Source organism: Nocardia alba NBRC 108234 (assembly GCF_001612665.1).
Taxonomy (GTDB): Bacteria; Actinomycetota; Actinomycetes; order Mycobacteriales; family Mycobacteriaceae; genus Nocardia; species Nocardia alba.
The window spans coordinates 56,785-114,455 of sequence record NZ_BDAX01000009.1 but is presented as its reverse complement, the minus strand read 5'-3'; the positions used below and the strand labels follow the sequence as shown (position 1 = coordinate 114,455).

The following is a 57,671-nucleotide window of genomic DNA, read 5'->3' as shown; positions in this document are numbered from 1 at the left end:
GGTGTAATTGGCAACACAGCTGTTTCTGGTACAGCCATTCTAGGTTCGAGTCCTGGTACCCCAGCAAGGTTTCACACTCTAGTGAGATCGTCCTGGCCCCGTCGTCTAGCGGCCTAGGACGCCGCCCTCTCAAGGCGGTAGCGCGGGTTCGAATCCCGTCGGGGCTACAAAGCGAAGTAAGGCCCCCGGTCGAATCCGACCGGGGGCCTTCTTCGTTTCTACAATCGCTTGTGCAGCGCCTCGGCGGCCGCGACCAGATCGGCGGCCCAGCGCGCGCCCGGTCGACGACCCATTCGATCGATCGGCCCCGACACCGACACGGCGGCCACGATCGTCCCACCCGCATCGCGTACCGGCGCCGACACACTCGCCACCCCCTGCGCGCGCTCGGCGGCGCTCTGCGCCCAGCCGCGCTTGCGCACCTCGGCCAGTGCCCGGTCGCCGAACACCGCGTCGGCGAGGACCGTGCGCTGCAACTCGGGGTCGGCCCACGCCAGCAACACCTTCGCCGCCGAACCCGCGGTGAGCGGTAGTCGCGAACCGACCGGCACCGTGTCACGCAGGCCGACGGGCGGCTCCAGCGCGGCGACACAGACGCGGGCGTGACCGTCGCGGCAGTACAGTTGAACGCTTTCGCCGGTGATCTCGCGCAGGCGCGGCAGAATGGCACCGGCGGCCTCCACCAGTGGGTCGGCCGCCCCTGCCGACAGTTCGGTGAGCGCGGGCCCCGGCCGCCACAGTCCGTTGCCGTCGCGAGCCAGCAGCCGGTGCGTCTCCAGCCCGACCGCCAGCCGATGCGCGGTGGCGCGTGGCAGGCCGGTGCGGGTGCACAGGTCGTTGAGACCGCAGGGCTCGTCGGCGACGGCGTAGAGCACCGCCACGGCTTTGTCGAGAACACCGATACCGCTATGCTGTCTCATAGAACGATACTAGCGTCTCAAATGCTGAGATACCAAGTTGTCCGTCGAAAGGTGACCAAGCAATGGCCGAGCGCGCTCGCACACTGGCCGAGAAGGTGTGGGAACAGCACGTCGTCGTCACTGGCGAAGGTGATGGTTCCTCCCGTGAACCCGACCTGATCTACATCGATCTGCACCTCGTGCACGAAGTGACCAGTCCGCAGGCCTTCGACGGGCTACGCGCGGCGGGCCGTCCGGTGCGCAGGACCGATCTCACCATCGCCACCGAGGACCACAACGTCCCCACCACCGATATCGACAAGCCGATCGCCGACCCGATCTCGCGTACCCAGGTGGAGACGCTGCGCCGCAACTGCGCCGAATTCGGCGTGCGCCTGCATTCGATGGGCGACGCGGAGCAGGGCATCGTGCACGTGGTCGGTCCGCAGCTGGGTCTCACCCAGCCCGGCATGACCGTCGTCTGCGGTGACAGCCACACCTCCACCCACGGCGCGTTCGGCGCGTTGGCGATGGGCATCGGCACCAGCGAGGTCGAGCACGTGCTCGCCACCCAGACGCTGTCGCTGCGCCCGTTCAAGACGATGGCCATCACCGTCGACGGTGAATTGGCGCCCGGCGTCACGAGCAAGGACCTGATCCTGGCCGTGATCGCCGAGATCGGAACCGGCGGCGGCCAGGGCTATGTGCTGGAGTACCGCGGCGAGGCGATCCGCAAGCTGTCGATGGAAGCGCGGATGACGATCTGCAACATGTCCATCGAAGCGGGCGCACGCGCCGGCATGATCGCCCCCGACGCGGTGACCTACGAATTCCTGAAGGGGCGTCCGCACGCGCCGCAGGGAGCCGACTGGGATGCCGCAGTGGCCTCCTGGGACGAGCTGGTCACCGACGAGGGCGCACGGTTCGACGCCGAGGTCCACATCGACGCGAACGCGCTCACCCCGTTCGTCACCTGGGGCACCAATCCCGGCCAGGGGTTGCCGCTGGGCGCGAATGTGCCCGACCCGGCCCAGATCACCGACGAGAACGAGCGCGACTCCGCCGAGAAGGCCTTGCGCTACATGGACCTGACGCCGGGAATGCCGCTGCGCGAGGTGAGCGTCGATACCGTATTCGTCGGTTCCTGCACCAACGGCCGGATCGAGGATTTGCGCGAGGTGGCCGACGTTTTGAAGGGACGCCGGGTCGCCGAGGGCGTGCGAATGCTGGTTGTACCTGGCTCGATGCGGGTGCGCGCGCAGGCGGAAAAAGAAGGACTCGGCGAGATTTTCACCGCCGCGGGCGCGGAATGGCGTCAGGCGGGCTGCTCGATGTGCCTCGGGATGAATCCCGATCAGCTAGAACCCGGCCAGCGCTGTGCGTCGACCTCGAACCGCAATTTCGAGGGTAGGCAGGGCAAGGGCGGTCGCACGCACCTGGTCTCGCCGCTGGTCGCGGCCGCGACGGCGGTCCGTGGAACCCTGTCCTCGCCTGCCGATCTGGCCTGAGTCTCCGATCACCCACAGATCGAAAGGGAATCGTTATGGAAGCCTTCACCGTTCACAAAGGCATCGGCGTACCGCTGCGCCGGTCCAATGTCGACACCGATCAGATCATCCCGGCCGTTTACCTGAAGCGCGTGACCCGAACGGGTTTCGAGGACGGCTTGTTCGCCGGTTGGCGCGCTGATCCGGAGTTCATTCTCAACGCCGAGCCGTTCAACCGGGGCAGCGTCCTGGTGGCGGGCCCGGATTTCGGCACCGGTTCTTCCCGTGAGCACGCCGTGTGGGCGCTGTCGGACTACGGCTTTCGGGTGGTCATCTCGTCGCGTTTCGCCGACATCTTCCGTGGAAATGCGGGCAAGGGTGGGCTGTTGGCCGCACAGATGTCACAGAACGATGTCGAAATGCTCTGGAAGCTGATCGAGGAACAGCCCGGCATCGAATTGGTTGTCGATCTGTCGGCGCGCACCGTCACAGCGGGAACCGTCGTGTTGCCGTTCGATATTGACGACTACACCCGGTGGCGTCTGCTGGAGGGTTTGGACGACGTCGGCCTCACGCTGCGCCGCGCCGACGAGATCAGCGAGTTCGAAAAGGGAAGGCCGTCATGGAAACCCGTGACGCTGCCGGAGCCTATTTCACGAGCGTAATCAGCTGGGGCGCTTAGGGGCGCATACCGGGCGAAGGTAGCTGGACGTGTGCTAAACCACATGAATTTTGGCGTGGCACATAGACTCTTGCTCAAACTGGGTTTACCGTGGTACCTAGTCGGTCCGACGACGGGCCATTAGTCTGCGGAGGATTCAATGAACAAGGCGGAACTGATCGACGTTCTGACCGAAAAGTTGGGTACGGACAGGCGGACGGCTACCGCGGCTGTCGAGAATGTTGTCGACACCATCGTCCGTGCCGTGCACAAGGGTCAAAGCGTCACCATCACCGGATTCGGTGTGTTCGAACAGCGCAAGCGTGCCCCCCGGGTCGCCCGTAACCCGCGTACCGGTGAAACCGTGAAGGTGAAGGCCACTTCGGTGCCTGCCTTCCGGCCGGGCGCGCAGTTCAAGGCGGTCATCGCCGGTAAGCAGAAGCTGGCCTCGTCCGGGCCCGCCGTCAAGCGGGGCGTGAATGCCCCGGTGGCGGCGAAGAAGGCGGCAGCCAAGAAGACCGCGGCCAAGAAGACCGCGGCCAAGAAGGCCACGCCGTCCAAGGGTCCGGCCAAGACCACGGCCCGTAAGGCAGCCACCAAGGCACCTGCCGCCAAGAAGACCACGGCGGCAAAGAAAGTGACGGCGGCCAAGAAGGCGCCCGCCAAGAAGGTGACGGCGGCCAAGAAGGCGCCCGTGAAGAAGGTGACGGCGGCCAAGACCACGGCCGCCAAGAAGACCACTGCTGCGAAGAAGGCTCCTGCCGCCAAGAAGACTGCTGCCAAGAAGACTGCCGCCCGTCGTGCTCGTTGATCCTGCCGCAGCGGGATCAGGTCGGGGAATGTGTACGTAAGCCGCATCACCCACCACTGGACCGAGAACGGCCCCGGGAATCCCCGGGGCCGTTTCGGCTGTTTCGCGTCGGTGTGAGCGACTCAGGTGGTGACGATTGCCGTCGACAACGCGCGGTCCATATGGTTGGCCGCGACTAATCGGTCCGCGACGAACGACAATGCCCAGACGCTGCCCTTGCGATTGCGTGCCGAGGGCAGCGTGAGCCCGCCCTGCTCGGCCAGCCACTGGGTGAGATCGGGAATCACCCCGCCCTGACTGCATACCACCGGCACCCCCCGATCTGTTACCAACGACAGAAATCGTTGCCGCGCCGCACCTTTCGCTGAATCGTAACCTTGCTCGGAAAACATTGGCTCGCAATTGATTTCGGCGTTGAGCTGTTCTGCCAACGGGGTCACGGTTTGGATACAGCGCAGCGGATCGGCGGAATAGATCTCGGATGCGCCGAACGCCAACAGATTCGGCGTCAATGCCTTCGACTGCTGTTCCCCGGCGGCTTCGAGTGGGCGCAACTCGTCGGGTCCGTCGAAGTGTTCGCGCTTGCCCGCCTTGGCGTGGCGCACGAGCAGCACCGTGTCGGTGCGCGCGGGCAGCCGGGCGAAGATCCGCACGATCTGGCGATCCATCGGATACGACAATTGGTCCATCACCCGCGCCAGCGGGTACCACCGCAACTGGTCGACTTCGGCGTTGACGGCGAAGTCGCCGTCGGCGGCCTCGGCGGCCCAGTAGTCGACCCGCTTGAGCTGACGGTGGCCCGGGATCGGATAGGTGACATGGCCGAGATAGCGCCCCAGCGTGGCGGTGAGGCCGGTTTCCTCGCCTACCTCGCGCACGGCCGCGACCGCCGGGGTCTCGCCGGGATCGAGCTTGCCCTTGGGTAGCGACCAGTCACCGTATTTCGGCCGGTGGATGACGCCGATCTCCGGGCCGCGCGCGCCCGCGCGCCACAGGACCGCTCCCGCGGCATGGATATTGGGCCGTACGCGCGGGTCGCGCAACGACGCGTCCTCGGTCTGTGCGCTCATGGCTGATCGGGGCGACGGCGACGCATGAGGAAAGCCTGGTGATCACGCACCTGGTCGGCCTCGACATCGGTCGGACTGGCCTGCCACGTCCCGTCCGGCAGCAGGATCCAGCAGCGGGTCGCCGGATCGAGCGCGGAATCGAATACCTGCGAGAGTTGATCGACGAGTTTGGGATCCTTCACCTGCACCATCACCTCGACGCGACGGTCGAGATTGCGGTGCATCATGTCGGCGCTGCCGATCCACGTCTGGCCCTGCGCGCCGAATTCCATCACCCGGGAATGTTCCAGGAAGCGGCCGAGGATCGAGCGCACCTCGATGTTCTCGCTCAGACCGGGCACACCCGCGCGCAGCCCGCAGATGCCGCGCACCACGATCTGTACCGGCACACCCGCCAGGGATGCGCGGTAGAGCGCGTCGATGATCTGCTCGTCGACGATCGCGTTGGCCTTGATCCGGATCCGGGCGGCGCAACCCTGCCCGGCCAGTTCGATCTCGCGGTCGATCCGCTCGACGATGCCCGCGCGCACGCCCAGCGGCGCGACCATCAGGTTGCGGTAGTCCTCCTTGCGGGAGTATCCGGTGAGCGAGTTGAACAGGTCGGTGAGATCGGCGCCGATCTCCGGTGCGGCGGTGAACAACCCGACGTCCTCGTACAGGCGCGCGGTCTTCGGGTTGTAGTTGCCGGTGCCGATGTGGCAGTAGCGGCGGATGGTCGAACCCTCGCGGCGCACCACCAGGCAGGTCTTGCAGTGGGTTTTCAGACCGACGAGGCCGTAGACCACGTGCACGCCCGCCTGTTCCAGCTCGCGCGCCCATTTGATGTTGGCCTGCTCGTCGAAACGGGCCTTGATCTCGACCAGCGCGACGACCTGCTTGCCCGCCTCCGCGGCCTCGACCAGTGAATTGATGATGGGGGAGTCGCCGGAGGTGCGGTAGAGCGTCTGCTTGATCGCCAGCACCTGCGGGTCGGCCGCGGCCTGCTCGATGAAGCGTTGCACGCTGGTGGAGAAGGAGTCGTAGGGGTGGTGCACCAGCACGTCGCCCTCGCGCAGCGCGGCGAAGACGTTGCGCGGGGTCTCGCGCTCGCCGAAGGCCGCCGGGGTGGCCGGGACATACGGCGCGTCTTTGAGTTCGGGGCGGTCGACGCCGTAGACCTGCCACAGGCAGGACAGGTCGAGCAGGCCGGGTACCTGGATGACGTCGGCGGGGTCGACCTCTAACTCACGTAGTAGTAACTCCAGCATGTGCTCGGTCATGTCGTCGGAGACCTCGAGCCGCACCGGCTTGCCGAAGCGGCGGCGGGCGAGCTCGCGCTCCATCGCCTGCAGCAGATCTTCGTCGCGGTCCTCGTCGACCTCGAAATCGGCGTTGCGGGTGATCCGGAACGAATGTGTCTCCACCACGGTCAGACCGGGGAACAGCAGATCGAGGTGGGCGGCGATGAGGTCTTCCATCGGCAGGAACGCCGCGATCGCCGACGGCGCGCCGGTGCGGCGCACCCGCACGAAACGGTCGACGTTGTCGGGCACCTTCACGCGGGCGAAGTGCTCGCCGCCGGTCCCGGTATCGCGCACGGTCACGGCGAGATTCAGGCTCAGGCCGGAGATGTAGGGGAACGGGTGCGCCGGGTCGACGGCCAGCGGTGTGAGGACCGGGAAAACCTGGTCGGTGAAGTAACCCGACAGTCGTCGGCGTTCATCGTCGTCGAGGTCGCTCCAGCCGATGATGTCGATGCCCTCGGCGGACAGCGCCGGGTTCACCTCGTCGATGAAGACCTTCGCATGCCGCTCGGCGAGCTCCTGGGCGCGGGCACTGATCATCTCCAGCTGCTCCGAGGGTGAGCGACCGTCGGCCGAGCGCACCGACAGCCCGGTCTCGGCCCGGCGTTTCAAGCCGGCCACGCGCACCATGTAGAACTCGTCGAGGTTCGACGCGAAGATCGCGAGGAATTTGGCTCGCTCCAGCAACGGCAGCGAGGCGTCTTCTGCCAGGGCCATGACCCGGGCATTGAAGTCGAGCCAGCTCAACTCGCGGTTGAGGTAGCGATCGCGGGGCAACCGCTGCGTGCTGGCGTCACCGCCCGAGGCGATGGCGGCCGCAGGTGGCGGGGAAATCGGGGGCAGCTGCTTGATGGTTTCCGTATCGCTCACGAGATCAATCATCCCTCGAGAAACGGGCGCCGCGCATCACGACATCGCACGAATCGTCCCGACCGGTCCGATTGTGGCGATCGGCTAGCACACTGTGCGTACGGGATCACCTCTGTGCGATGTGAATCCGAATTCGCGCAACGTCGAAGTGGTGAACTCGCCGACGCCGAGCGCGCGGACGAGGTCGAGATCCTCGGGGGTGTCGACATCGCAGCGCAGGCCGGGCCAGTGCCCGGCCAGTGGCACGGCGCCGTCGGCGCGGTGCGCGCGCGCGGAATCGGCGCCGAATCGAGGTGACAGCGGCGCTCCGGAATCGACCAGCAACGCGGCGGTGCCGGTCCCTGTGTGATCGATCACCACCGATCGGGCACCGGCCGCGACAGCGAGCATGTCGGCCAGCTCGGACGGGCGAAGGGCAGGCAGGTCGGCTTGCAGCGCGAGCAGCGCGGTGGGGCCGTGTCGATCGCGCACGTCGGCGGCGCCCGCGGCGAGCGCGGTGTTGAGCGGGTCGGCACCGGCGGGTGGTTCGTCGAGCACGTGCGCGCCGAGCTCGATGGCGCGGGCGGCGACCAGCGGATCGGGAGTGACCACGGTCAGCGACACCAGCTCGGGCACGGCGGCCGCGGCGACGACGGTGTCGGTGAACATGGACAGCACGAGCTGGGCGCGCTGCTCGGCGCTCAGCACGCTTGCCAGCCTGCTCTTGGCCCGGCCGATCTGTTTGACCGCCATCACGGCGTGCACGGTGTGCATGGTTGTCGATCCTTGCATGGCATATTGGGCTGATGACGAGGGCGGCGGTTATGGGTGCGGGGTCGTGGGGCACGGCGTTCGCGAAGGTGTTGGCCGAGGCGGGAACCGACGTGACGATCTGGGCCAGGCGGCCCGAGGTCGCGCGGGCGCTCGATACCGAGCACCGCAATCCGTTCTACCTGCCCGGCGTGCAGCTACCGCCGGTGCGGGGGACCGATGACCATCGGGTGGCGCTGGACGGGGCCGATCTGGTGGTGCTGGCGGTGCCGTCGCAGTCGTTGCGCGCGAACCTGGACCTGTGGAAGGGCGATATCGGGTCCGACGCCACCCTGTTGAGTCTGGCCAAGGGGATCGAGACCGGCACGCTGCTGCGGATGAGCCAGGTGATCGGTGAGGTCACCGGGGCCGAGCCGGGACGTGTCGCGGTGCTGTCGGGGCCGAACCTGGCGCACGAGATCGTCGAACGCCAGCCCGCGGCGACGGTGATCGCCTGCACCGACACCGAACGGGCGGGCGCGGCGCAGCGCGCCTGCGCCACCGGGTACTTCCGGCCCTACACCAATACCGATGTGATCGGCTGCGAGATCGGTGGTGCGTGCAAGAACGTCATCGCGCTCGCGTGCGGCATCGCGTCGGGAATGGGACTGGGCGACAACACGGCGGCCAGCCTGATCACGCGCGGACTCGCCGAGGTGATCCGGCTCGGGGTAGCGCTGGGCGCGCAACCGGTGACGCTGGCCGGGCTCGCGGGCGTCGGCGATCTGGTGGCTACCTGTACCTCTCCGCTGTCGCGCAACCGGTCCTTCGGGTACGCGCTCGGCGCGGGCGGCACGATGTCGGCCGCCCAGGAAGCGACCAATGGGCAGGTGGCCGAAGGTGTGAAGTCGTGCACATCGGTGCGCGCCCTCGCCGCCGAGCACGGGGTGGAGATGCCGCTCACCGACGCGGTGCACAGGGTGTGCCATGAGGGGCTATCGGTGAGTGAGGCGGTCGGCAGCCTGCTCGGCAGGCGGATCAAACCCGAATAAGGGCGATAGCGCCATGGCGGCCGGGACCTACTACGGTGACGTTCATGACGGAACGGATCAGGGTGGCTGTGGTGTTCGGCGGGCGCAGCAGCGAGCACGCGGTCTCGTGTGTATCGGCGAGCAGCGTGCTGCGCAACCTCGATCCCACCCGCTACGAGGTGGTGCCGATCGGTATCACCCCGACCGGCGGCTGGGTGCTCGCCGACGGGATCGGCGAACTGGCGCTGAGCCACGGTACGCAACCGCAGGTCGACGCGTCGGGAACCGCGCTCACCCTCGCCGCTGACCCCGGCCGCTCCGGTGCGCTGGTCGCGCTCGACTCGAGCGATGTCCTCGGCAACGTCGATGTCGTGTTCCCGATCCTGCACGGGCCCTTCGGCGAGGACGGCACCCTGCAGGGCATGCTCGAATTGGCCGGGATTCCCTACGTCGGCGCGGGCGTGCTGGCCAGTGCGGCCGGCATGGACAAAGAGTTCACCAAGAAATTGCTGGCTGCCGAATCGTTGCCCGTCGGCGTGCAGGTTGTGCTGCGGCCGGGCACCGAGACCCTGTCCGACGCCGACCGGACCAGGATCGGCCTGCCCGCCTTCGTCAAGCCCGCGCGCGGTGGCTCCTCGATCGGCATCACCAAGATCACCGATTGGGCCGATCTCGCCACGGCCATCGCCACCGCCCGTGCGCACGATCCCAAGGTGATCATCGAAGCGGGCATCGTCGGACGTGAAGTCGAGTGCGGCGTACTGGAATTCGCCGACGGTGCGGTGCGTGGCAGTGTCGTCTCCGAGATCCGGATGCCCGATGCCGACGCGGCCGCGCCCGAGTTCTACGACTTCGCCACCAAATATCTCGACGACGTGTGCGAATTCGATGTGCCCGCCAAGCTCGACGACGACGTCGCCGACGAGATCAGGGAACTGTCGGTGCGCGCGTTCCGTGCGCTGGACTGCCAGGGGCTGGCGCGGGTCGACTTCTTCGTCACCGAGAACGGTCCGGTGATCAACGAGATCAACACGATGCCCGGCTTCACGCCGATCTCGCAGTACCCCCGGATGTGGGAAGCCACCGGTATCGACTACCCGACCCTGGTGTCGACGCTGATCGAGACGGCCCTCGCGCGCGGAACCGGGCTGCGGTAATTCCGTTCGGCCGCAGGGCTTTCGGCGGGAGCGTTCGCGAAAACCGCTCGGCGCCAGCCGGTTAGCTCAGAGTTCGCCTGGAGTTGGTGCGCGGGCAGGAAGATTCGCGTTGATGGTGTCGGACACGGTCTGGACCGCGCTGGTGCCCGAGCCGTCGGGAACGGTCAGGGCGATGTAGGTCTCACGGTCGACGGCGAACCAGGTACCGGTCTTGCCCGCCTCGTCACGGACCTGGAACCACGTCACGCCATCGATCACCGTCAGCGGCGACGCGCGGTTGAATTCGAGGGGACGGTCGAGGCCGCAGCGCAGCGTGATCGGGTCGCCGCCGTCGGGGAGCTGCCAGGCGCGGGTGGCCGGCGGGGCGGGTTCGGCGAGGGTCGCCTTGGTGTGGTCGCCGAGTTCGGCGGGCAGGGCGGGCAGCAGTGCCTGACAGGCCGGGCCGTCGGCGGCGGGGGCAGGGACCGGACCCAGGGCGAGGGGTTCGCGTTCGACGGGGGCGCGCAGGGCGATGAAGGCGGCGACCAGGACGGCGACGATCAGGACGACGGGCAGGGCGACCGCGGTGGCGATCAGCGCGGGGGAATGGTGTGACTCGAGCTCGGTGTCGTCGAGGTCCTTGCCTTCGCCCGATCCCGGCCTGTTGTCGGTCGTCGGCTCGTCGGTGGACGATTTCGCGTCGGCGGCGGCGGTGTCGTCGGGGGTGGTCGCCTCGTCGCGATCCTCCGGTGTCGAGTCCGCCATAGCTGTGTGGTCCTTCCGTTCGAGGTTCGCCTGCGCCGTCGGTGGTGCCCGATCGCCTCCGAAAGGGTACCGTCGGGGCGATTTCATCGGTCAGCAGCACAGCGGGAAAGGGTCGGTCATCAGCGAGGACAACCGTCCACAGACGGTGCGTGAGCTGGGCGAATTCGCCTTGATCGACCGGATCAACGCCGGTAGGGAGCAGGCCGCGCACGTACTGCTCGGCCCCGGTGACGATGCCGCACTGGTCGCCGCGCCCGACGGGCGGTTCGTCGTGAGCACCGACATGCTCGTCGAAGGCAGACACTTCCGGCTCGACTGGTCCTCGCCCGTCGACATCGGCCGCAAGGCCATCGCCCAGAACGCCGCCGACGTGGTGGCGATGGGGGCGCGGCCGACAGCGTTCGTGGTCGCGCTCGGCTGCCCGGCCGACACCCCCGCGGCGGTGGTCGAAGCGATCACCGACGGGATGTGGATCGAGGCGAACCGCGCCGGGGGTTCCATCGCGGGCGGCGACCTGGTACGCAGCGAACAACTGGTCGTCTCGGTGACAGCCTTCGGCGACCTCGGCGGACAAGCCGCCATCACTCGCTCGGGCGCGGTGGTCGGCGATATCGTCGCGGTGGCGGGCGAACTCGGCTGGTCCGGCGCGGGGCTGGCCGTATTGACCGGCGACTCGGACTTCACCGATCCGGCCTACGCCTATGCCCTTGCGGCACATCGTGTTCCGCAACCGCCGTACGCCGCCGTGATCGACGCGTTCGGCACGCACACCCCGACCGCCCTCACCGACGTCTCCGATGGACTGCTCGCCGACCTCGGGCATCTCGCCGCCGCCTCGCACGTCGCGATCGACGTACACAGCGCGGCACTGACCGACCCCGAACTGTCGGCACTGGCGACACTGCTCGATGCCGATGCCGCGCAATGGATTCTGGCCGGCGGTGAAGATCACGCCTTCGCCGGAACCTGGTCCGCCGAGGCGGCGCTACCCGCGGGCTGGCGCCCGATCGGTGCGGTAACCGCAGGCAGCGGGGTCACGGTCGACGGCATGGCACCCACCGGCGACACCGGCTGGGAATCGTTCCGTGGGGTGGACGACACGCCCACCGACGACGAACGATAGGTTGTGCGGTCATGGGTGCCAAACCACTGTCGGAGATCATCGATCCGGGCTGGGCCCGGGCTCTGGAGCCGGTCACCGACCGCATCAGCGAAATGGGCGAATTCCTCCGAGAAGAGAACGCCGCGGGCCGCGGCTATCTTCCCGAAGGCGAGAACGTGCTGCGCGCGTTCCAGCGTCCGTTCGACGCGGTGCGGGTGCTGATCGTCGGCCAGGACCCGTACCCGACACCGGGGCACGCGATGGGGCTGAGTTTCTCTGTCACACCACAGGTTTCGCCGGTGCCGCGCAGCCTGTCCAACATCTTCGCCGAATACAGCAAGGACCTCGGCTTCGATACGCCGACCTGTGGCGACCTCAGCCCCTGGTCGGATCAGGGTGTGCTGCTGCTGAACCGAGTACTCACAGTCACCCCCGGCACGCCCGCCTCCCATCGCGGCAAAGGCTGGGAAGCGGTCACCGAGCAGGCGATCCGGGCGCTGGTCGCCCGCAACGAGCCGCTCGTGGCCGTGCTGTGGGGCAACGACGCGCGCTCACTCAAGCCCACGCTCGTCGCCGCCGAGGTGCCCTACGTCGAATCAGCCCACCCCTCACCGCTTTCCGCCTCGCGCGGGTTCTTCGGTTCACGACCGTTCTCCCGGGTCAACGAACTACTCGACGAACTCGGCGCCGACCCCGTCGACTGGCGGCTGCCCTGACCCGGGGCGTCGCCCGCACCAGAAGAGAATGATGAAGGAGCACAACCCGATGCACATCTCCACCGTTCGCGCTGCCCTCGCGACCGCCGCCGTCGCCGCCGCCATCACCACGGGCGCGGGCTCGGCCACCGCCGCGGGCCTGAAGCTCGAGCCCTACGAGGAGCAGGCCGCACCCGTGGCCACCACCCAGGTCGGCGAGGAATGGACCTCCACCGGCACCTCCACCATCTCCTCCGGCGTGAACGCGAAGGTGACCTGCCTGCTGCAGAACACCTTCAGCGCCCTCGGCGCTGCATGCTGAGTTGTCGGCGGCTGGCGCCGCGGGGTTTTCGGCCCTGAGGGCCTCACATCCGAAGGGCGATACTGCGCCTTCGGCGTTACGTATCGCCCTTCGGATGCGAGGCGGCCGAAAACCCGTGGTGGCTCAGGCCCGGCGTGGCGTTGGTTGCGCCTGGGGGTCTGTGCCGTCGCGGGAATTGGTTCCGCGTCGGGAGTTCGGTCCCGTTGCTGGAATTGCTACCGCGTCGGGAGTTCGGTGCCGTCGCGGGAATTGCTACCGCGTCGGGAGTTCGGTGCCGTCGCGGGAATTGGTTCCGCCCGGGGGAGGTCGTGCCGCGCGGGAGTGGGTGACTCTTATTTACGTGAGGCCCACGTAGTTCGGTTTGCGCTTGTTGACGAAGGCGTCTACGCCTTCGCGGCCGGTGTTGCTGTTCGCGGCGGCGGAGATGCTGTCGCGTTCGGCGTCCAGCTGCTGGTCCAGAATCGCTGTGGGCGACTGGGCCAGCAGCTTTTTCATGGCCGCGTAGGTGGCGCGGGGGCCGTTGACGAAGGTCTGTGCGAGGCGGAGGGCTTCGGCGCGGATCTCGTCGTCGGCGACGGTGCGGCTCAGAATGCCGAGGCGGACAGCTTCTTCGGCGTCGAGCACGGCGTCGGTGAGCAGGATCTCGCTGGCGCGGCCGTGGCCGACGATGCGGGGCAGCAGCCAGGACATGCCGCCGTCGGGGGACAGGCCGATGCCGGGGTAGGCGGGGCGCAGTTTCGTCGAGGGCCCGCCGATCGCGATGTCGGCGGCGCAGACCAGGCTCATGCCCGCACCCGCCGCCCAACCCTGCACGGCGGCGATCACGGGGACGGGGGCCGCTGCCAGCGCGCGGACGAAATCGTGGAGTTCGTCGGCCAGCTGGTGCAGGTAGGCGCCGCGGTCGTCGGCCGCGGCGAAATCACGGACATTGCCGCCCGCGCAGAAGTTGGCGCCCGCGCCGATGAGCAGGATCGCGCCGACCGACGGGTCGAGGTCGCGCAGCGCCGCGGTGCCCGCGTTGATCAGGTCGAAATCCATCGAGGCGCCCGCTGCGGAGGTGGCGATGGTCAGGTGGAGCACGCCGTCGATGATCTCGGCGGCGGCGACCGGTTCGGTGGTACTCATGGCGTCACATTAACCCGGCTCGCGTCGCCACAATTGTTCGGGCAGCAGGGTGAACGGGTCGGTGCGGCGGATACCGGTGTCGGTGAAGCCGTGCCTGCGGTAAAAGGCGTGGGCGCGCGGATAGTCGCCGAAGACCCACAGCGTGCACGGCGACCGGGGAGCTGCCGCTGCGAGCAGAGCGTCGGCGATGCCGGTGCCGTGCCAGGTGCTACGGACATAGAGTGCCTCAAGTTCGGCCTCGGTCGGCGCGCGCGGCGGCACCGGTCGAGCGTCGACGGGCGAATCCGTTCCGGCGGCGAAACCGATCAGGCGGTCGCCGACCAGCGCCACCGGCAATCGGTGGGTGCCCGCGGCGCGCCGACGTTCCCACGTGACCGCGGAGCGTTCGAGGTCGAAGCCGTCGAGGATGTGCGCGGGGACGAGCGCGTTGTAGGCCTCCCGCCAGCTCGCGATGTGGCAGGCGGCGAGTTCGGTGACCCGGTTCGCCGTGAGCGGCGCGATCCGCCAGTCAGACACGGCGGGCTCGTCCGGGGAGCCGTGGTACGACAACGCCCCGGATCACCCGCGAGGGGTGCCGGGGCATTGTCGGCAGAATGTACGGGCTGAGAATCAGCCGCGGACGACCTTGCCCGCCTTCAGGCAGGAGGTGCACACGTTCATCCGGCGGGTGTTGCCAGGGGCAACCTGCGCACGCACGGTCTGGATGTTCGGGTTCCAGCGACGGTTGGTGCGCCGGTGCGAGTGCGAGACCGACTTCCCGAAACCGGGGCCCTTGGCGCAGACGTCGCAAACGGCAGCCATGTCGCGAGCTCCTTCATGTCATAAGCGGACAGCGGCGCACGTATGCCCGCTGAACCGGAAACTGATGTCATCAAATGCCTTGCCGACTGTCGTCGGCCAGCGCAGACCCACGTGGGCCGCACAAAGCAACCCTGCAAGACTAGCGGGCCGGACCTCGAAGTTCCAAACCGGGTATCCCGGTCGACCCGCCGAGCACAGCCCGATGCGCGGCCCGTCCGAGTTCAGCGTAGTCCGGTCGGTAGCTGCCGCTAACCTGGCGTGCGTGCTCGGCGGGCGGGTACGCAGAACGGGGAGCGAGGTGGCGGTGGCGCACGTGCGGGAGTCTCTCGACGGCCCCGATCTGCTGGTCTGGGCCCGCGGTTGCCGCACCGATCTGGAGCTACGTCGCGCGGAGATCGACGCGCTCAACGTGTTCCCCATCGCCGACGCCGACACCGGGACCAATCTGCTCGCCACCATGCGAGCCGCCGTCGCGACGGCGGAGCGCGCGGTGCTCGACGGGCCGGACCCCACCTCGCACTCGGTCGCCCAGGCCTTGGCCCGCGGTGCGACGACGGGTGCGCGCGGAAACTCGGGCATCATCCTGTCGCAGGTGTTGCGGGGGATCGCGGAGGCCGTTGTCGCCGGCCCGCTGACCGGCGTGCGGTTGCAGGAGGCGTTGCTACGGTCGGCGGTGCTGGTGCGCACGGGTCTGAGCGCCCCGGTCGAGGGCACCATCCTCACGGTTCTCGACCGCGCCGCCGCCGCTGCCGCCGAGGTCACCGAGCCTTCCCTGGCCGAGGTGGCCCGCGCCGCCGCCGAGGGGGCCGCGCGGGCGCTGAGCCGGACGCCGACGCAGTTGGGGGTGCTGCGCGCGGCGGGAGTCGTCGACGCGGGGGCGCGCGGCCTGCTGGTGTTGCTCGACTGCCTCGTGGCCGAAATCTGCGGTGAGGTGCCCGCGCGAGTCCGGTACACGCGGGGCCAGCGGGCGGACCACGGCCCGCATCGCCGGCCGGATGACGTCGACGGAGCCACCCGGGTCAGCCCGCATCCTCGGCCCGATGACGTCGACGGCGTCACCCGGGTCGCCCCGATCTCCGGTGACATCGATCACGACCGTCGATACGAGGGCGCCGCGACGGCCGTTCCCGACGGTGGCGAGCGTCGGCTTCCCGACACCCGCGACGACCACGAGCACCGTGATCGCGACGCCGACCCGCACTTCGAGGTCATGTACGTGATCTCGGGCACCGACGAGACCGCGGCGGGTGGGCTGCGGGACCGGCTCGCCGTGCTCGGCGATTCGGTGGTCGTGGTCGGCGACGGTGACAGCACCTGGTCTGCCCACGTGCACTGCCGCGACGCGGGGGCGGCGATCGAGGCCGGTCTGGCCGTGGGCACCGTGACGAGCATCCGGATCGAGAGCTTCGCGGTGACCGCACCCCACAACGACCGCCACGAGGCCGGTATCGACGGGTTCGCCACGCGGCAGGGTGCAGACAACGCCGCGCAGCGTTCGAGCGGTGCCGGTGACGGCCTGCCGCGTGCCGCGGACAGCGGCGTCGTGTCCGCGACCGCCGACGCTCCGACCGGGCCCCCCTTCGGAGATCGCGAAGGTCTCGCCGACCGCGGCGTCCTCGCGGTGGCCGCGGGCGCTGCCGCCGCCCGGCTGTTCGAAGATGCCGGGGCGGTGGTGTTACGCGGGGATCGGCAGGTCGATTCGAGCGCTCTGCTCACCGCCATCCGGCGGATGCCCCATCGTGAGGTGCTCGTGTTGCCCAACGGCGCCCTGCCCGCGCAGGAACTCGTCGCCGTCGGTGTGGCCGCGCGTGACGGTTCGCGTGATGTGCTGTTGCTGCCGAGCGCGTCGATGGTGCAGGGCCTGGCGGCGCTGGCGGTGCACGATCGCGGCCGGATCGCGGTGGATGACGCCTTCGCGATGTCGGAGGCGGCGGCGACCATGCGGTGGGGTGCGCTGCGCGCGGCCCGGGTACGGGCTCTGACCATGGTCGGAATGTGTTCTCCCGGTGATGGACTCGGTCTCGTCGGTCAGGATGTGGTGGTGATCGACCCCGACGTGGTCGGCGCGGGCCGGATCCTGCTCGACCGAATGCTCGGTCTCGGTGGGGAATTGGTGACACTGCTGATGGGCGCCGATACGGGGGCCGAACTGGCACAGGTGCTCGCCGACCATGTGACGGCCGGCTTCCCCGGTGTCGAGGTAGTCGTGTATTCCGGTGGACAGCAAGCGGATCTGGTGCAGATAGGGGTCGAGTAGATGGCGACGTTGAGTGACCGGCTCGACCACGTGCTGGGTGTCAAGGCGGCCGACCGGCTGACCGAGGCGTTCGACATGACCACCGTCGAGGACCTGCTGCGCCACTATCCGGTGCGCTACGCCACCCAGGGCCAGCCCCTCACCGAGGAGGAGCCGGAGGAGGGCGCGCACATCACCGTCATCGGCCGCATCACGAAAACCGAACTGCGCCCGATGAAGAACCGGCGCGGCTCCCTGTTGAAAGTGCAGCTCGATACCGGCGCCCAGCGTCCACTGGAAGCCACCTTCTTCAACGGCGACAAAGTGCGCTATCTGGTGAAAGAGGGTGTGCGAGCGATGATGTCGGGCACCGTGCACTGGTGGCGTCCCGACCGCTGGAATCTCTCGCATCCCGACTACCTGATCCTGCCCGACACGGCGGAATCCGGTGTGGCCGAACTCACCTCGGTACGCGGCAGCGGCGCGCTGCGCGGTCTGGCCCAGAGCGCGAAAGGCGCGGGCGGAGTGGATGCCTCGTTCTTCGAACGCGAATTCGTGCCCGTGTATCCGGCGACCGCGAAGGTGCAGAGCTGGGACCTGCTCGCCTGCATCCGCCAGGTGCTCGACCAGCTCGACCCCATCGAGGACCCGCTGCCCGCCGACCTGCGCGAGGAACGTCACCTGCTCGCGCTCGCCGAAGCGCTGCGCCTGATCCACCTTCCCGAGCACAAGCTGGATATCGAGAAGGCAAGGGACAGACTTCGTTTCGACGAGGCGCTCGCCCTGCAGCTCGTGCTGGCCGAACGTCGCCACGAGGTCGAGGGCCGCACCGCCCCCGCCTGCCCGCCCGTGGCCGAGGGCATCGCCGCCACCTTCGATCAGCGGTTGCCGTTCGAGCTCACCGAAGGCCAGCAGCAGGTGCTCGCGGAAATCTCCGACGATCTGTCGCGTACCCGCCCGATGCACCGCCTGCTCCAGGGCGAGGTGGGTTCGGGCAAGACGATCGTGGCACTGAACGCCATGCTCCAGGTGGTGGACTCGCACCGCCAGTGTGCCCTGCTGGCGCCCACCGAAGTCCTTGCCGCCCAGCACTATCGGTCGCTGCGGGCCATGCTCGGTGATCTCGGCAACGCGGGCGAACTGGGCGCCGCGGAGAACTCGACCAAGGTCGTGCTGCTCACCGGATCGATGTCCACCGCCGCGAAAAAGGCCGCGCTGCTGGACGCGATGACCGGCGAGGCGGGCATCGTCATCGGCACCCACGCGCTGATCCAGGATGCCGTCGAGTTCTACGATCTCGGCCTCGTGGTGGTCGACGAACAACACCGCTTCGGTGTCGAGCAGCGAGATGCGTTGCGCGCCAAGGCGAAAGACGGCATCAGTCCGCATCTGCTGGTGATGACCGCCACCCCGATTCCGCGCACCATCGCGATGACCACCCTCGGCGACCTCGAAACCTCTACCCTCACCCAGCTGCCCAAGGGTCGCTCGCCGATCGTGTCGAAAGTCGTTCCGCGCAAACTGCACCCGGGGTGGGTGGATCGCGCGTGGGAGCGCATCGTCGAAGAGGTCGGCCAGGGCAGACAGGCCTATGTCGTGTGCTCGCGCATCGGCGAGGACCCCGACGCACCACCGGCGAAGGGCAAGAAGGCCGACAAGGAAGGGCCGACCACCGCCGCCGCGGTCGAGATGTACGAGACGCTGGGCGCGGGGCCGCTCGCCGGGGTGCGGGTCGGCCTGCTGCACGGCAGGCTGCCCTCCGATGAGAAAGACCACGTGATGCGCCAGTTCAACGACGGCGCCATCGATGTACTGGTCTGCACCACGGTGGTCGAGGTCGGCGTCGACGTGCCCAACGCGACCGTCATGGTGATCGTCGACGCCGACCGGTTCGGCGTGAGTCAGCTGCACCAGCTGCGTGGCCGGATCGGGCGCGGCAAACATCCCGGCTTGTGCCTGCTGGTCACCGATGCCGCGCCGGGCGGCACGGCGATGGCGCGGCTGGAGGCGGTGGCGGCGACCACCGACGGCTTCGAGCTCTCCGTGCTCGACCTACGGCAGCGTCGCGAAGGTGACGTCCTCGGCTCGGCGCAGTCCGGTACCGCCCGGTCGCTGCGGTTGCTCTCCTTGCTCGACGACCTCGAGGTGATCACCGCCGCACAGGAACTCGCCCGACAGGTCGTCGCCGAGGACCCGGGTCTGGTGAAGCACCCAGGCTTGGCGGGCATGATGCACGCCGCCGTCGACGGCGAACGCATCGAATACCTCGCCAAGTCCTGAGACCCGCGCGGTGTCAGCGAGGCACGCGCGGGTACGGCAGGTCGGTGCTGGTGTGTTCGGTCACGGCCAACGATCGCCCGATCTGCGGGAACGCGCGTTGCGGGCAGGACGGACGCTCGCACACCTTGCATCCGGCCCCGATCGGCACCGCCACGTGCGGGTCTTCCAACTGCAGCCCCTGTGAGTACACCAGCCGGTCGGCGTATTCGATATCGCAGCCGAGCCCGATGACGAAGTTCTTCGACGCCGCCCCGAACCCCTGCGCTGCGGCGGGAGTGGTGCGGGCGATCCACAGATACCGGCGCCCGTCGGGCATCTCCGAGACCTGGGTGAGGATGCGACCGGGATGCGCGAACGCCTCGTGGGTGACCCACAGTGGGCAACTGCCACCCACCCGGGAGAAGTGGAACGCGGTGGCGGACTGGCGCTTCGAGATATTGCCCGCCCGATCGGTGCGCACCAGGAAGAACGGCACCCCGCGCTGACCCTGTCGTTGCAGCGTGCTGAGCCGGTGGCAGACCGTCTCGAACCCGACCTCGAACCGCAGCGCGAGCAGGTCGACGTCGTAGCGCAATTCCTCGGCCGACCGGAGAAACCGGCCGTAGGGCAGGATCAGCGCGCCGGCGAAGTAGTTGGCCAGCCCGACCCGGGCCAACGTACGGGATTCGCCGGTGAGCGCCCGGGATTCGGCCAGGACGTTGTCGATCTCGCGGCCGTAGAGCAACAGGCCGAGCGTGGTCGCGATCTGGAAGGCGCGCTGCCCCGGCCGCAGTCTCCTGGCCAGGGTGAGGGTGCGGGTATCGGGGTCGTAGTGGCGTTTCGGGATGGCGGGGTCGGCGCCGTCGCCGCGCACCAGCACGGTGACGCCCGCGCGTTCCTCGGCGATCCGGGCCAGCTGACGATCCAGCGAGCCGATGCTCAGACCGGATTCCTCGAACAGTTGCTCGGCGGCGTGGTCGAGGGGGGAGATGTGGTTGCGGTGGTCGTAGAAGAAATCGCGCACGTCCTCATACGGCATGGGGGTGCCCGGCGCGCCCGCCGGGGTGTCGACGCGCGAGGACAGCAGGTCGAGCTGGTCGGTCGCCGCGCGCAGCCGCCGGTGCATCGCGATCACGATGCGCGCGACCTCGGGCAGCCGGGTCGCCAGTTCCTCGACCTCGGTGATCGGGGCGGTGTCGCCGCCGCCCGCGGCTTCCACCAGTACCTCGTGTAGGTCCGAGACCAGCCGCGCGTCGGAGTCGGCGGCGAAGAACTGCACGTCGAGATCGAAGGTCGAGTTGAGTTTCAGCAGAACGGGAATGGTCAGGGGACGCTGATCACGCTCGAGCTGATTGAGATAGCTGGGTGAGAGGTCCAGCGACTTCGCGAGCGCTGCCTGGGTCATCCGCCGTTCTTCGCGCAGCCTTCGTAGTCTGGCCCCCGCGTACATCTTCCGCACGTCGCAGATCCTAACGCGCTGGGTTCGCAATGTTTGCTGAAAGCGGCGAATGACCCGGGAAATGTCCAGTCCTGCAAGGGATTTTACCTGTACGTACCCGTGCGTAACATGCGAAGTCGTGGCCGGGACAGGGGCGTGCTCGTATGCGGCGACGAAAGTTCGTCGCCGAGGGAGTCCGCGCGTTCCCTGTGTGGTTGCCGGGGGAACAACCATAGCGCTTCGGCATCGCCGATTCCATGGGGATCATCGGTTCGTGATGAGCAGAACCACCGCCCCGGACGGAGAATCTCCCTTCGGGGCAGTGGCCTGCGGGTCTCACCGCCGAGGCGGTGGGCTTTCCTCGGTCAGCGCAGGGCGGCGGCAGCCGTCACCAGATTCCGAAGCGACTCCTCGACCTCCACCGGTCCGCGGGTTTTCAGGCCGCAGTCGGGGTTCACCCAGAGACGCTCGGCCGGAACCGCTTTCAGCGCGGCGGACAACGAGGTCGTGATCTCCTCCACCGACGGGACGCGCGGTGAGTGGATGTCGTAGACGCCCGGACCGACGCCCAGCGCGAAACCGGCCGCGTTCAGATCGTCGAGGACCTCCATGTGCGAGCGCGCCGCCTCGATCGAGGTGACATCGGCGTCCAGCCCCGCGATCGCGGAGATGACCTCGCCGAACTCCGAGTAGCACAGGTGCGTGTGCACCTGGGTGGTGTCGGCGACACCCGCGGTGGCGAGGCGGAACGAGTCCACCGACCACCGCAGGTAGGCAGGCTGTTCGGCCGCACGCAGCGGCAGCAGCTCGCGCAGGGCGGGCTCGTCGACCTGGATGATCCGTGCGCCGCCGGCTTCCAGGTCGACCGTCTCGTCCCGGATGGCGAGCGCGACCTGACGGGCCGAGTCGCCCAGCGGCTGGTCGTCTCGGACGAACGACCACGCCAGAATGGTCACCGGGCCGGTGAGCATGCCCTTGACCGGCTTGGTGGTCAGCGACTGGGCGTAGCCGATCCACGACAGTGTCATCGCCTCGGGCCGGGTGACGTCGCCGAACAGGATCGGCGGACGCACGCAACGGGTGCCGTAGCTCTGTACCCAACCCGCCTCGGTGACGGCGAAACCATCGAGCAGCTCGGCGAAGTACTGCACCATGTCGTTGCGCTCGGGTTCCCCGTGCACCAGCACGTCGAGGCCGAGCTTTTCCTGCAGGGCGATCACGTCGGCGATCTCGGCCCGCATCCGCCGCTCGTACTCGGCCTGGTCGATCTCGCCCTTGCGCAGCGCGGCGCGGGCCAGCCGGATGGTCGAGGTCTGCGGGTAGGAGCCGATGGTGGTGGTCGGCAGCACGGGCAGGTCGAGATGATCGCGTTGCAGGACGCGACGCTCGTCGGCGGGGGAGCGGGTCAGATCGTTCTCGTCGAGCGCGGCCAACCGGCTCCGGACCCGGTCGTTGTGCAGGCGCGGGTCGGTCCGGCGGGAGTCGGCCGCGGCGCGGGCCGCGGCCAGCTCGTCGGCGACGGCGTCGACGCCCGCGGTGAGGGCGGTGGCCAGGACGCGCACCTCGCCGACCTTCTCGGCGCCGAAGGCCAGCCACGAGCGCAGCCGCTCGTCCAGCCCGGTCTCCGGGGTCAGCGAGTACGGCACGTGCAGCAGCGAGCACGAACTCGACACCGCCACCGATTCGGCGCTACCGAGCAGGGTGACCAGTGTGCCCAGCGCCGCGTCGAGATCGGCGCGCCAGACATTGCGCCCGTCGACCACGCCCGCCACCACCAGTTTGCGGGCCAGGGCGGGCAGCGCCGCGACATCGGTACCCGCGGTGAGATCGACGGCGACACCCTCGATCTCGGTGTCGGCCAGCACCGCCAGGGCGGCATCGGGGTGCCCGAAGTAGGTGGCGACCAGGATCGCGGGCCGGTGCTGCGCGGCCGACAGCGCACTGTAGGTCCGACCGACCAGGGCGAGCTCTGCCTCGGTCAGGTCGGTGACCAGCACGGGCTCATCGAGCTGGACCCACTGCGCGCCCGCGTCCGCCAGCTGGGCGAGCAGGTCGAGGTACAGCGGCAGCAGTTCGGGCAGCCGCTCCAGCGCGGCGTTGTCGGCGGCCTTGGCCAGCTTCAAGAAGGTGATCGGACCGATCACCACCGGCCGCGCGGGGACCCCGAGCTCGATCGCCTCACCGAGTTCGGTCAGCAGTTTGCCCGGGTGCAGGGAAAACGCGGTGTCGGTGTCGATTTCGGGCACCAGGTAGTGGTAGTTGGTGTCGAACCACTTGGTCATCTCCAGCGGAGCGACCGTGTCGGTGCCACGCGCGGCGGCGAAATAGCGGTCGAGCGGATCGGCGATCCCGGCCACGCGCGGCGGCAGCGCGCCGAGCAGTTCCGCGGTGTCGAGCATCTGGTCGTAATAGGAGAAGGTGCCCACCGGCACCGAATCCAGTCCGGCCGCCGCGAGTTCGGTGAGCTGGGCGCGACGGAGTTCACGGCCGACCGCGTGCAGGTGCGCGGCGTCGGCACGGCCTGCCCAGTAGGACTCGGTGGCGCGCTTGAGTTCCCGGTTCGGGCCCACGCGCGGTAGGCCGAGAACCGTGGCGGTGAAGGGGGTGTGCGAAACAGTCACGGAGATTCTCCAGTGTCGTGCGGGAGAGCCGTCGCCTTTCGCGGGCACACGCCACACCGCCGACGAAGTCGCGAAAAGCCCGACCTGTCGGCATCGGTGGTCCGCGCGCCCGATCCACGAGGCGGTGGCCGCCGGATACGGCGTATCCGGCACAGTCGGCAGGTCTTCGGACTCGCGGGCACCGGTCGTGTGATCGACCGACCTACTGGCCGTCGCTTCCCAGGCCTGCGGCCCAGTGCTGATGACGGCGGTCGTTCCCGCTCACCGCTGCGGGACAGTCCCGGATTCTCACCGGGTTCCCTCTCACCCGGTGCGGAACATGATCCGCACCCAGGTTTCGACGCCCACGCGGGAGGTCGGGGCTCCGACTCTTCCACCGCGTACGCGAACCAGCTGCCGGCTCAGCATAGGCCCTCAGCGGGGACAGGGGGCACCGCCCTGCCCTGAACACAGCCGTGACCTGCGGTTGCGCCGCCGTTGTGCGCGCGCACGCGCCGGTGCTGCCCGCGGTGATATGTGACGGCCCGATGAACGCAACTTCGCAGGTAGGCGGGTGTGCGGTGTGAAGATTGCTGCGAAGCCACCTTGCGTGCCGGACCACGGCCGGTGGCCGGGTACCGTAGGCCAATGTTCTCGAAAGTCTTGGTCGCAAATCGTGGTGAGATCGCTATCCGTGCCTTCCGGGCGGCTTACGAACTCGGCATCGGAACTGTCGCGGTGTTTCCGTACGAGGATCGCAATTCCGTCCATCGCCTGAAGGCTGCCGAGTCCTATCAGATCGGCGAAGAGGGTCATCCCGTTCGCGCGTATCTGTCGATCGAGGCGATCATCGACGCGGCGGTGGCCGCCGGCGCCGACGCGATCTACCCGGGGTACGGCTTCCTGTCGGAGAACCCCGACCTCGCCGCGGCCTGTGCCGCCGCTGGCATCACCTTCATCGGCCCCACCGCCGAGATCCTCGAGATGGCGGGCAACAAGGCCACCGCCATCGCGGCGGCGAAGGCGGCCGGACTGCCGACGCTGAAGTCCAGCGCGCCCTCGGCCGATATCGACGAATTGCTCACCGCCTCGGCCGAACTCGACTACCCGATCTTCGTCAAGGCCGTCGCCGGTGGCGGTGGCCGTGGCATGCGCCGGGTCGCCGCGCCCGAGCAGTTACGCGAGTCGATCGAAGCCGCGTCGCGCGAAGCGGAATCGGCGTTCGGCGATCCGACGGTGTTCCTCGAGCAGGCGGTGGTGAACCCACGCCATATCGAGGTGCAGATCCTGGCCGACCAGCACGGCAACGTCATGCACCTGTTCGAGCGGGACTGTTCGCTGCAGCGTCGTCACCAGAAGGTGATCGAGCTCGCACCGGCCCCGAACCTGTCGCCCGAACTGCGCGAGCGCATCTGCGCCGACGCGGTGGCCTTCGCCCGCCAGATCGGCTACATCAACGCCGGCACCGTGGAGTTCCTCCTCGATGAGCGCGGCAACCACGTGTTCATCGAGATGAACCCGCGCATCCAGGTGGAGCACACGGTCACCGAGGAGATCACCGACGTCGACCTGGTGCAGTCGCAGCTGCGCATCGCGTCGGGCGAATCCCTCGCCGACCTGGGCCTGAGTCAGGAGACGGTGCAGATTCGCGGCGCCGCCCTGCAGTGCCGCATCACCACCGAGGACCCGGCCAACGGCTTCCGCCCCGACACCGGCCGGATCACCGCCTACCGCACCCCCGGCGGCGCGGGCATCCGCCTCGACGGCGGCGCGAACCTCGGCGCCGAGATCGGCGCCTACTTCGACTCGATGCTGGTGAAGCTCACCTGTCGTGGTCGTGACCTGCCCGCCGCCGCCGCGCGCGCCCAACGCGCGCTGGCCGAATTCCGGATCCGCGGCGTCACGACCAACATCCCGTTCCTGCTGTCGGTGCTCGACGACCCCGATTTCCAGGCGGGCCGGGTGACCACCTCGTTCATCGACGAGCGTCCCGAACTGCTCACCTCGCGTGGGTCGGCCGACCGTGGCACCAAGATCCTGACCTACCTGGCCGACGTCACCGTCAACAAGCCCAACGGCGACCGCCCGACCACCGTGTACCCCTACGACAAGTTGCCCGAGGTGGACCTCACGGTCGCGCCGCCGGCCGGTTCGCGTCAGCGGCTGCTCGCGCTCGGACCCGACGGTTTCGCGAAGGCGCTGCGCGAGCAGAAGGCGCTCGGCGTCACCGACACCACCTTCCGCGACGCGCACCAGTCGCTGCTGGCCACGCGCGTGCGCACCAACGGTCTGCTCGGGGTGGCGGGTCATGTCGCGCGGCTGACCCCCGAACTCCTCTCGATCGAAGCCTGGGGCGGTGCGACTTACGATGTGGCACTGCGGTTCCTGCACGAGGACCCGTGGGAGCGCCTGGCCGCGTTGCGTGAAGCCGTGCCCAACATCTGCCTGCAGATGCTGCTGCGCGGTCGCAACACCGTCGGCTACACGCCCTATCCCGAACAGGTCACGCGCGCTTTCGTTTCCGAGGCCGCCACCACCGGCATCGACATCTTCCGCATCTTCGACGCGCTCAACAACGTGGACCAGATGCGCCCGGCGATCGACGCGGTGCGCGAAACCGGTACCGCCATCGCCGAAGTCGCGCTCAGCTACACCGGCGACCTGCTCGACCCGAACGAGTCGCTCTACACCCTCGACTACTACCTGAAGCTGGCCGAACAGATCGTCGACGCGGGCGCGCACGTGCTCGCGATCAAGGACATGGCCGGTCTGCTGCGCGCCCCCGCCGCCGCGAAACTCGTGACCGCACTGCGCAACAACTTCGACCTGCCGGTGCACGTGCACACCCACGACACCCCCGGCGGTCAGCTGGCCACCTACCTGGCGGCGTGGCAGGCCGGGGCCGACGCGGTCGACGGCGCGTCCGCGGCCATGGCGGGCACCACGTCGCAGCCCGCGCTGTCGGCGATCGTGGCCGCGACCGCGCACACCGATCGCGACACCGGTCTGAACCTGCGCAACGTGTGCGATCTCGAGCCGTACTGGGAGGCGCTGCGCAAGGTCTACGCGCCGTTCGAGTCGGGTCTGCCCGCGCCGACCGGTCGGGTGTACACCCACGAGATCCCGGGTGGTCAGCTGTCGAATCTGCGTCAGCAGGCGATCGCGTTGGGCCTGGGCGACAGGTTCGAAGAGGTCGAGGCCAAATACGCGGCCGCCGACCGGCTGCTGGGTCGCCTGATCAAGGTGACGCCGTCGTCGAAGGTCGTCGGCGACCTGGCACTCGCCCTGGTCGGCACCGGTGTCGAGATCGACGACTTCGCCACCGATCCGGGCCGCTACGACATCCCCGATTCGGTGATCGGCTTCCTGCGCGGCGAGCTCGGCACCCCGGCGGGCGGCTGGCCGGAGCCGTTCCGCAGCAAGGCGCTGGCCGGGCGCAACGAACCCAAGCCGGAGACTCCGCTGAGCCCCGCCGATCAGAAGGCACTCGACGGCACGTCCGACGAGCGTCGCGCCACCCTGAACCGGCTGCTGTTCCCCGGCCCGACCGCCGAGTTCATCACCCATCGCGAGAAGTACGGCGACACCACCGGGCTGTCGGAGAACCAGTTCTTCTACGGCCTGCGCCGCGGTGAGGAGCACCGCGTGCAGCTCGAGAAGGGCGTCACCCTGCTCATCGGGCTGGAGGCGATCTCCGAGCCCGACGAGAAGGGCATGCGCACGGTGATGTGCATCATGAACGGGCAGTTGCGCCCGGTCGCGGTGCGTGACCGCTCCGTCGCCTCCGAGGTGCCCGCGGCAGAGAAGGCCGACAAGAACAACGCCGGTCACATCGCGGCGCCGTTCGCCGGTGTGGTCACGCTGGCGGTGTCGGAGGGCGAGGAGATCCACGCGGGCGACACAGTCGGCACGATCGAGGCGATGAAGATGGAAGCGGCCATCACCGCGCCGCGTGGTGGCATCGTCGGCCGGATCGCGACCGCGCAGGTGGCCCAGGTCGAGGGCGGCGACCTGCTGGTGGAACTGGTCGCACGCGAGTCGGAATGACCCGCATCGTCGCGGGTGTGGCGGGCGGGCGGCGCTTGAAGGTGCCGCCCGCCGGCACCCGGCCCACCTCCGATCGGGTGCGGGAAGCGCTGTTCAGCGCGATCGACGCCCGCCTCGATCTGGACGGGACGCTGGTTCTCGACCTGTACGCGGGCTCGGGTGCGCTGGGGCTGGAAGCGCTCTCGCGTGGGGCGCGGCGGGCGCTACTCGTCGAATCCGACCGCAAGGCGGGTGAGGTGGTGCGTGCCAATATCGCCGAGCTCGGTCTGCCCGGTGCCGAGCTGCGGCTCGGCAGTGTGTCCTCGGTGCTGAAGCAGGCCGCCCCGACGGCCTACGACGTGGTGTTCTCCGATCCGCCCTACGACGTGAGCACCGAGGACGTGATCGCCGACCTCGCCGCGCTGGCGCACAACGGCTGGCTCGCGCCGGACGCGCTGGTGGTGGTGGAACGGTCGAGCCGCTCGCCCGAGATCATCTGGCCCGCAGGCTATGTGGCGTTGAAGACACGCAAGTACGGGGAGACCAGGGTCGAACTCGCCGAGTTCGGTGCTAGCGTCTGAGGTATGGCTGCAGCTCTGTGCCCCGGCTCCTTCGACCCGGTCACCAACGGTCACCTCGACGTGTTCGCTCGCGCGGCCGCCCAGTTCGACGAGGTGATCATCACCGTCAACGTGAACCCCAAGAAGCAGGGCATGTTCACCGTCGAGGAGCGCATGGAACTGCTGCGCGAATCGGTCTCGCACCTGTCGAATGTGCGCGTGGCCTCCTGGCAGGGCCTCACGGTGGACTTCGCCAAGCAGGAGGGCATCAGCGCGATCATCAAGGGTCTGCGCGATGCGGGCGACTTCGGCTACGAACTCCAGATGGCTCAGATGAACCACAAACTGGCAGGCGTTGACACCTTCTTCATCGCCACCAACCCGTCGCTGAGCTTCCTGTCCAGTTCGCTGGTCAAGGAAGTGGCGGCCTACGGCGGCGATGTGAGCGACATGCTCCCGCCCGCGGTCCACAAGCGGCTGCTCGACCGCATCGCGGAACGCAACAAGTGATATCGCGAACGCCTCGCTAGTCCGGGGCGTTCGATCGAGCCCTGTCAGGCTCTGGGGGACGGCCCGACCTGCGCGACTGTGGCGGGTGTCGCGGATCTGAACAGACCACGCAGGGCGAGGAACCGCATGCCGCCGACCGCGGTGGTGATGGCGAGGATCGTCAGCGCCTGGGTGGTGTCACCGAGGGTGGGCGCCCAGAAGTCCAGTCCGGCCAAACACGCGGTCGTGATCGCCAGTCCGATCAGCGCGATCCCGCCCCCTTCCCACTGCGCGGTGAACCAGGTGACCCGGTCTGTGGCGTGGAAGGTGAGCTGACGGTGGAATTCGTTGGCGATGATCGTGCTCACCACCGATCCGGCCACATTGGCGACCAGTGGGCCGATGCCGTGCATCGCGAAGAACAGCAGCACATAGGCGATATTGCTCGATCCGCCGACGAGGGCGAAACGGAAGAGCTGGGGCAGCGCGCGGTCGCCGCGCAGGTAGGTGAGCCCATCCTCGAACCGCGGGCGCAGCGTGGGTGCGACTTCACTCGGCGTCGCCACGGGGAACGGACCGGTCCAGGGAGTGAACATGCCCGCGACGTGCGACACCGGACTCCGTGGGGTTTCCAGGAGGGTCATGTTCGACTCCGATCCCAAATGAACAGACGTCGAGGAGTACAACAGCGAAAAGGTTGTGGTGCTTCCCGGCGGACGGCGTTGTCGTGCTCACTGATGGTAGCCGAAGTGGAGGGCTGCACTCCACTTGATATTCATGCGATCTTGGACACTGTCGCGACACACCGCGACGACATTCGATTCAGCCGCCCGCGACGGGCACACTGGGCATCGGCGGTAGTGGGTTTCGCCGTGAGTCAGCAGGAGGGTAGTGAGCATGTATCGCGTATTCGAAGCACTCGACGAACTGGTCGCCATCGTCGAAGAGGCGCGTGGCATCCCGCCGACTCGCAGTTGCATCGTGCCGCGAGGCGATGTCCTCGAACTGCTCGACGACGTCCGCGACGCGCTGCCCGGTGAACTCGACGACGCCCAGGATGTCCTCGACCATCGCGACAAGATCGTCGGCGATGCCCGCAGCGGCGCCGAGACGACGATCACCTCCGCCAACGAACAGGCCCACACCACCATCGAGTCCGCCCGCGCCGAGGCAGATCGCATCCTCGCCGACGCCAAGGATCACGCCGACCGGATGGTCGCCGAGGCCACCGCCCACGCCGACCGCCTGGTGACGTCCGCTCAGGCCGAGGCCGATCAGGTCGTCGCCGACGGTAACGCCGAATACGACGAGCTCACCGGGCGCGCCCAGATCGACGCCGACCGGGCCATCGAGGCGGGCAAGGCCTCCTATGAGCGTTCGGTCGCCGACGGCAAGGCCGAACAGGCCCGCCTCGTCGCGCAGACCGAGGTGGTGCGGGTCGCGCATGCCGAGTCCGCCCGCCTGATCGACGAGGCGCAGGCCGAGTCGGATCGGGTGCGCACCGAATGTGACGACTACGTCGACGAGCAGATGGCCGATTTCGGCAACCGGCTCGCGTCCATGGAGGAGACGCTCAACACCACCCGGCGCTCGATCACCCGCGGCCGCCAGCAGATGCGCGGCGCACCGGCCGCCGAATACTCGGAATACGCCGCCGAACGCAGGCGCTGAGCCGACGTGGCGCCGCCTGTCGGAGCCGTGCCCGCGTTTTGAGTTCGGGCGGGCTCCTGCCGTACTGTGGGGTGGTTGCCCATTATCCCCTCGACGGTAAGTGAGAATTTTCCGTGATGTCCGCCGCTTCCGGTTCGTCCGCGCGTCCACGCAAGACCAATGGTCCTGTGTCCGACGCGGGCTTCGTGCTGGATGTCCGCAGTCTCGGCCGTCGGCCGGGAACCATGCGGGAGCTGCGTCGCACGGTCACCGACCACGAGCGGCTGGGTCTGGACCTGATCGCCATCGCGGCCGATGCCGTGGTGGAACTCGATCTGCAACTGCAGGCGGTCTCGGAGGGTGTGCTGGTCACCGGCACCGTGTCCGGGCCGACGGCGGGGGAGTGCTCGCGCTGCCTCGAACCGTTCGACGACCGGGTGGAGATTCGTCTCACGGAGTTGTTCGCGTATCCGGACAGCACCACCGAGCAGACGACCGAAGACGCCGAGGTCTACCGCATGGAAGACGACCTCGTCGACCTCGAGCCGGTGATCCTCGACGCCATCGGGCTGGAGCTTCCACTGCAGCCGCTGTGCTCGCCGGACTGCGCGGGCCTGTGCCCCGAGTGCGGTGTTCGGATGGCGATTGCGGGTCCTGATCATGGGCATGAGATACTGGACCCTCGCTGGGCGAAGTTGGCGAATTTCGCCACTGACGAGCCCGGTACCGGCGACCCCGCCTGAGGGTTCCACCACCAAGACCAAACCGCTGCCGCGGCATCCGATGCCGGTGTAGTCAGCGAAAACCAAGAGGAGAAGTAGCCGTGGCTGTTCCCAAGCGTCGGATGTCGCGTTCCAACACCCGGTCGCGGCGCAGCCAGTGGAAGGCCACCGCGCCGACCCTGGTCACCTGCCCGAACCGCGCGTGTGGTGAGAAGACCCTCCCGCACATCGCGTGCCCGTCCTGCGGCACCTACAAGGGCCGCCAGGTCACTTCTGCAGTCTGATCGTTGTAGATCATTCCTAACAACGTGGCAGCCAGTAAAGACAGTGTGGGCGCGGCGGATCACGCCAGCCTGCTCACCGCCCTCGGTGTCGACGTACGACCGGAGCTTCTGCGCCTAGCGCTGACGCACCGGTCGTACGCGTACGAGAACGGTGGTTTGCCGACCAACGAGCGCCTGGAATTTCTCGGCGACTCGGTGCTCGGTCTCAGCATCACCGAGCGCCTGTACACCGAGCATCCGGAGAAATCCGAGGGTGAACTCGCGAAACTGCGCGCCAGCGTGGTGAACATGTACGCGCTCGCCGAGGTGGCGCGTGCCCTCGGCGACGGCGGACTCGGCCAGTACCTGCTGCTCGGTAAGGGTGAGGAGCTCACCGGCGGTCGCGACAAGCCGAGCATCCTGGCCGACGGCATGGAGTCGCTGCTCGGTGCGGTGCACCTCGAGCACGGCATCGACACCGCACGCGGTGTGGTGCTTCGGCTGTTCGCCGACCTGCTCGAACGCGGCCCGCGGATGGGCGCGGGCCTGGACTGGAAGACCAGTCTGCAGGAGCTCACCGCCGAACGCGGTCTCGGCGTGCCCGCCTACGAGATCACCTCCACCGGACCGGACCACAACAAGGAGTTCACCGCCACCACGGTGATCGCCGGTGAGTCCTACGGTTCCGGCGTCGGCCGGTCCAAGAAGGAAGCCGAGCAGAAGGCTGCCGGCGCCGCCTACAAGGCGCTGACCGCCGAATCCGCAGACGAGGCGTGATCACGCCGAGCCGCAGGCGGCAGCGCAGCGTCACCACCCCGGCCCCCGCGGTCCCGCCCGCCATGGTGTTCTGACCGTGCCCGAACTGCCCGAAGTCGAGGTTGTTCGTCGTGGTCTCGCCGAGCACGCCGTCGGCCGGATGATCGATACCGTCACCGTTACCCACCCCCGGGCCGTGCGCAGGCACGTGGCGGGTGGTGCCGATCTGGCCGCCAGACTCACCGGTTTGCGGATCGACTCCGCGCAGCGCCGCGGGAAATATCTCTGGCTCACCTTCGACGAGCCCGACACCGCACTCGTCGTGCATCTGGGCATGAGCGGACAGATGCTCGTGCAGTCCGCGGGCGCACCCCTCGAGAAACACGCGCACATCCGAGCCGCACTCGGCGACGGCGCCGAATTGCGATTCGTCGATCAGCGCACCTTCGGCGGCTGGGCCATGGCCGACCTCGTCGAGGTGGACGGGACCGTGGTGCCCGATTCCGTGGCCCACATCGCGCGTGATCCACTCGACCCGTTGTTCGACCGCGAAGCCGTGGTCGCGGCCATCCGGGCCAAGAACACCGAGATCAAGCGAGTGCTGCTCGACCAGACGGTGATCTCGGGCATCGGCAATATCTACGCCGACGAAGCACTGTGGCGGGCCGGTCTGCACGGCACCCGCGTCGCCGCCGAACTCACCCGTCCGGTCGTGCGCACCCTGCTCGACGGGGTGAGCGCGGTCATGACCGAAGCGCTGGCCGTCGGTGGCACCTCCTTCGACGCCCTGTACGTGAATGTGAACGGCGAATCCGGCTATTTCTCCCGGTCACTGGCCGCATACGGACGCGAGGACCAGCCGTGTGATCGGTGCGCGACGCTGCTGGTCCGTGAACAATTCATGAATCGGTCGTCGTTTTCCTGTCCGAAGTGTCAACGGAAGCCGCGCCGCCGCTGATCCGGGCACGCTAACGTTTCCCCTGACAGGTCGTGACAGACCGGGTCCGTGCAGGGAGGACGTTATGCGCAAGCTGACCTATTTCGTGGCCTCGACCATCGACGGTTTCATCGCCGCCGAGGACGGAACGCTGGATTTCTTCCCCGTGGGCGGTGACCACGGGCCCGCGATCATCTCGCAGTACCCGGAAACGCTGCCCACCAAGGTGCGTGAGGCGCGCGGGATCGCGGCGGGCAACATCTACTTCGATACCGTGATCATGGGTCGCAAGACCCACGACTTCGGGGTACGCACCGGTACCGCGAGCCCGTATGAGCACCTACGCCAGTACGTGGTGTCGACGACGCTGCCCGAAGCGCCCGCGCCCGGCGTGGAACTGATCACCGAGGATCCGATCGCCGCGGTGCGCGAACTCAAACGCGAGGACGGACTGGGGATCTGGCTCTGTGGCGGTGGTGAACTGGCGCAGGCGCTGCTGCCCGAGATAGACCAGGTGTTCCTGAAGTTGCACCCGGTGGTGCTCGGCACCGGCAGGCCGCTGTTCGGCGGCGGAACGAAACTGCCCGCGCCGGAACGGTTCCGGGTGATCACCAGCCGGGTGTACGCCGACGGCGTCGCGTTCCTCAAGTACGGCCGGATCAAGTAGCCGCGATGGCATCGGCGGCGGGTCCGGGTCCGGTGGCGGCGCTGCGCGAGGTCGGGTTCTGGCTCGAACGCGGTCGTGCCGAAACGCACCGGGTGAAGGCGTACCGCCGGGCCGCCGATGTCGTCGCCGGGCTCGCCGACGACGAGTTCGCGACCCGCGCACGCGAACACAGCTGGCGTGAGCTCGCCGGGATCGGGCCCAAAACGGCAGCCGTCATCGAACAGGCCTGTGCCGGCGCGGTTCCGGACTACCTCGCCGAACTCCGCGCCGAGGCGAAGCCGATCGCGCCCGCGGGCGCGGAACTGCGCGCGGCGCTGCGCGGTGATCTGCACACCCACTCGGACTGGTCCGACGGGGGGAGCCCGATCGCCGAGATGATGGGCGTCGCGGCCGCGCTCGGCCACGAATACTGTGCGCTGACAGACCATTCGCCGCGGCTCAAGGTGGCCAACGGTCTGTCCGCGGACCGATTGCTGCGCCAACTCGACGTGATCGCCGAACTCAACGAGCAGATGGCGCCGTTTCGCATCCTCACCGGGATCGAGGTCGACATCCTCGACGACGGCGCCCTCGACCAGCGTGCCGATCTGCTCGAACGGCTCGATGTCGTTGTCGCCAGCGTGCATTGGCACCTGCGCGACGACAGCGACACCATGACCGAGCGGATGGTCTACGCCGTGGCGAACCCGCATGTCGACATCCTCGGGCACTGCACCGGCCGGCTCGTCGAAGGGTCTCGCGGCACCCGTCCCGAGTCGACGTTCGACGCCGAAATCGTCTTCGAGGCCTGCCGCCGCTTCGGCACCGCCGTGGAGATCAACAGCCGCCCCGAACGCCGCGACCCGCCCGGGCGATTGATCGAGCTGGCTGTCGAGATGGACTGCTTGTTCTCCATCGACACCGACGCGCACGCACCGGGCCAGTTGGCGTGGCAGGGCTACGGATGCGAGCGGGCATTGGCTCACGGCGTGACAGCCGAGCGGGTGATCGACACCTGGCCGGTCGAACAGCTGCTCGCCTGGTGCGCGGCATCGACTGGGTGAAGTCTTGCCCAACAACTGATTTCGACTCCGCATCGGCCGAATCGCACCTGGTACACATCAACTCGCTGATCGAAGTGATTTAGTGGGGGGTTCGATGGAAATTCCGGTGGAGCTGATCGTGTCGGTGACAGGTCTCGCTGTCGCGTCGGCCGCGTTCGTTCGCGAGTTCATCCTGGTCGGGCGGCGTCGGCTGGGGTATCGCTTTCAGATGGATACGCCGGTGACCGGCGAGACCGATACCGCGTCGCTGGTCGGCGCCTTGGCGAACCTGAGCACTCCGGAGGTCGGCGGGGCGCCGTTGGAGCTGTCCAAGTTGTCGGTGGTGCTGGTTCGTGTCGAGAACGGCGGAACTCTCGCCGTCGACCCCGACGACTACACGATGAGTGGCACCGATCCCCGTGTGGGACTGCACATCAACTTCCCCGGTCGTGAGGTCATCGGCCTCGCGGTGACCGAGCTGGACGGACCGCTCCCCGACAATCTCGGCCCCGGTTCCGGCATCGGCAAGCGGTCTCGCGGCGAGGGCGAGAGCTTCGTCGGCATCATCGATCTGCCCAAGGTGCAGCTCGAACGGCGCCAGCACTACAAGATCCTGGCGGTGCTCAAGCGAGTGCACGGCGACGGCGAGCCCGCGGAGCCGGTGCTGACCGGGCGGGTCAAGCGGGGCAGGGTTGTCGAGACCAGGAGCCAGCCCGGCCCGTCGAAGAAGCTGATGGCGCTGTCCGGTTTTCTGGTCGCGCTGATCGCGGTGCAAGCGGTGCTCGCACTGCGCACGGACCCGCCGCCGCGCGACTGCGCCGGGGGTGAGCTCACGCTCGTCGGTTCCACCGCGATGGCGCCGATGATTCGCAAGGCCGCGCAGAACTACGCGAAGACCTGTACCGAAGCGAAATTCACCTTCGATTTCGCCGGAACCTCCGACGGGCTCGTCAAACTGGTCCAGGCGGGCCCGACGCAGGGGATGCTCGCGATCAGCGACGGTCCCAAGGGCAGTGGCTTCGACAAGCTGGTCGAGTATCCGTTGGCTCTCAGTTCGTTCTCGATCGTGACCCACCCGGGTGTCGGCCTGCCGAATCTGACGACATCGCAGGTGCGTGATCTGTACCGGGGAAACATCAAGAACTGGAACCAGATCGGTGGGCCCGATCAGCCGGTGGTGCTGATCGACCGGGAGGCGGGTTCCGGCACCCGAACGGCGCTGGAGAATCGTTTGCTGGAAGGTAACCGAAAGGTTTTCCCGTACATCCCGTGCGCCGGAAGGCCGTCGGGGGGCGAACAATGCGAGGTCAAGACCACCGGCGGGGTGGCCTCGTTCGTCGCCGAGACCCCGGGTGCGGTGGGCTACATGGATACTTCCTCGGTGAGTGGCGCGGTGACGGTCGTCTCGTTGGACGGGGTCGGCGCGTCGGAGGACACCATGAAGGCGCGAACCTACCCGCTCACGGTGGTGGAGTACGCGGATACGCACGGGCAGGTCGCCGGTGATTCGCTCTCGGCGCAATTCATCGACTATCTGATGCACGGTCAGGGTCGGGCGATTATCCGGGAGTTCGGCAATATTCCGTGCCTCGACGCCGTCGGGCAGGCAATCTGTACGCCGTAGGCCACCATTGACCGCGTAATGTCCTGCCGTGGTGGGGAATAGAAATACAACATTTCCTCTCGCACGCTGGTTTACTCTGCGGTAGCGGGGTACGTTCCTTGACGGCCCCTCTGTTCAGGCGGGCACCGGAAACGGTGCGCATCGCGTCTGGCCAGGCCAACCATGCCCCATGGACGGCGGTGAAGCTCTCGTCTCCACCTCCGCCGAGGCGGCCATCTCTTGTTCGCGCAAGTGTTGCGAGGTTGCGTCCCTGGAAGGAAGGTCATGAGTACAGACACGTCGGCAATGTCGCCGATCGGTTTGTCCGCGTCCGATCTCTATTCGATCGATCACCACGGTGGTCCGCTGCGGATCGCCATGGTTGTCCCACCGTATTTCGATGTTCCACCCAAGGCGTACGGCGGCGTCGAGGCCGTGGTCGCCGATCTGGTCGACTCGCTGTGTGAGCGCGGCCATCACGTCACCCTGTTCGGTGCCGGCATCGACGGCACCCAGGCGAATTTCGTTCCGCTGTGGGACCGGATCCAGCCCGAACGGCTGGGCGACCCGTTCCCCGAGATCGTGCACGCGCTGCGGGTGCGCCGCGCCATCGAGCGGCTGGCCGATACCGAAGGCATCGACCTGGTCCACGACCACACGTTCGCGGGTCCGCTCAACGCGCCCGCCTACGCCAATCTCGGGTTGCCGACGGTGGTGACCGTGCACGGCCCGGTGCAGGACGACTGTTACCGCTATTACAAGGAACTGGGCCAGGAGTGCTCGCTCGTCGCGATCAGCGACCGGCAGCGCGCGCTGGCGCCCGATCTGCCGTGGGCGGGCCGGGTACACAACGCGCTGCGGCCCGACCAGTGGCCGTTCGAGACCGAGAAGCAGGACTACGCGCTGTTCCTCGGCCGGTTCAGCGACGACAAGGGTCCGCATCTGGCGCTCGAGGCCGCCCACGCTGTCGGCATGCCGCTGATCCTGGCGGGCAAGTGCAGTGAGCCGCTGGAAAAGGCCTACTTCGAGGAGTTCGTGCGGCCGCGAATGACCGACCAGGATCAGATGTTCGGTCTCGCCGACGCGGCCGCCAAGCGTAAACTCCTCTCCGGAGCAAAGTGTCTGCTGTTCCCCATTCGATGGGAGGAGCCGTTCGGCATGGTGATGATCGAGGCGATGATCTGCGGTACGCCGGTGGTCGCGTTGCGCGGCGGTGCGGTGAGCGAAGTGGTGGTGGACGGGGTCACCGGGCGGATCTGTGACGATCCGGCCGAACTGCCCGCCGCCATTGCCGAAGTCCAGACCTACGATCCGGCCCTGTGCCGCAAACACGTGGTCGACAACTTCGGCGCCGACACCCTCGGTGCCGGGTACGAGAAGGTGTACCGAGAACTACTCGCCCGCACCACGATCGGGTACGACGCCCCATACGCGATGCCGATGTCCGCCGGGGTAGCGGTCACCGGGCGCGCATGAGCACCGACAGCGCCTCGGCGCCGAGCCCTCTCAACGCGGGGGAACCCGCGGGGCTCGGTGGCGTCGGCGGCACCATCACCCTTGTCGAAGGCGGCACGTTCTGCCTGTCCGACCGGCTCGGCGATATCGAGCCGGGCAAGCCGCAGGGCCTGTTCTTCCGTGACGCCAGGGTGATCTCGCGCTGGGAGCTGATGATCGACGGCAAACGGCCCGAGGCGCTGTCGGTGTTGAGCCCGGAGGCCTTCGCGGCCCGGTTCGTGCTGCGCAGGCCGCCCCAACAGGGCCGGGCCGACAGCACCCTGCTCGTGGTGCGCGATCGGCTCGTCGCCGAGGGCATGCACGAGCTGATCACGCTGGAGAACATGAGCCGCGAGGCGACGGCGGTGGTGCTCGAACTGCACGTGGACGCCGACTTCGTCGACCTGTTCGCGGTGAAGGAAGGCCGTACCCACGGGCGCCGGGCGGAGATGACGATCACCGACGGCGAACTACTGTTGCACGATCGCGCCGATCTGTCGCGTGGGCTCGCGCTCACCTCGACCGTCGAGCCGATGGTGTTGCCCGGCACCATGATCTGGCGGGTCGTGGTCCCGGCGGGCGCGCGCTGGCAGACCGAGATCACCGCCCAGCCCGCAGGCGCCGCGCAACGCCCGCAGACCGCGGGCACGCCGGGCGAGCGTTACCGGGCCAGCGATCCGGTGCGCAAGATCGCGGCCTGGCGGGCCACCGCCACCGATATCTCCGCTGATTCGGGGCTGCTCAACCAGATCCTGCGCCGCACCGAAAGCGACCTGGGCGCCTTGCAGATCCACACCGATTCGGGCACCAACCGGCCCTTCGTGGCGGCGGGCGCACCGTGGTTCATGACGCTGTTCGGTCGGGACTCACTGCTCACGGCATGGATGTCGCTGCCGCTGGAAACCGATCTGGCACTGGGTACCCTGCAACAGCTGGCCGAACTGCAGGGGCAGACCATCGACCCCCTCGTCGAGGAGGAACCGGGCCGGATCATGCACGAGATGCGGCGTGGTCCCTCGGTCGGGCAGGTGCTTGGCGGCAATATCTACTACGGAACCGTCGATGCCACACCACTTTTCGTGATGCTGCTCGCCGAATGTCTGCGGTGGGGCGCGGATCCGGCTTCGATCGCCACCCTGCTGCCCGCGGCCGACGCCGCGATCAGCTGGATCACCGATTTCGGTGACCGCGACGACGACGGTTTCGTCGAGTACGTGCGCGCCACCGATCGCGGCCTGATCAATCAGGGCTGGAAGGACAGCTTCGACGGAATCAACGACGCCGCAGGACATATCGCCGAGGCCCCGATCGCGTTGGCCGAGGTGCAGGGATATGTGTACGCGGCATTCCTGGCTCGTGCCGAGCTCGCCGACCAGTTCGACGACCCCGAGTTGGCCGTGCGGATGCGGGAGCGGGCCGACGAGTTGCGAACCAAGTTCGCCGAACAGTTCTGGCTACCCCATTACGGGTGGTACGCGGTGGCGTTGGACGGTCGTAAGCGCCAGGTCGACGCGTTGACCAGCAATGCGGCGCACTGTCTGTGGTCGGGCATCGCGACCGACGAACACGCCGAGATCCTGATCCGCAATCTGTCCCGGGCGGAGATGGATTCGGGATTCGGCCTGCGGACCCTGGCTTCTGATATGGGCGCCTACAACCCGATGAGTTACCACAGCGGCTCGATCTGGCCGCATGACACGGCGATCGCCGTCGCCGGGTTGATGCGGTACCAGCATGTGCCGGGTGCGGTGGAACTGGCGATGCGGCTGTCGGGTGGTCTGCTCGATGCCGCCGCGGCGTTCGACGGACGGTTGCCCGAGCTGTTCTGCGGTTTCCCGCGGGCGAGATTCGCCGCGCCCGTGCCGTATCCGACGTCGTGTTCGCCGCAGGCCTGGGCGAGCGCGGCGCCGCTGCTGCTGGTCCGGTCGTTCCTCGGACTCGATCCCGATGTGCCGAGCAAGACATTGACGGTGCGGCCGCAGGTTCCCCCGGCCTGGGGGTGCGTGCGGCTGTCGGAGTTCCGGCTCGGTGACGCGGTGACGGTGGATCTCGAGGTGTGCGGCTCGGCGGTGACCGTGACGGGCTTGCCCGAGGGCTGGGCCCTGATCACCGACGAGGAGTAGACCGCGCGATCGGGGCCGCGACCAGCGATGGTCGCGGCCCCGATCGCTGTGCTTCAGCCCTCGAACGGGTAGCGGGTGTCGAGATCGAGGTTGAGTTCGACGACGTTCACCCGCGGCTCACCGAGGAATCCGAGCGTGCGCGCCTCGGTGTGGGCGGCGAGGAGTTCGCGCACCTGTGCGGCAGTGATGCCGCGCGCCCGCGCGACGCGCTCGACCTGGATGGCCGCGTACGCGGGGGAGATGTGCGGGTCGAGTCCGCTGCCGCTGGCGGTGACCGCGTCCGCGGGGACCGCGGCCTCGGCCGATGCGTCGCCGAGGATCGGGATGATCCGGCCGACGGAGTAGTCCTCGCCCTCCTTCGCGCACTCCACGGCGACGCCGCGGAACGTGGTCAGAAACGGCTGCGCGGGGCAGAGTTCGTTGACGCTGACCACCTGCACCGGCCGCGACACGTCACCGTCGCCATCGCGTGGCCCGATCACCGAGAGCACCGCGCCCACACCATCTTTCGTGCAGAACTGCCGGGCGCCGTCGACCCCCTCACGGTCGCCGACCTCCTTCGACCGTGCGCACACGGTGGTGAGCAGGCTGGTGCGGTCGGCGGTGTCGACGATGTCTTCCGGGCCGAGATTGCTCGCGGCGGTGGACAGTGGATCGTAGCCCTCGCCGGCGGCCGACGGACGACTCTGGAAGTACTGCGCCATGGCCTTGCCGTCGGCGTCGGCGAACGACTGCCCGATCAGGCTGGAGCCCACCAGTTTTCCATCCCGCACGATGAGCGAGCCGTCGGCCGCGGTGTCGAGTCCGGGCAGCTGCGCGACCGCAAAAACCGCCACGGGATAGATGATTCCGGTGATCGCGGTCAGCACGAGCAGGGCGCGCAGGGCGGCCAGGTGCTGGCGGATCCAGGTTGACATACGCATTTCAGGACATCCCGGGGAGGAGTTGGACGAACAGATCGATGACCTTGATGCCGATGAACGGCGCGATGATGCCGCCGAGGCCGTAGATCGTCAGGTTGCGGCTCAACAGCTTCGAAGCATTGCTCGGCCGGTAGTCGACACCGCGCAGCGCCAGCGGAATGAGCGCCACGATGATGATCGCGTTGAAGATGACCGCGGACAGGATCGCCGACTGCGGACTGCCCAGCCGCATGATGTTCAGCGCGCCGAGACCGGGGAACAGTCCCACGAACAACGCGGGAATGATCGCGAAGTACTTGGCGATGTCATTGGCGATCGAGAACGTGGTGAGCGCACCGCGGGTGATCAGCAACTGCTTGCCGATCTCCACGATCTCGATCAGCTTGGTCGGATCCGAATCCAGATCGACCATATTGCCGGCCTCTTTGGCAGCCGAGGTGCCGGTGTTCATCGCCACGCCCACATCGGCCTGAGCCAGGGCGGGAGCGTCGTTGGTGCCGTCACCGGTCATCGCGACCAGGCGGCCACCGTCCTGTTCGGACTTGATCAGCGCGAGCTTGTCCTCCGGCGTCGCCTCGGCGAGGAAGTCGTCCACGCCCGCTTCGTCGGCGATCGCCTTGGCCGTCAATGGGTTGTCGCCGGTGATCATGACCGTGCGGATGCCCATGCGGCGCATCTCGTCGAAACGTTCCCGCATGCCCTGCTTGACAACATCTTTGAGATGGATCACGCCGAGCAGGCGCGGTGTTCCGTCGCGGACTTCACCGACCATCAGCGGGGTGCCGCCGGAGGCGGAGATGCCGTCGACGATCGCCGAAGCCTCGGCCGGGACCGAACCGCCTCGGGCGCGAACCCATTCGATGACCGCACCGGCTGCCCCCTTGCGCAGCTGGTGCCCGTCGGACAGGTCGACACCCGACATGCGGGTCTGCGCGGTGAACTCGACCCAGGTGGCCCCGGGCAGTTCACCCGCGCTGCGTTCGCGCTTGTTGAACACCTCCTTGGCGAACACGACGATCGAGCGCCCCTCCGGCGTCTCGTCGGCGAGGCTGGACAGCTGTGCCGCGTCGGCCAGGTCGTCGTCGAGAACGCCGGGTACCGGGATGAACGCCGCTGCCTGACGGTTGCCGAGGGTGATCGTTCCCGTCTTGTCCAGCAGCAGTGTGTTCACATCGCCCGCGGCTTCCACCGCACGACCGGACATGGCGAGCACGTTGCGCTGCACGAGGCGGTCCATGCCCGCGATGCCGATGGCCGAGAGCAGCGCGCCGATGGTGGTGGGGATGAGGCAGACCAGCAGCGAGACCATCACGATGCCGGTGATGCCGTGCGCGTCCAGTGCCGAGGTGTCCGGCACGCCGGGGTTGTTCGACTTGGCGAAGACGGCCAGCGGCTGCAGGGTGGTCACCGCGAACACGAAGATGATCGTGAGCGCGGCCAGCAGGATGTTGAGCGCGATCTCGTTCGGGGTCTTCTGCCTGCTCGCACCCTCGACGAGGGCGATCATCTTGTCGATGAAGCTGGCGCCGGGTTCCTGGGTGATCCGCACGACGATCCGGTCCGAGAGCACCGTGGTGCCGCCGGTGACGGCCGAGCGGTCGCCGCCGGATTCCCGGATCACGGGCGCGGATTCACCGGTGATGGCCGATTCGTCCACCGAGGCGATGCCTTCGACGACGTCACCGTCGCCGGGGATGATCTGGCCCGCTTCGACGACGACGTAATCGCCGCGTCGCAGTTCGGGAGCAGCGACGCGTTCCTCGACGATGCGCCCACCCGGTGTCCAGTCGGCCAGGCGGCGGGCGATGGTGTCGGTCTTGGCTTTGCGCAGCGAGTCGGCCTGCGCCTTGCCGCGCCCCTCCGCGACGGCTTCGGCCAGATTCGCGAAAACGACGGTGAGCCAGAGCCAGACGACGATCGCCCAGGCGAAGAAGCTCGGGTCGGCGATGGCGAGGATGGTCGACCACACGGCGCCGATCTCGACGATCAGCATCACCGGGTTCTTCCACAGCGTGCGCGGATCGAGTTTGCGCACGGCGTCGGGAAGGGAGGTGAGCAGCAACTTCGGGTCGAGGACGCCGCGTTGTACGCCCTTGGTGCGGTGTTCGGGCCGCGGTGCGGATTCTAGTGTGGGAGTGGTCATTTCAGTGGATTCCTTCGGCGAGCGGCCCGAGCGCGAGAGCGGGCAGGAAGGTGAGCGCGACCAGGATCACCGTCACGCCGACGACCATGCCGACGAACTGCGGCCGGTGCGTCGGCAGCGTGCCGATCGACGCGGGGGTGGTGCCCTGCTGGGCCAGCGAACCGGCCAGTGCCAGCACGACGATGATCGGCAGGAATCGGCCGAACAGCATCGCTAGGCCGAGCGCGGTGTTGTACCACTCGGTGTTGCCGGTGAGACCGGCGAAGGCGGAACCGTTGTTGTTGGCCGCGGAGGTGAAGGCGTACAGCACTTCCGACATGCCGTGTGGCCCGCCGTTGAGCATGCTCGCTCGTTGTCCCGGCAAGGCCATGGCCACCGCCGTGCCGACCAGGACGATCAGCGGGCTCACCAGGAAATACGTCGCCGCCAGCTTGATTTCGCGCGGGGTGATCTTCTTGCCCAGGTATTCCGGGGTACGTCCGACCATCAGGCCCGCGACGAACACCGTGATCACGGCGAGGATCAGCATGCCGTAGAGACCGGACCCGACACCGCCGGGCGCGACCTCGCCCAGCTGCATGTTGAACATCGTCATCATGCCGCCGAGGCTGGTGTAGGAATCGTGGAACGAGTTCACCGCGCCGGTCGAGGTGAGGGTGGTCGCACCGGCGAAGGTGGCCGAATCGGCCACGCCGAAACGGGTTTCCACGCCTTCCATGGAGGCGCCGATCGCGGTCGGCACCGTGCCGTGGTGCTGTAGCTGGAACAGGTTGGTCAGCGAGATACTCGCCAGAGCGATCGTGCCCATCACCGCCACGATCGCGTAGCCCTGCTTGGTGGAACCGACCATCCGGCCGAAGGTGCGCGGCAGCGAGAACGCGATCACCATCAGCAGGAAGATCTCGAGGAAGTTCGTCCAGGTGTTCGGGTTCTCGAACGGGTGGGCGGAGTTCGCGTTGTAGAAGCCGCCGCCGTTGGTGCCGAGTTCCTTGATGACCTCCTGGCTGGCCACCGGACCGCCGGTGATGGTCTGTTCGGCGCCGCCGATGGTCTGCGCGACCTGATCGTGGAGGTGGAAGTTCTGGATGACGCCGCCCGCGACCAGCACGATCGCGAACACGAACGCCAGCGGAAGCAGAATGCGCAGGGTGCCGCGCACCAGGTCGACCCAGAAGTTGCCGAGGTCGCCGGTGTGGCGACGGGCGAAGCCACGCACCAGTGCCACCGCCACCGCCATGCCGACAGCCGCGGAGACGAAGTTCTGCACCGCAAGACCGGCCATCTGCACCAGGTGACCCTGGGTGGACTCACCGGAATAGTTCTGCCAGTTGGTGTTGGTGACGAAGCTGACCGCGGTGTTCCACGCGAGCGCGGGGGTCATCTCGGTGCCGGGATCGTCGAGGTGCAGCGGCAGCGCGCCCTGAACCAGCTGGAAGAAGAACAGGAACAGCACGCTGACCGCCGAGAACGCCAGCACGCTGCGGGCGTAGACGGGCCAGGTCTGCTCGACCTCGGGTTTCGCGCCGATGGCACGGAAGATCAGCCGCTCGACGCGGGAGTACTTGTCGCTGCTGTAGACCCGGTACATGTAGTCGCCCAGCGGTACATGTACCAGCGCGAGCGCGAGAACCAGGGCCGCCACGAAGACGATCCCCGCAGTAGTCGTGTTCACCTAGAACCTCTCGGGGAAGAGCAGCGCCGCGACCATGAAGACGGCGACTCCGGCAGCCAGCGCGAGACCTACAAGGTTCGCGATCACAGCTTCTCCACCCCTCGCTGGATCAAGCCCAGCAGCGCGAAGATCGCCACGGTGAGCACCGTGAACACCACGACAGACATTTCCAACCTCCTTGTGCTCCGAGGTGGAGCACCTAGGTGAGTGAAACGCCGGATCGCGACTCGGCGTGGCTTCCTTACGACTCCTTAGCGCCCAGGGGCCAGGCCTTTGCGCAATGTTGACGCGGCGGGTGCGTGACGGGTGTGAGGATGCCGTCAAAGCGGGCCCGATTGCCGTCAACACACCGTAAAGATCGAGATCAGGCGGGTGTTCGCGCGGTAGAAAGTGGGCACGGCGGGCGAACGGCGCCGCCGGTTCCCCCGCGCAGGAAAGTGAGATCGCGGTGTCGGTAGTGACTCTTGCGGTGATCTTCGGTTTTGCCGGATCGCTGCTGCTGATCCGGGTGCTCGGTCGGCTGAACACCTCGCCTACGCCGCTGGTGTCGGTCGGCGTGTTGCCGGTACGTCCCACCGTCGAGGCTGGGCGAGACGCGATGATGAACAGGTGAAACGCGGACAATTGCGCATCTATCTCGGTGCGGCGCCGGGCGTGGGCAAGACCTACGCCATGCTCGGCGAAGCGCACCGGCGGCTCGAGCGCGGCCGTGATGTGGTGGCCGCGCTGGTCGAGACGCACGGTCGCGCGAAGACCGCGGAACTGCTCGACGGCATCGAGCGGATTCCGACGAAGCTGGTCGGCTATCGGGGGACCGACCTGCCCGAACTCGACGTCGACGCGGTGCTCGCGCGCCGGCCCGCCGTGGTGCTCGTCGACGAACTCGCGCACACCAACGCGCCGGGCAGCGTGCACGAAAAGCGCTGGCAGGACATCGAGCAGCTCCTCGATGCCGGCATCGACGTCATCTCGACGGTGAACGTGCAGCACCTCGAGAGCCTCAACGATGTGGTCGCCCAGATCACCGGGATCGAGCAGCGCGAGACGGTGCCCGATGCGGTGGTGCGCGCGGCCGATCAGGTGGAGCTGGTCGACCTCACACCGGAAGCGTTGCGGCGCAGGCTGTCGCACGGAAATGTGTACGCCGCGGACAAGGTGGATGCCGCGTTGCGCAACTACTTCCGGCCCGGAAATCTCACTGCGCTCCGGGAACTCGCACTGCTCTGGCTGGCCGATCAGGTCGACGCGGCGCTGGCCAGGTACCGGGCCGACCACAAGATCACCGAGTTGTGGGAGGCGCGCGAACGGGTCGTCGTCGCGGTCACCGGCGGGGCGGAATCGGAGACCGTCGTGCGCCGGGCGGGGCGGATCGCGTCGAAGTCCAGCGCCGATCTCGTCGTGGTGCACGTGGTTCGGGGTGACGGGCTCGCCGGGGTGTCGACCGAGCGGATGGTGCGGCTGCGTGAACTCGCGGCCGGGCTCGGTGCCTCGCTGCATACGGTGACCGGCGACGATGTGCCCGGCGCACTGCTGGAATTCGCGCGGGAGGTCAACGCGACGCAGTTGGTGCTCGGGACCTCGCGACGGTCCCGGTGGGCGCGGATGTTCGACGAGGGCATCGGGTCCACGGTGGTGCAGCGTTCGGGCAAGATCGACGTCCACATGGTGACCCATGAGCATGCCAACCGAGGTGTGCGCCGCAACCCGCTGCGTGTGCGTCAGCCGCTGTTCGCCTGGATCGCCGCCCTGCTGGTGCCGGTGCTGGTGAGCGTGGTCTGCTGGGCGACGCTCGACGGATTCCTCGAACTCGGCGGGCTCAGCGCGATGTTCTTCGTCGGTGTCGTCGCGGTCGCGCTGCTCGGCGGTGTGGTGCCCGCCTCGGTGTCGGCGCTGCTGTCGGGGCTGTTGCTGAACTGGTTCTTCACCTCTCCGCGCTACAGCCTCACCATCGCCGAACCGGACAACTTCGTCACCGTGGTGGTGCTGCTGATCGTGGCGGTCGCCGTCGCCGCGCTGGTCGATGTCGCGGCGAAGCGAACCAGACAGTCGCGCAAGGCATCCCGCGAAGCCGAGCTGCTCACTCTGTTCGCCGGTGCGGTGCTGCACGGCGCCGACCTGCCGAATCTGCTGGAACAGGTGCGTGAGGCCTATGGGCAGCGGGCGGTGAGCATGCTGTGCGGCGACGTGGTGGTCGCCGAGGTAGGTACGAATCCGCCACGACGGCCCGACGATGCCGAGACGGTCATCGAGGCGGGTGATACGACCAGTCTGCTGCTGCTGGCCGGGCACCCACTCGACCCGGGGGAACGGCCGGTGCTCAACGCGGTGGCCAATCAAGCCGCCGGGCTGGTCCGGCAGGAACGACTCGCCGAAGAAGCCAGTGCCGCGGCGGCGTTGCTGGAGGCCGATCGGTTGCGCCGCGCACTGCTTTCGGCAGTCAGCCATGACCTGCGCACACCGTTGGCCGGTGCCAAGGCCGCCGTATCGAGTCTGCGCAGCGACGATGTGGAGTTCTCCGCCGAGGACACCGGCGAACTGCTCGAGGCGATCGAGGAATCCGTTGACCAGCTGACCGCACTGGTCGGCAACCTGCTCGATTCGTCGCGCCTGGCCGTCGGTGTGGTGAGCCCGCAACTGCGCCAGGTCTACATGGACGAGGCGGTGCACCGCGCGCTGGTCAGCGTCGGAATGGGGGCACGGGGATTGCGGCGCGCGGCGATGGACCGGGTGAAAATCGAGGTCGGCGAGATCTCGGTCCTCGCGGACAGCGGTCTGCTCGAACGCGTGCTGGCGAACCTGCTCGACAACGCCCTGCATCACTCCGGTCGTGACACACCCGTTCGCGTCACCGCCGAGAACGACGGCGACCGGGTGTCGATCGCGGTCGTCGACACCGGACGCGGCGTCCCCGCGGGCACCGAGGAGGACCTGTTCGAGCCGTTCCAGCGCCTCGGCGACCGTGACAACACCACCGGCGTCGGCCTCGGCCTCTCGGTCGTGCGCGGTTTCGTCGAGGCGATGGGCGGTACCGTCCACGCTGAACCCACGCCGGGCGGCGGCCTGACCGTGTTGGTCGACCTGCCTGCCCCTCTCACAGGATTGAGCGATGCCGACAAGTGAGCACATGGGTAATTCCGAGCGGACCGGCGAACCCGCTGTGACACCCCATCCGCCGGCCGCCGGTGTGCCGGGCATCCCACACGAGTCCGGCCGCGATACCCGGAGAAGCGGCCCCGACAGGGTGTCGGGCCCGGTCAAGGTTCTGGTGGTCGACGACGAGCCGCAGATCGTGCGCGCGCTGCGGATCAATCTGTCGGTTCGTGGGTACGAGGTGATCACCGCGGGCAACGGCGCCGCCGCCTTGCGCGCGGCCGCCGAGAAACGGCCCGATGTGGTGATTCTCGATCTCGGGCTACCCGACATGGACGGCATCGAAGTACTCGCGGGACTACGTGGTTGGAGTACCGCGCCGGTGCTGGTGCTCTCGGCGCGTACCGACTCCGCCGACAAGGTCGAGGCGCTCGACGCGGGGGCCGACGACTACGTCACCAAGCCGTTCGGGATGGACGAGTTGCTGGCCCGGTTGCGCGCGGCGGTGCGGCGTGGGGCCGCCGACGCGGGCAGCGACGATCCGGTCGTGATCACCGACTCCTTCACGGTCGACCTGGCCGCCAAGCGGGTCACCAAGCACGGTGCGTCGGTGCACCTGACGCCCACCGAGTGGGGCATGCTCGAGATGCTGGTACGCAATCGCGGAAAGCTGGTGGGGCGCAAGGAATTACTGCGTGAGGTGTGGGGGCCCGCCTATGCGACCGAGACCCATTACCTGCGCGTCTATCTCGCCCAGTTGCGGCGCAAACTCGAGGACGATCCGGCCCGGCCTCGCCATCTGCTGACCGAGGCCGGGATGGGATACCGCTTCCAGGAATGAGCGTGCGCCGACTCACGTGACCGGAATGCCGGGACCGGTGTGGACGTTCCCACGCGTGGATCGTTCTCGAGCGAATGGCAGGATCACAGCATGGCTGAGCAGACCGCACCCGTGACCAACGCGCCCACCGAACTGTGGGTCGAGCGCACCGGAACCCGTGCCTACACCGGGCGCAGTAACCGCGGCGCGGAGGTCTTGATCGCCTCCCAGGGTGTGCCCGGCGCGTTCACGCCCGGTGAGCTGCTCAAGATCGCGCTGGCTGCCTGCACCGGGCTCAGCTCGGACCTGCCGTTGTCGCGTCGCCTCGGCGACGAGTTCGACGCCACCATTCGCGTCTCCGGCGACGCCGACCGGGAGAACGAGCTCTACCCGCAGCTCGACGAGGTCCTCGAGCTGGACCTGTCCGAGCTCGACGAGGCCGCCCGCGAGCGACTACTGGTCACCGTGCAGCGCGCCGTCGACAAGGTGTGCACTGTGGGTCGCACCCTCAAAGCAGGCACGAAGGTGACGTTGACGTTCGACATCGACGCATGAGCGAGGAGCCGGTTCGACTGAGCGCGTGGGTGCACGGCGCGGTGCAGGGCGTGGGATTCCGGTGGTGGACGCGCTCGCGCGCACTGGAACTCGGCCTGGTCGGCTACGCGCGCAACCACAGCGACGGTCGCGTCCACGTTGTCGCCGAAGGGCAACGAACGGCGGGCGAGAAATTGCTGGAACTGCTACGGTCCGGCGAAGCGTCCGAGAGTTCGCAGGCTGTCGGGCAGGTGCGGCAAGGTCTGTTCGGGCGTGTTCCTGGGCGGGTGGACCTGGTCGTGGAGAGCTGGGAGCCCGCGCGGGGCGACATGACGGGATTCGAGGAGCGCTAGTGATGACTTCGGGGGTCAGGGGGCGGCAGCGGTGAGCACACAGAACCCCGGCCCGCCCGATCGACCGGAACAACCCTCGAACGGCGAGCCACCCGCCCCGGTGTACGGCGGCGGCGGGCACCCGGTCGGGCGGCGACCCGCGCAGCCCGAGCCGAATCCGCCGCGACCCGACGAGCCACCGGCAGACCCGCCGCAGCCGAACCTGTCGCAGCCCGGACAGCCGCAGCCGAACGCGCCGCAACCTGGCGTGCCGCAATCGGGTCAGCCGCAACCCGGCCGGATGTCACGGCAGGAACCCGGCGTCACCCAGCCGCGTCCGCCGACCGTCGGGGAGGCGCGCGCCAGAGACAAGGCCCGCAGGCAAGCCGACGCGGCCGAGCGGGCCGCCGCCGCGGCGGCCGAGGAGAAGCGGCGCAATCGCAAACGCGTGATGATCGGCGGTGTCGCCATCGTCGGTGTGGCCGCGCTGGTCGGCGGCGGGTACCTCGCCTACCGGGCGATCACCGCGCCCGACCAGGTGACGGCCTCGTGCGTGCAGATCGACCAGAACGGGCAGGAAGTGGTGGTGCCCGATGACAAGTGTGGCGACGGCAAGACCAATTTCCGCAGTGACGACTACAGCGGCGGCCACGGCGCCGGACTGCTGATTCTGGGCTGGCCGCAGTATCGCTACCACTACGGCGGCACGCCGACGATCGGCAAGCCGCCGACGGGCGGCACCTCGGTGAAACCGCGCAACGCCCAGGTCACGACCAAGAGCGGCACCACGGTGCAGCGCGGCGGGCTCGGCAGCAAGTCGACCGGGGGGAGTGGGTCCTAGATGCGGCGCAACCAGAGCACGCCACGCCGGGACTGGCAGCAGATCGTCGAGAAGCAGGGGCTCGTCTACGGCGCTCCGGGACGCGATGCCAGTGGTCAGCCGCGACCGTACTGGGACGAGTCGGTGCACTACGAGTTCTCGATGGACGAGATCCTCGCGCTGGAAGCCGATGTGGAACTGCTGCAGTCGATGTGCCTGCACGCCGTCGAGCACGTGGTTCTCACCGAGCGCTTCGCCGATTTCGGTCTGCCGGAATGGACCTGGGCCCCGATCGCCGAATCATGGCGTCGCAGTGACCCGTACGTCTACGGCCGCTTCGACCTGCGCTACGACGCGCGCCGCCCGGCCAAGCTGCTGGAATACAACGCCGACACCCCCACCTCGCTGCTCGAGGCCGCGATCATCCAGTGGCACTGGTTGCAGCAGGTGTATCCCGGTGGGGACCAATGGAATTCGCTGCACGAGAAGCTGGTGGAGCGCTGGACCACGCTGCGCGGCGTGTTGCCCGGTACCGAACTGCACTTCACCTGGTCGGGCGCCGACGCGACCGGTGAGGACAACGTCACCACCGCCTACATGCAGGAGACGGCGGCCGAGGCCGGGTTCGACACGGTCGCGCTGCCGATCGAGGAAGTCGGTTTCGATACCGAGCTGAACCGGTTCGTCGATCTGGCCGAGGCGCCGATCGAGGCGATCTTCAAGCTGTATCCGTGGGAGTGGATCCTCGACGACGACTTCGGCAAGCGCGTGGTCGGCAGCCTGCCCGCGACCGCGTGGGTCGAACCGCTGTGGACCACGTTGCTGAGCAACAAGGCGATTCTGGCGATTCTGTGGGAGATGTATCCGGGCCATCCCAACCTGTTGCCCGCCTACCTCGACGACCCGCACGAGCTCACCGAATACATTCGCAAACCCAAGCTCGGCCGCGAGGGCGCGAACATGACCATCGTCGGACCCGGCATGGAAACCGCGACCGGCGGCGTCTACGGCGCCGAGGGTTTCGTCTACCAATTGCTCGACCCGCTACCGGAATTCGACGGGATGCGCCCGGTGCTCGGGGCCTGGATCGTGGGTGACACCGCGGCGGGGCTCGGCATCAGGGAGACCGCCGGCCTGATCACCGACGACGGCGCCGCGTTCGTGCCACACCGCATCGTCGACTGACACTGACCTCACAACATTGTTCGAAAGGACCACGATGACCGCCCTCGCCCTGGAATCGGGTTATTGGAGTGCGCTCGGTGAAGGCGTCGGCGCCATCATCCTGTACTGCCTGATCGGCCTCGTCCTGATGCTGGTCGGCTTCTTCGCCATCGACCTGACCACACCGGGCAAGCTGCGCGACCTGGTGGTGGCGGGCAAGCCGAACGCGATCATCGTCTCGGCGGCCGGGATGATCAGCATGGCGTTCATCGTCGTGTTCGCGGTGCTGGCCACCGGCGGCAGCGGCAAGCTGTCGGAGGGGCTGATCGCGGCGATCGTGTACGGCCTGGTCGGCATCATCGCGCAGGTGATCTCGGTGCGGGTGATCGAGAAGGTCACCGGCATCGACATCGGCCGCACACTGCACGCCGAGACCTATACCCCCGAGGTTCTCGTCGTCGCCGCCGCGCATTTCGCGCTGGGTCTCGTGGTGGCCTTCGCCATCCTCTGAGCGAGCCCGAACGGTTGACATCACACTGTGGAGGGTGGACGCTGGAATCAGCACTCCACCGTGGATGTGACCGAGAGGACGTCGGCATGGATATCACCCCGGGTACGCGCGCGTCCGATGCCGAACGCAACGCGATCGTCGCCCAGCTGGGCACGCATCTGGCCGACGGCAGACTCGATCTGGGCGAATACGACCTGCGCGTGGCCAAGGTCTACGCCACCACCACGCGCGACGAGCTCGCCGTGGTCCTGTCCGACCTGCCGCCGTTGTCGAAACAGCAGCAGGCCGCGCCCGTCGAACGCTCGTCCGGTGCGCGCTTCCCGGTCTGGCAGCGGATCGAGGCGGGCAGCTGGCTCGGCGTCAGCCTGATCGTGCTGGTCATCTGGGGTCTGGTCTCGCTGACCGCGGGCGAGCTCACCTACTTCTGGCCGATGTGGGTGATCGGCCCGTGGGGTGCGGTCCTGGTCTTCCGCGTGCTCACCGGTTGGGAAGCCGGCCTCGGTTCCGCAACCCATGTCCGTCAGCTGCAGAAGCAGATGAAGCACATCAACCCGCACTGACCGCAAACCCGCCGCTACATCCGCTAAGCTTTCGCGAGCACAGGGGTCACTCCTCGGGAACCGGCTACCCGAGGCACCCTCCATCACCGCTGGCCGCGTGTGAGATCCGCGCGCACCCAGGCCCGGCCCGACTCGCGGAGAGGCGGACGAGCTCTCTTGCATTTGAAGAGCTTGACGTTGAAGGGTTTCAAATCCTTCGCGTCTGCGACCACGTTGCGGTTCGAACCGGGCATCACCTGCGTCGTCGGGCCCAACGGTTCCGGTAAATCCAATGTCGTGGACGCGCTGTCGTGGGTGATGGGCGAGCAGGGCGCCAAAGCGTTGCGGGGCGGGAAGATGCAGGACGTCATCTTCGCCGGAACGGTCGGGCGCGCGCCGCTGGGCCGCGCCGAGGTGACGTTGACCATCGACAACTCCGACGGCGCGCTGCCCATCGACTACGCCGAGGTGTCGATCACCCGCCGCATGTTCCGCGACGGCGCGGGCGAGTACGAGATCAACGGCAGCACCTGCCGACTGATGGATGTGCAGGAACTGCTGTCCGACTCCGGGATCGGGCGCGAGATGCACGTGATCGTGGGACAGGGCAGGCTGTCGGCGATCCTGGAATCGCGGCCGGAGGATCGGCGCGCGTTCGTCGAAGAGGCCGCGGGCGTGCTCAAGCACCGCAGGCGCAAGGAGAAGGCGGTCCGCAAGCTCGACGCGATGCAGGCCAACCTCGCCCGGCTCACCGACCTCACCACCGAACTTCGCCGCCAGCTCAAGCCGCTCAGCCGCCAAGCCGAGGTCGCCCGCCGCGCGCAGACCGTGCAGGCCGACCTGCGCGACGCCCGGTTGCGACTGGCCGCCGACGACCTGGTCACCCGCCGTGGCGAGCTGGAATCCCAGCTCAGCAAAGAGGCGTACGCCCGCGAGCAGCAGATCACCGTGCACACCGAACTCGACGCCGCCAACGCCGCGCTCGCGCAGCAGGAGTTCCAGCTGTCGCGGCTGAGTCCCAGCGCCGAGGCCGCCGCGCAGACCTGGTTCCAGCTCTCGGCCCTGGCCGAACGGGTGAACGCCACCATCCGCATCGCCGGTGACCGGGCCAGGCATCTGCACACCGAGGCGCCCGTCGGTACCGGGCGCGATCCGGAACAGCTCGAGGCCGAGGCCGACCGGATCGAAGCCGAAGAGGCCGAACTGCGATACGCGGTCGAGATGGCCACCGAGACCCTCGAAGCTGCCCGCGAAGCCCTGTCCGAGCGCGAACAGGCCGCCAAGGCCGCCGAACAGGCGCACCTGGCGGCGGTGCGCGCGATCGCCGATCGGCGCGAGGGGCTGGCCAGGCTGTCGGGCCAGGTCGACACCCTGCGCACCCGAGCCCAGTCCGTGGACGCGGAGATCGCGCGCCTGTCCGTGGCCATCGCCGACGCCCGACACCGTGGGGAGACCGCGCAGGTCGAATACGACTCGGTGCAGGACGAACTCGGTGAACTCGACGCGGGGGAGAAGGGCCTGGACGCCCAGCACGAGCACGCGGTCGCCGCCCAGGAACTGGCCGACGAGCGCGTGCGGGAACTGCGCGAACTCGACCGGGAGGCCGGCAAGCTGGTCGCTCGGCTCGGTGCCCGCATCGAAGCGCTCGGTATGAACCTGGCTCGCAAGGACGGCGCGGCCTGGCTGCTCGAACACGGCGTGAGTGGGCTCGGCGGGCGGCTGTCGGGCCTGTTGCGCGTGCAGCCCGGGTTCGAGGCCGCCGTGGCCGCGCTGCTCGGTCCGCTGGCCGATGCCATCACCGCCGATACCGCGACCACCGCCGACTCGGCGGTGCGGGAGTTGCGCGGTGGCGACGGTGGTCGGGTGGCGTTCGTCTTCGCCACCGACCCGGCGATCGCGGCCGAGCGATCCGCGTTGCCCGCGGGCGCGCGGTGGCTCGCCGACGTGCTCGACGGCGACGAGCAGGTGCGACCCGCGCTGGCCGCGCTCACCGCCGACGTCGTGGTGGTCGACGAGCTGGCGAGCGCTACCGAGCTCGTCGCCCTGCGCCCGGAACTGCGGGTGGTGACCCGGGACGGCGATCTGGCCGGGGCGGGCTGGATCGTCGGCGGCTCCGAACGGATGCCGAGCCAGCTCGAGGTCCAGGCCGATATCGACACCGCCACCGCGGAACTGGCGGCGGCGCAACGGCGGGCCGAGGAGTTGGAGGCGGCGCTGGCGGGCGCGCTGGCCGAACAGACCGACCGCAAGGACGCCGCCGACCACGCGCTGATGGCACTGCACGAATCCGATCAGGCGCTGCTGGCGATCTACGACCGGCTGGCCCGGGTCGGGCAGAGCGCGCGCGCGGCCCAGACCGAAGGGGAGCGGCTGGCCACCCAGCGCGCGGAAGCCGAAGCGGCGCGGGAGAAGTCGCTCGCGTCCCTCGCCGAACTCGAGGACCGGCTGCGCCACGCCGAGATCGAACACGACGGCGGCGACGACAGTTTCGGCGCCGCGAGCACCGAGACCGCGGGGTACGCCCGCGAAGAAGCCGCCGCCGCGCTCGCCGAAGCCCGGACGATGGAGGTCGAGGCTCGACTGTCCGTGCGCACCTCGGAGGAACGCGCGGAATCGGTGCGCGGCAAAGCGGATTCGCTGCGCCGGGCCGCTCGTGGCGAGCGGGAGGCCAGGGCCCGCGCCGAACGTGCCCAGGCCGCTCGGCGCCGAGCGGCCGCCGTAGCCGCGGCGGTCGCCGAATCGGGTAGCAAGATCAAACACGAACTCGAGCAGGTCGTGGCCACCGCCGCGGCCCGACGTGACGAATTGGTCCGTCGCCGTGGCGAATGCGCCGCCGCGCTGGAACAGGTGAAGGAACGCGCCCGCGCGCTGAACACCCAGCTGGCCCAGCTCACCGACGCCGTGCACCGCGACGAGGTCGCCAAAGCCCAAGCGGCGCTGCGGATCGAACAGCTGGAGACGACGATCTCCGAACAGTTCGGCATCGCGCTCGCCGACCTCGTCGCCGAATACGGGCCGGACGTGCCGTTGCCGCCCTCGGCGCTGGAGCTGCACGAGTACGAGGAGGCCAAGGAACGCGGTGAGCAGGTCAGCGCGCCGCAGCCGATGCCCTACGACCGCCCGACCCAGGAACGCCGCGCCAAACGCGCCGAGAAGGACCTCACCACGCTCGGCAAGGTCAATCCCCTTGCGCTGGAAGAGTTCGCGGCCTTGGAGGAGCGCTATACCTTCCTCGCCACCCAGCTCGAGGATGTGAAGAACGCGCGTAACGACCTGCTCGACGTGGTCGCCGAGGTCGACGCCCGCATCCTGCAGGTGTTCACCGAGGCCTACGCCGATGTGGAACGCGAGTTCGTCGGCGTCTTCGGGAAACTGTTCCCCGGCGGCGAGGGCAGGCTGGTGCTCACCGACCCGTCGGACATGCTCACCACCGGCATCGAGGTCGAGGCCCGTCCGCCCGGCAAGAAGGTGAAACGTCTCTCGCTGCTCTCCGGCGGCGAGAAGTCGCTCACCGCTGTCGCATTGCTGGTCGCCATCTTCCGTGCGCGCCCGTCCCCGTTCTATGTGATGGACGAGGTCGAGGCCGCCCTGGACGACACCAACCTGCGTCGCCTCATCGGCCTGTTCGAGCAGCTGCGCGAGAAGAGCCAGCTGATCGTCATCACCCACCAGAAACCCACCATGGAGATCGCCGACGCCCTCTACGGCGTGAGCATGCGCGGCGACGGCATCACCCAGGTCATCTCCCAGCGGCTGAACCGAGCCGAGGTCGCCGACCCCGACCCGGTGTCGGCCTCCGTCTGAACATCGGCCCTGGGCGCAGGGCCGGGTCTCAGCGCGGCCCGCTCGCCGCGGTGGCGTCGACGCGGTCCAGGAGCCGTTGGGCGCCACCGCGCGCCAGCCAGTCGCGCAGGGAGGTCAGCTCCGGGTACAGGGCGCGTAGGGCGGGGATATCGGCGTGCCAGCCGCCGGTTTCGCGGATCAGGCGCCAGGTGTTGCCGAGCTGGGGGCCGAGCGCGTCGGCTTGCTCCTCGCCGATCTCGCGGTACCGCACGGGATGGTCGAGCGCGGTGCTGATGGTCGCGGCCGCGTCGACCGGGGTGATGGACTCCCCGGCCAGTTCGAGGGTGCGGGCGTGCCAGGCTTCGGGGTCGGCGAAGGCCAGGGCGGCGAAGGCGGCGATGTCGTCGATGGCGATCATCTGGAGCGGGCGATCGGCGGGGAACAGATGGACGTGTTCGCCGCCGTCCCGGATGCCGTCCACCGGGGAGCCCTGGAGCAGGTAGTTCTCCATGAACCGCACGGGGCGCAACACGGTGTAGCGCAGGCCGGAGGTGGCCAGGGCCTGCTCGATCTCGCGCTTGCCCCGCTGGCCCCACGATCGCGCGTCGCCCATGGTGGCGACGCCGGTGAACACGATCTGCTCGACCTCGGCGGCGCGGGCCGCGTCGATCATGGCGATGCCGCGACGGCCCTCGGTGTCCTCACCCCAGCCTTTCACGCTGTAATCGGCTGGAGGAACGAGGAATACGGCTCGGGTTCGGGTGGCCGCGACCCGCAGCGACGCCGGGTCGTCGAAGTCGCCGACCGCCAGTTCGGCGCCCGCGTCGGCCAGTGCGCGGGCGGCGGGGGTGTCGGGGTCGCGGACCAGAGCGCGAACCTGGTGTTCCTGGCTGAGCAATCGGTGGGCGGTCGCGCCGCCCTGCTTGCCCGTCGCGCCGGTGATCAGAACGGGAAGTGCTGATGTCATCTCGGAGGAGCTCCGTTTCGTGATCGATCGTGTGCCTACAATCGGGTCGGTCAACCCGTATTCCGGACGGTACGGGCGGGCCCACCCGGTTGGCCAGGTCCGGTGCAGGGAAGGCGTAACGAAATGACGGTCGATCACGGCGTGGAACCGGCGATCCGCGCCGACGCGCGACGCAACCGCGAGCTGATCCTGGCCGCTGCCCAGCGGGCGCTCGCCGAACGCGGCGCCACGGTCTCGCTGGCGGAGGTGGCCCGCCGCGCGGGTGTCGGCGCGGGCACCGTCCATCGGCATTTCCCCACGAAAACCGATCTGCTGGAAGCGGTTATGCACCAGCGTGTCGACCGGCTGGCGACATCGGCGGCCGAGCATCTCACCGATCCCGACCCGGGCGCGGCCTTCTTCGCCCTGTGCACCCACGTGATCGTCACGACGCCCGGCAACAAGGACCTGTGTGACCTGGTGCAATCCGACGACGGTTGGCCTCGTGCCCTGTTGCGCGACGCGGGCAACCGATTCCATCGCGCACTGGGCGCGCTACTCGCCTCGGCGCAGCGTCACGGCACGGTCCGGCGTGACGTGGAGGTCGCCGACGTGCTCGACATCTTCACCGGATGCGTTGCGATCCAACGACATCGACGCCAGGACGCCCCCCTCGCCCCGGCCGTCGCGCTGATCCTCGACGCCCTGCGAACCCACCCGTCACCCGTAACGGAACGCCCGAAAGTCGACCGTAACGAAACC

Annotated in this window: 50 protein-coding genes, 2 tRNA genes and 1 riboswitch (2 of these 53 only partly in view); of the genes, 36 read left to right on the top strand and 16 right to left on the bottom strand. The window is 68.3% G+C overall.

The annotated features are described in order from the left end of the window. Positions 1–64: transfer RNA gene (locus NA12_RS11175), tRNA-Gln, on the top strand; it begins 8 nt to the left of the window's first position. A gap of 30 nt (positions 65–94) precedes the next feature. Then, positions 95–167 (top strand) — tRNA-Glu (locus tag NA12_RS11170). 51 nt (positions 168–218) lie between these two features. On the opposite strand, the gene NA12_RS11165 is transcribed toward NA12_RS11170, so the two are convergent. Continuing rightward, on the bottom strand, positions 219–920 hold the full coding sequence (locus tag NA12_RS11165) for an IclR family transcriptional regulator (RefSeq protein WP_067449075.1): 702 nt from the start codon (positions 918–920) through the stop codon (positions 219–221). A 62-nt stretch (positions 921–982) separates the two neighbouring features. Between NA12_RS11165 and leuC the strand changes: the two genes are divergently transcribed. The 3 genes from leuC (at position 983) to NA12_RS11150 (ending at position 3,858) form a co-directional block, all read left to right on the top strand. After that, positions 983–2,407, top strand: coding sequence for a 3-isopropylmalate dehydratase large subunit (leuC, locus tag NA12_RS11160; RefSeq protein ID WP_067449073.1), 1,425 nt, complete (start codon positions 983–985; stop codon positions 2,405–2,407). A gap of 35 nt (positions 2,408–2,442) precedes the next feature. Then, entirely contained in the window at positions 2,443–3,051 is a 609-nt protein-coding gene (gene leuD, locus NA12_RS11155) for a 3-isopropylmalate dehydratase small subunit (RefSeq protein ID WP_067449071.1), read from the top strand. Positions 3,052–3,207: 156 nt separating this feature from the next. Beyond that, positions 3,208–3,858 (top strand): HU family DNA-binding protein, encoded by a 651-nt coding sequence (locus NA12_RS11150; protein WP_067449069.1) that lies wholly within the window; start codon positions 3,208–3,210, stop codon positions 3,856–3,858. 122 nt (positions 3,859–3,980) lie between these two features. On the opposite strand, the gene NA12_RS11145 is transcribed toward NA12_RS11150, so the two are convergent. The 3 genes from NA12_RS11145 to cofC form a co-directional block, all read right to left on the bottom strand. After that, positions 3,981–4,928 (bottom strand): NUDIX hydrolase, encoded by a 948-nt coding sequence (locus tag NA12_RS11145; RefSeq protein ID WP_067449067.1) that lies wholly within the window; start codon positions 4,926–4,928, stop codon positions 3,981–3,983. Beyond that, on the bottom strand, positions 4,925–7,093 hold the full coding sequence (locus tag NA12_RS11140; RefSeq protein WP_067449065.1) for an RNA degradosome polyphosphate kinase: 2,169 nt from the start codon (positions 7,091–7,093) through the stop codon (positions 4,925–4,927). Before NA12_RS11140 ends, NA12_RS11145 begins: the two co-directional genes overlap by 4 nt. A 72-nt stretch (positions 7,094–7,165) precedes the next feature. Then, positions 7,166–7,834 carry a 2-phospho-L-lactate guanylyltransferase gene (gene cofC, locus NA12_RS11135; protein WP_067449063.1) on the bottom strand — a complete coding sequence of 223 codons (669 nt, stop codon included), beginning with the start codon at positions 7,832–7,834 and terminating at the stop codon, positions 7,166–7,168. A 32-nt stretch (positions 7,835–7,866) separates the two neighbouring features. On the opposite strand from cofC, the gene NA12_RS11130 reads away from it, so the two are divergent. Beyond that, complete coding sequence (locus tag NA12_RS11130) at positions 7,867–8,862, top strand: NAD(P)H-dependent glycerol-3-phosphate dehydrogenase (protein ID WP_067449061.1); 996 nt, start codon at positions 7,867–7,869, stop codon at positions 8,860–8,862. A 44-nt stretch (positions 8,863–8,906) separates the two neighbouring features. Beyond that, positions 8,907–9,998: a D-alanine--D-alanine ligase family protein gene (locus NA12_RS11125; protein WP_067449494.1), complete on the top strand. Its 1,092-nt coding sequence runs from the start codon at positions 8,907–8,909 to the stop codon at positions 9,996–9,998. 66 nt (positions 9,999–10,064) lie between these two features. Here the strand turns inward: NA12_RS11125 and NA12_RS11120 are convergent, their stop codons facing one another. Continuing rightward, a complete protein-coding gene (locus NA12_RS11120) occupies positions 10,065–10,742 on the bottom strand; it encodes a DUF3515 domain-containing protein (protein ID WP_067449059.1) in 678 nt (225 codons plus the stop codon). Positions 10,743–10,860: 118 nt separating this feature from the next. Between NA12_RS11120 and NA12_RS11115 the strand changes: the two genes are divergently transcribed. Genes NA12_RS11115 through NA12_RS11105 form a run of 3 tightly spaced genes read left to right on the top strand, consistent with a single transcriptional unit; the run spans position 10,861 to position 12,861 of the window. Beyond that, on the top strand, positions 10,861–11,865 hold the full coding sequence (locus NA12_RS11115) for a thiamine-phosphate kinase (protein WP_084472716.1): 1,005 nt from the start codon (positions 10,861–10,863) through the stop codon (positions 11,863–11,865). An 11-nt stretch (positions 11,866–11,876) separates the two neighbouring features. Further along, the gene (locus tag NA12_RS11110) at positions 11,877–12,560 is read left to right on the top strand and encodes a uracil-DNA glycosylase (RefSeq protein WP_067449054.1); all 684 of its coding nucleotides are present in this window, start codon (positions 11,877–11,879) and stop codon (positions 12,558–12,560) included. 49 nt (positions 12,561–12,609) lie between these two features. Next, positions 12,610–12,861 carry a hypothetical protein gene (locus NA12_RS11105; protein ID WP_067449492.1) on the top strand — a complete coding sequence of 84 codons (252 nt, stop codon included), beginning with the start codon at positions 12,610–12,612 and terminating at the stop codon, positions 12,859–12,861. Between the two features lie 336 nt (positions 12,862–13,197). Here the strand turns inward: NA12_RS11105 and NA12_RS11100 are convergent, their stop codons facing one another. The 3 genes from NA12_RS11100 to rpmB all read right to left on the bottom strand — a co-directional run bounded on the left by NA12_RS11100 (position 13,198) and on the right by rpmB (position 14,787). Further along, a complete protein-coding gene (locus NA12_RS11100; RefSeq protein ID WP_067449051.1) occupies positions 13,198–13,986 on the bottom strand; it encodes an enoyl-CoA hydratase/isomerase family protein in 789 nt (262 codons plus the stop codon). A gap of 9 nt (positions 13,987–13,995) precedes the next feature. Next, positions 13,996–14,502, bottom strand: coding sequence for a GNAT family N-acetyltransferase (locus NA12_RS11095; protein ID WP_067449050.1), 507 nt, complete (start codon positions 14,500–14,502; stop codon positions 13,996–13,998). Between the two features lie 93 nt (positions 14,503–14,595). Continuing rightward, positions 14,596–14,787, bottom strand: coding sequence for a 50S ribosomal protein L28 (gene rpmB, locus NA12_RS11090; protein WP_011210730.1), 192 nt, complete (start codon positions 14,785–14,787; stop codon positions 14,596–14,598). Between the two features lie 313 nt (positions 14,788–15,100). Between rpmB and NA12_RS11085 the strand changes: the two genes are divergently transcribed. Both NA12_RS11085 and recG read left to right on the top strand, forming a co-directional pair. Further along, entirely contained in the window at positions 15,101–17,044 is a 1,944-nt protein-coding gene (locus NA12_RS11085) for a DAK2 domain-containing protein (RefSeq protein WP_243654689.1), read from the top strand. After that, a complete protein-coding gene (recG, locus tag NA12_RS11080) occupies positions 17,045–19,303 on the top strand; it encodes an ATP-dependent DNA helicase RecG (RefSeq protein ID WP_067449048.1) in 2,259 nt (752 codons plus the stop codon). It abuts the gene before it with no gap. A 13-nt stretch (positions 19,304–19,316) separates the two neighbouring features. Here the strand turns inward: recG and NA12_RS11075 are convergent, their stop codons facing one another. Both NA12_RS11075 and metE read right to left on the bottom strand, forming a co-directional pair. Further along, positions 19,317–20,741 (bottom strand): short-chain fatty acyl-CoA regulator family protein, encoded by a 1,425-nt coding sequence (locus NA12_RS11075; RefSeq protein ID WP_174551072.1) that lies wholly within the window; start codon positions 20,739–20,741, stop codon positions 19,317–19,319. Positions 20,742–21,085: 344 nt separating this feature from the next. Next, positions 21,086–23,341: a 5-methyltetrahydropteroyltriglutamate--homocysteine S-methyltransferase gene (metE, locus tag NA12_RS11070; protein ID WP_174551071.1), complete on the bottom strand. Its 2,256-nt coding sequence runs from the start codon at positions 23,339–23,341 to the stop codon at positions 21,086–21,088. Positions 23,342–23,481: 140 nt separating this feature from the next. Then, a riboswitch (cobalamin riboswitch) is annotated at positions 23,482–23,667 on the bottom strand. 301 nt (positions 23,668–23,968) lie between these two features. Here metE and NA12_RS11065 point away from each other — a divergent pair. Genes NA12_RS11065 through coaD form a run of 3 tightly spaced genes read left to right on the top strand, consistent with a single transcriptional unit; the run spans position 23,969 to position 28,416 of the window. Next, entirely contained in the window at positions 23,969–27,367 is a 3,399-nt protein-coding gene (locus NA12_RS11065; RefSeq protein WP_067449046.1) for a pyruvate carboxylase, read from the top strand. Continuing rightward, positions 27,364–27,927: a 16S rRNA (guanine(966)-N(2))-methyltransferase RsmD gene (gene rsmD / locus NA12_RS11060; protein ID WP_067449044.1), complete on the top strand. Its 564-nt coding sequence runs from the start codon at positions 27,364–27,366 to the stop codon at positions 27,925–27,927. The genes NA12_RS11065 and rsmD overlap by 4 nt, the downstream gene beginning before the upstream one ends. A 3-nt stretch (positions 27,928–27,930) precedes the next feature. Next, the gene (gene coaD, locus NA12_RS11055) at positions 27,931–28,416 is read left to right on the top strand and encodes a pantetheine-phosphate adenylyltransferase (protein WP_067449042.1); all 486 of its coding nucleotides are present in this window, start codon (positions 27,931–27,933) and stop codon (positions 28,414–28,416) included. Positions 28,417–28,460: 44 nt separating this feature from the next. On the opposite strand, the gene NA12_RS11050 is transcribed toward coaD, so the two are convergent. Continuing rightward, positions 28,461–29,039, bottom strand: coding sequence for a GtrA family protein (locus NA12_RS11050; RefSeq protein ID WP_067449040.1), 579 nt, complete (start codon positions 29,037–29,039; stop codon positions 28,461–28,463). Between the two features lie 253 nt (positions 29,040–29,292). Here NA12_RS11050 and NA12_RS11045 point away from each other — a divergent pair, with 253 nt between their 5' ends. The 10 genes from NA12_RS11045 (at position 29,293) to NA12_RS11005 (ending at position 39,632) form a co-directional block, all read left to right on the top strand. Continuing rightward, positions 29,293–30,066 (top strand): DivIVA domain-containing protein, encoded by a 774-nt coding sequence (locus NA12_RS11045; protein WP_067449038.1) that lies wholly within the window; start codon positions 29,293–29,295, stop codon positions 30,064–30,066. A gap of 116 nt (positions 30,067–30,182) precedes the next feature. After that, positions 30,183–30,788, top strand: coding sequence for a YceD family protein (locus NA12_RS11040; RefSeq protein WP_067449036.1), 606 nt, complete (start codon positions 30,183–30,185; stop codon positions 30,786–30,788). An 80-nt stretch (positions 30,789–30,868) separates the two neighbouring features. Further along, positions 30,869–31,051, top strand: a complete 183-nt coding sequence (gene rpmF / locus NA12_RS33075; protein ID WP_040708879.1) for a 50S ribosomal protein L32 — start codon at positions 30,869–30,871, stop codon at positions 31,049–31,051. A 24-nt stretch (positions 31,052–31,075) separates the two neighbouring features. Further along, positions 31,076–31,807 carry a ribonuclease III gene (gene rnc / locus NA12_RS11035; RefSeq protein WP_067449034.1) on the top strand — a complete coding sequence of 244 codons (732 nt, stop codon included), beginning with the start codon at positions 31,076–31,078 and terminating at the stop codon, positions 31,805–31,807. 76 nt (positions 31,808–31,883) lie between these two features. Continuing rightward, the gene (gene mutM, locus NA12_RS11030) at positions 31,884–32,744 is read left to right on the top strand and encodes a bifunctional DNA-formamidopyrimidine glycosylase/DNA-(apurinic or apyrimidinic site) lyase (protein ID WP_067449032.1); all 861 of its coding nucleotides are present in this window, start codon (positions 31,884–31,886) and stop codon (positions 32,742–32,744) included. A gap of 64 nt (positions 32,745–32,808) precedes the next feature. Continuing rightward, complete coding sequence (locus tag NA12_RS11025; RefSeq protein WP_067449030.1) at positions 32,809–33,390, top strand: dihydrofolate reductase family protein; 582 nt, start codon at positions 32,809–32,811, stop codon at positions 33,388–33,390. 5 nt (positions 33,391–33,395) lie between these two features. Beyond that, the gene (locus NA12_RS11020) at positions 33,396–34,433 is read left to right on the top strand and encodes a PHP domain-containing protein (RefSeq protein WP_067449028.1); all 1,038 of its coding nucleotides are present in this window, start codon (positions 33,396–33,398) and stop codon (positions 34,431–34,433) included. A gap of 94 nt (positions 34,434–34,527) precedes the next feature. Next, positions 34,528–36,036, top strand: a complete 1,509-nt coding sequence (locus NA12_RS11015) for a PstS family phosphate ABC transporter substrate-binding protein (RefSeq protein WP_067449026.1) — start codon at positions 34,528–34,530, stop codon at positions 36,034–36,036. Between the two features lie 285 nt (positions 36,037–36,321). Then, the gene (locus tag NA12_RS11010; RefSeq protein ID WP_067449024.1) at positions 36,322–37,491 is read left to right on the top strand and encodes a glycosyltransferase family 4 protein; all 1,170 of its coding nucleotides are present in this window, start codon (positions 36,322–36,324) and stop codon (positions 37,489–37,491) included. Further along, a complete protein-coding gene (locus NA12_RS11005) occupies positions 37,488–39,632 on the top strand; it encodes an amylo-alpha-1,6-glucosidase (protein WP_067449022.1) in 2,145 nt (714 codons plus the stop codon). The genes NA12_RS11010 and NA12_RS11005 overlap by 4 nt, the downstream gene beginning before the upstream one ends. Before the next feature lie 53 nt (positions 39,633–39,685). Here the strand turns inward: NA12_RS11005 and NA12_RS11000 are convergent, their stop codons facing one another. From NA12_RS11000 to NA12_RS33615, 4 genes are all read right to left on the bottom strand, one after another. Beyond that, the gene (locus NA12_RS11000) at positions 39,686–40,555 is read right to left on the bottom strand and encodes a potassium-transporting ATPase subunit C (protein ID WP_067449020.1); all 870 of its coding nucleotides are present in this window, start codon (positions 40,553–40,555) and stop codon (positions 39,686–39,688) included. Position 40,556: 1 nt separating this feature from the next. Beyond that, the gene (kdpB, locus tag NA12_RS10995) at positions 40,557–42,698 is read right to left on the bottom strand and encodes a potassium-transporting ATPase subunit KdpB (RefSeq protein WP_067449018.1); all 2,142 of its coding nucleotides are present in this window, start codon (positions 42,696–42,698) and stop codon (positions 40,557–40,559) included. Between the two features lies 1 nt (position 42,699). Further along, positions 42,700–44,370 carry a potassium-transporting ATPase subunit KdpA gene (kdpA, locus tag NA12_RS10990; RefSeq protein WP_067449016.1) on the bottom strand — a complete coding sequence of 557 codons (1,671 nt, stop codon included), beginning with the start codon at positions 44,368–44,370 and terminating at the stop codon, positions 42,700–42,702. An 83-nt stretch (positions 44,371–44,453) separates the two neighbouring features. Then, positions 44,454–44,537, bottom strand: a complete 84-nt coding sequence (locus NA12_RS33615) for a potassium-transporting ATPase (RefSeq protein WP_067449012.1) — start codon at positions 44,535–44,537, stop codon at positions 44,454–44,456. 281 nt (positions 44,538–44,818) lie between these two features. Here NA12_RS33615 and NA12_RS33610 point away from each other — a divergent pair, with 281 nt between their 5' ends. From NA12_RS33610 to smc, 10 genes are all read left to right on the top strand, one after another. Next, positions 44,819–44,983 carry a hypothetical protein gene (locus NA12_RS33610; RefSeq protein WP_157106387.1) on the top strand — a complete coding sequence of 55 codons (165 nt, stop codon included), beginning with the start codon at positions 44,819–44,821 and terminating at the stop codon, positions 44,981–44,983. After that, on the top strand, positions 44,980–47,490 hold the full coding sequence (locus NA12_RS10975; RefSeq protein ID WP_067449010.1) for an ATP-binding protein: 2,511 nt from the start codon (positions 44,980–44,982) through the stop codon (positions 47,488–47,490). Before NA12_RS33610 ends, NA12_RS10975 begins: the two co-directional genes overlap by 4 nt. Continuing rightward, on the top strand, positions 47,477–48,301 hold the full coding sequence (locus NA12_RS10970; protein ID WP_371855986.1) for a response regulator: 825 nt from the start codon (positions 47,477–47,479) through the stop codon (positions 48,299–48,301). Before NA12_RS10975 ends, NA12_RS10970 begins: the two co-directional genes overlap by 14 nt. Positions 48,302–48,391: 90 nt before the next feature. After that, positions 48,392–48,835 carry an OsmC family protein gene (locus NA12_RS10965; RefSeq protein WP_067449487.1) on the top strand — a complete coding sequence of 148 codons (444 nt, stop codon included), beginning with the start codon at positions 48,392–48,394 and terminating at the stop codon, positions 48,833–48,835. After that, entirely contained in the window at positions 48,832–49,167 is a 336-nt protein-coding gene (locus NA12_RS10960; RefSeq protein ID WP_067449009.1) for an acylphosphatase, read from the top strand. Before NA12_RS10965 ends, NA12_RS10960 begins: the two co-directional genes overlap by 4 nt. Positions 49,168–49,198: 31 nt before the next feature. Then, positions 49,199–49,987, top strand: coding sequence for a hypothetical protein (locus NA12_RS10955; RefSeq protein WP_243654688.1), 789 nt, complete (start codon positions 49,199–49,201; stop codon positions 49,985–49,987). After that, positions 49,988–51,151 (top strand): glutathionylspermidine synthase family protein, encoded by a 1,164-nt coding sequence (locus NA12_RS10950; RefSeq protein WP_067449006.1) that lies wholly within the window; start codon positions 49,988–49,990, stop codon positions 51,149–51,151. Between the two features lie 34 nt (positions 51,152–51,185). Next, positions 51,186–51,641, top strand: a complete 456-nt coding sequence (locus tag NA12_RS10945; RefSeq protein WP_067449004.1) for a DUF350 domain-containing protein — start codon at positions 51,186–51,188, stop codon at positions 51,639–51,641. A gap of 86 nt (positions 51,642–51,727) precedes the next feature. Next, positions 51,728–52,201, top strand: a complete 474-nt coding sequence (locus tag NA12_RS10940; RefSeq protein WP_067449002.1) for a DUF1707 SHOCT-like domain-containing protein — start codon at positions 51,728–51,730, stop codon at positions 52,199–52,201. Positions 52,202–52,357: 156 nt separating this feature from the next. Then, on the top strand, positions 52,358–55,984 hold the full coding sequence (gene smc / locus NA12_RS10935) for a chromosome segregation protein SMC (protein ID WP_067449000.1): 3,627 nt from the start codon (positions 52,358–52,360) through the stop codon (positions 55,982–55,984). A gap of 28 nt (positions 55,985–56,012) precedes the next feature. On the opposite strand, the gene NA12_RS10930 is transcribed toward smc, so the two are convergent. After that, positions 56,013–56,930 carry an NmrA family NAD(P)-binding protein gene (locus NA12_RS10930; RefSeq protein WP_067448998.1) on the bottom strand — a complete coding sequence of 306 codons (918 nt, stop codon included), beginning with the start codon at positions 56,928–56,930 and terminating at the stop codon, positions 56,013–56,015. A 123-nt stretch (positions 56,931–57,053) separates the two neighbouring features. Here NA12_RS10930 and NA12_RS10925 point away from each other — a divergent pair, with 123 nt between their 5' ends. Next, positions 57,054–57,671 carry the 5' portion of a TetR/AcrR family transcriptional regulator gene (locus NA12_RS10925; protein WP_067448996.1) on the top strand. The gene runs 156 nt beyond the window's last position, so only the first 618 of its 774 coding nucleotides appear in the window; its start codon is at positions 57,054–57,056; the stop codon falls past the right edge of the window.

What these genes read in the sequence shown, in the direction of transcription:
- NA12_RS11165 (WP_067449075.1), bottom strand. Translation starts at nt 920, where the DNA reads ATGAGACAGCATAGCGGTATCGGTGTTCTCGACAAAGCCGTGGCGGTG.
- leuC (WP_067449073.1), top strand. Translation starts at nt 983, where the DNA reads ATGGCCGAGCGCGCTCGCACACTGGCCGAGAAGGTGTGGGAACAGCAC.
- leuD (WP_067449071.1), top strand. Translation starts at nt 2,443, where the DNA reads ATGGAAGCCTTCACCGTTCACAAAGGCATCGGCGTACCGCTGCGCCGG.
- NA12_RS11150 (WP_067449069.1), top strand. Translation starts at nt 3,208, where the DNA reads ATGAACAAGGCGGAACTGATCGACGTTCTGACCGAAAAGTTGGGTACG.
- NA12_RS11145 (WP_067449067.1), bottom strand. Translation starts at nt 4,928, where the DNA reads ATGAGCGCACAGACCGAGGACGCGTCGTTGCGCGACCCGCGCGTACGG.
- NA12_RS11140 (WP_067449065.1), bottom strand. Translation starts at nt 7,093, where the DNA reads ATGATTGATCTCGTGAGCGATACGGAAACCATCAAGCAGCTGCCCCCG.
- cofC (WP_067449063.1), bottom strand. Translation starts at nt 7,834, where the DNA reads ATGCACACCGTGCACGCCGTGATGGCGGTCAAACAGATCGGCCGGGCC.
- NA12_RS11130 (WP_067449061.1), top strand. Translation starts at nt 7,867, where the DNA reads ATGACGAGGGCGGCGGTTATGGGTGCGGGGTCGTGGGGCACGGCGTTC.
- NA12_RS11125 (WP_067449494.1), top strand. Translation starts at nt 8,907, where the DNA reads ATGACGGAACGGATCAGGGTGGCTGTGGTGTTCGGCGGGCGCAGCAGC.
- NA12_RS11120 (WP_067449059.1), bottom strand. Translation starts at nt 10,742, where the DNA reads ATGGCGGACTCGACACCGGAGGATCGCGACGAGGCGACCACCCCCGAC.
- NA12_RS11110 (WP_067449054.1), top strand. Translation starts at nt 11,877, where the DNA reads ATGGGTGCCAAACCACTGTCGGAGATCATCGATCCGGGCTGGGCCCGG.
- NA12_RS11105 (WP_067449492.1), top strand. Translation starts at nt 12,610, where the DNA reads ATGCACATCTCCACCGTTCGCGCTGCCCTCGCGACCGCCGCCGTCGCC.
- NA12_RS11100 (WP_067449051.1), bottom strand. Translation starts at nt 13,986, where the DNA reads ATGAGTACCACCGAACCGGTCGCCGCCGCCGAGATCATCGACGGCGTG.
- rpmB (WP_011210730.1), bottom strand. Translation starts at nt 14,787, where the DNA reads ATGGCTGCCGTTTGCGACGTCTGCGCCAAGGGCCCCGGTTTCGGGAAG.
- recG (WP_067449048.1), top strand. Translation starts at nt 17,045, where the DNA reads ATGGCGACGTTGAGTGACCGGCTCGACCACGTGCTGGGTGTCAAGGCG.
- NA12_RS11065 (WP_067449046.1), top strand. Translation starts at nt 23,969, where the DNA reads ATGTTCTCGAAAGTCTTGGTCGCAAATCGTGGTGAGATCGCTATCCGT.
- rsmD (WP_067449044.1), top strand. Translation starts at nt 27,364, where the DNA reads ATGACCCGCATCGTCGCGGGTGTGGCGGGCGGGCGGCGCTTGAAGGTG.
- coaD (WP_067449042.1), top strand. Translation starts at nt 27,931, where the DNA reads ATGGCTGCAGCTCTGTGCCCCGGCTCCTTCGACCCGGTCACCAACGGT.
- NA12_RS11050 (WP_067449040.1), bottom strand. Translation starts at nt 29,039, where the DNA reads ATGACCCTCCTGGAAACCCCACGGAGTCCGGTGTCGCACGTCGCGGGC.
- NA12_RS11045 (WP_067449038.1), top strand. Translation starts at nt 29,293, where the DNA reads ATGTATCGCGTATTCGAAGCACTCGACGAACTGGTCGCCATCGTCGAA.
- NA12_RS11040 (WP_067449036.1), top strand. Translation starts at nt 30,183, where the DNA reads ATGTCCGCCGCTTCCGGTTCGTCCGCGCGTCCACGCAAGACCAATGGT.
- NA12_RS11025 (WP_067449030.1), top strand. Translation starts at nt 32,809, where the DNA reads ATGCGCAAGCTGACCTATTTCGTGGCCTCGACCATCGACGGTTTCATC.
- NA12_RS11020 (WP_067449028.1), top strand. Translation starts at nt 33,396, where the DNA reads ATGGCATCGGCGGCGGGTCCGGGTCCGGTGGCGGCGCTGCGCGAGGTC.
- NA12_RS11015 (WP_067449026.1), top strand. Translation starts at nt 34,528, where the DNA reads ATGGAAATTCCGGTGGAGCTGATCGTGTCGGTGACAGGTCTCGCTGTC.
- NA12_RS11010 (WP_067449024.1), top strand. Translation starts at nt 36,322, where the DNA reads ATGTCGCCGATCGGTTTGTCCGCGTCCGATCTCTATTCGATCGATCAC.
- NA12_RS11005 (WP_067449022.1), top strand. Translation starts at nt 37,488, where the DNA reads ATGAGCACCGACAGCGCCTCGGCGCCGAGCCCTCTCAACGCGGGGGAA.
- NA12_RS11000 (WP_067449020.1), bottom strand. Translation starts at nt 40,555, where the DNA reads ATGCGTATGTCAACCTGGATCCGCCAGCACCTGGCCGCCCTGCGCGCC.
- kdpB (WP_067449018.1), bottom strand. Translation starts at nt 42,698, where the DNA reads ATGACCACTCCCACACTAGAATCCGCACCGCGGCCCGAACACCGCACC.
- NA12_RS33615 (WP_067449012.1), bottom strand. Translation starts at nt 44,537, where the DNA reads ATGTCTGTCGTGGTGTTCACGGTGCTCACCGTGGCGATCTTCGCGCTG.
- NA12_RS10970 (WP_371855986.1), top strand. Translation starts at nt 47,477, where the DNA reads ATGCCGACAAGTGAGCACATGGGTAATTCCGAGCGGACCGGCGAACCC.
- NA12_RS10965 (WP_067449487.1), top strand. Translation starts at nt 48,392, where the DNA reads ATGGCTGAGCAGACCGCACCCGTGACCAACGCGCCCACCGAACTGTGG.
- NA12_RS10960 (WP_067449009.1), top strand. Translation starts at nt 48,832, where the DNA reads ATGAGCGAGGAGCCGGTTCGACTGAGCGCGTGGGTGCACGGCGCGGTG.
- NA12_RS10950 (WP_067449006.1), top strand. Translation starts at nt 49,988, where the DNA reads ATGCGGCGCAACCAGAGCACGCCACGCCGGGACTGGCAGCAGATCGTC.
- NA12_RS10945 (WP_067449004.1), top strand. Translation starts at nt 51,186, where the DNA reads ATGACCGCCCTCGCCCTGGAATCGGGTTATTGGAGTGCGCTCGGTGAA.
- NA12_RS10940 (WP_067449002.1), top strand. Translation starts at nt 51,728, where the DNA reads ATGGATATCACCCCGGGTACGCGCGCGTCCGATGCCGAACGCAACGCG.
- NA12_RS10930 (WP_067448998.1), bottom strand. Translation starts at nt 56,930, where the DNA reads ATGACATCAGCACTTCCCGTTCTGATCACCGGCGCGACGGGCAAGCAG.